Here is a 52622-nt window from a genome sequence, read left to right on the forward strand (position 1 = left end):
ACGACCGGCGCCAGCAGCATCACGCGGGCCAGCTTGGCGATGGTGCCGAACTCGCCGGCCTGCTGGCCCTGCTGAAACGCGGCCGCGACCACCTGGGCGATCTCGTGAATGGAGGCGCCGCTCCACAGGCCGAAGGCGTGCGCGTCGAGATGCAGCAGCGCCGGAAGCAGCGGATAGATGAACATTGCGATCGAGCCGAACACCGTGACGCAGGCCACCGCATAGGCGACGTCCTCGTCATGAGCGCGCGTGACCGTGTTGGTCGCGATCACGGCGGACGCACCGCAGATCGAGGTGCCCGCGGCGATCAGCTCAGCCAGCTTGCGATTGACGCCGAGCAGCTGTCCCATCCACACCGTGAACAGGAAGGTGCCGGTGAGGCTCAGCGCGATCACGGCGAGACCACGCGCGCCGACCTCGACGATCTGCGTCGCCGTCAGTTGCAGGCCCAGCAGGATGATCGCCAGCCGCAGTACGCGACGCATGGAGAAGGCGACGCCGGGCTTGGCCCGCGCCGGTGTGCCGACCACGTTGTGCAGCGCCATCCCTGCCACGATCGCCAGGATCATCGGGCTGAACAGGCCGAGGCCCGGCAGCAGGCGCAGCCCGAAGGCGCCGGCCGCGAGCGCCGCGGACAGCGCGAGCCCGGGCAGCAGCGTCGGTGCCGCCGGCGTCGCGGGCGCGTGCGCAGGTCGATGATGAATGGCAACGGGCGCATCGGCGATCAGATCGTGCGAGGGGGCAGCCATGGAAATCTCTCCCAAACCAAGTGCGAGGAAGAGAATTTCATGCTGTGAACAATCGATCCAACAGATTATATCGCACGTATCATTCGATTCAATCGATTAATCGCCCACTGCCGCATCTCGCCGCCGACCGGATCACGACTCCAGCACCCGCTTGCGCAGCTCGGCATCCGGCACGAAGCAGGATTCGTATTTGCCGAAGATGTGGTAGCGGTTGCGTGCGACCACGCCATAGACCGCATCGCGCAGCGGCTTCGGAATGGCGCGCAGCGCGCGCGTCCAGCCCCAGCCCGGCAGGTTCGACAATACGGTCAGCGCAGCATCGGATTTCAGATGCGCCTTGCCGCCATGCACGACCGCGTTGGTGTCGGGGTCCTGGGGATCGATGCCGAAGGCCTGTGCCAGCCGGGTGCCGTAGGGCGACTGGATCGGCGTGAAGCGGAAGCGCCTGGCGGTGTCGCGCGCGATCACGAACTGCACCCAGCGGGAGCAGAACACGCAGACGCCGTCGTAGAGGATCACGTCATCGTCGGGCCAGTTGGTCATCAGCGATTGTCCATCATGAGCAGCGCGACCAGCATCAGCACGATCGCAGGTCCCGTCTTCACCAGGGCGCCGAGCGGCTCGAGCCAGAGATCGGGCGTGAGGATCGCGCAGCCGAGCATGTAGCCGAGCGAGACGAGGATGCCGGCGGCGAGCCCGAATGTTGCGGTTCTGCGGAACGCGATCAATAGGCCGACCGAAATGTCCATCATGCTGGTGATCGCCGCGAACGGAATCGCAAAGCCTTCCGGCCAGCCGCGCGTGGTCAGGACCGCCGTGGTCGCCGGGAACGAGACGAACAGTGCAATCGACCCCGATGTGACCCAGAACAGCACGAGGCTCGCGATGATCAGTGCCTTGATCAGGAACAGCCGCGCGAACCATTTGTCCTGAATGGTGGCGCCACGCACGCCGACGGCGTCCAGCGTCGTGGGTGTGATGCCGGTTGCCGCGACCCATGGTGCGGGATCGCCGTGCACCCCGCGGCGAAGCTCGGCGATCGCGGTGGTGCGCATCGGCGGCATCCAGCCGAGCCGGCTGCAGAGGTCACCGGCGAAAGCGCCGAGATTGATCAGTGGTGCGGGCGCGGCAACGCGCGGCCAATCCGTCGTGCCGAAACTGCGCCGAAACGCATCGACGACGTCGCCAAGCGTCACCGCCTCGGGCTGCATCAGGTCCCAGCTCACCGCGCGCGTCGCCTCGTCATCGATCGGCCGCATCGCGAGCCAGGCGATGGTCGCGGCGATGTCCGCCACCGCCACCGGCTGGAACGGCGTCGCCGCATCCCTCGCCGGCAGGTCGACCGGAAGCGCCGCGAGCGCGCGGACCATCGCGCTGCCGCCATAGGCCGATGGCGCGATCACGAAGCCCGGGCGCAGGATGGCGTAGGGAATGTCTGAGGATGCAATCAACTGCTCCGCCTCGCGCTTGGTGGTGGCGAAGGCGGTGCGATCCTGATCGGCCGCGCCGGGGATCGAGATGTGGATGAAGCGCACGCGACGGCCGCAGGCCGTGATCGCTGCGAGTAGGCGCGCGACGAACTCACGATGCACGGCAGCGGTATCGCTGCCCGGACCATCCTGCAGCACGCCGAGGCAGTTGACGACGACATCGATCTCGTGAGCGCGGATCAGACTCGCCAAAGCCGGCGCGTCGAGCGCCATGATCGGCAGCTCGATGTCGAACGGCGACGCGCGTTGCGATGGCGAGAACGCGCGCGCGACGCCGACCGTCGCACAGCGACGTCGGCGCAGATCGTCGGTGATGAAGCGTCCGATCAGGCCGGAGGCGCCAAGCACGAGGATGCGGGGGGTGGTCGACGTGATCATGCGCGTCTCGTCAGAACGGCTTTGCGATCATCAGCCAGAGAATGGCCATGACCGCGCCGAAACCGGGGATGCCGCACAGGAACCAGCGGCGGAAGACGATGAAGTAGCGCGGCGGCAGCGCCTGTGCGCTGATATCAGCAGCACGGGCGAGGTCGCGCAGTTCGATCTGCATGAAGATCACGGGGACCCAGAACAGGCCGGCGACGGCGTAGAGTGCGAGCGAGGTGAGCAGCCAGCGTTCGCTCACGGCCGTGGACGACAGCCACATCAACGTGCCGCCGGTGACCGGTTGCAGCAGCACCGCCGAGAGCGTGAACAGCATGTCGGCAATGACGACGACGCCTGCGGTGCGCGCGATGAACGCGGCCTCGCCGCTCAGATGCGCCATCAGCATGAAGAATGCGATCCCCGTGCCGGTGCCGAGAATGACGATGGCGCCGAGCACGTGGAGATATTTGACCAGGAAATACAGCGTCATCGTGTCCTGCTAGTTCGGCGGCATCGGATGCGTCGATCGACGTGTCGTTGTCAGCGCCCGCGACAGCAAATCCGCCGCCAGTGCCACGCCGTCGTCGTGCTCGATCATCCAATGCCCCTCCTCGCCGGACGCTGGCAACAGCTTGAAGTCCGCCTGGCCTCCGGCCAAGCCGAAGGCCTCCGCAAGCCGACGCGAAAGCGGCGGTGGAAAGTAGCTGTCATTGGCCGCGACCAGCCACGTGACCGGCACGCGCGCGCCGCGTCCGAACGCGCGGGCCGTATCAAGCAGGCGCGCCTCTGCACAGACGCGCCCTGGCATGTCGTCGGCATGGCCGCCACGGCCGGGCGCGAACACGATGATTGCCGAGACGATCTGCGGCGGTTGATCGGCGAGTGCCAGCGCGCCCCAGCCGCCGGCCGAATGGCCGACGATGACGGCGCCGCCCTTCGCCGCGAACGGCTGCTCGCGCATGTAGGCAAGCGCGCGCGAAATCTGCGCCGCGGTCGCGCGTCCCGCTTTCTCGTAGTCCGCGTCGGCGCAGCCGCCCTGGTCTTCGACATAGGGACCGCCGGTGCGGCCGTGCCCGAGCCGCTCCGGGACCAGCACGGCATAGCCCCGCCCGACCAGGAGACGCGCCAGCGCCGTGTAGGTGGGCTGCGGCAGCTGTGCCCGCCACAGCGGATTCTGCGTCGAGGCATGCGCGATCACCGCCAGCGGAAACGGTCCACCGCCAGCAGGCCGATAGAGGATCGCATGCGCGGGAATTTCGGTCTCGATCGACGGAATCAGCCATTGCTGCCGGCGCGCCGGCTCGGCTTCGGGCGACGCGGGACCGAACGGCTGTGCCGTTGCGCCGGCTGCGACCGACAGGACGACCAGCGCGAGCAACCATGAGACGCAGCGAAGCAGCACCATTCAGCCGAACGGGAGGATGTTGAGCCTGCGCCACACTAGCCGAGGCCGCGGCCCGTCCGATGCGATTTTTCCTACGCGGCGTGAGGCTGCGGTGACAGGGCACCGTCGACCCCCAACAATGTTGCGAAATTGTCCCTTTTCGGCACAGCTTTCCGCCACGGTGATGCCGAAAGTCCACAGGTTAACCGATCTTTAACGTGGCACCTTGAAGGCGGACCGCCGACTTGCTTTGATCCGCTCATGAGCACAACCCTGATCGAAGTCCGTCCGGCCAAGGCTGCAGATGCGGCTGCGGTGGCGTCAGCCCATGATGAAGCCTGGCGTTCCGCCTACCAGGGGATCATCCCTGGCGCAGAGCTGGAGAAGCTGATCAACCGGCGCGGCCCCCAATGGTGGGACAGCGCGATCCGCAAAGGCAGCCGCGTCAGCGTGCTGGTGTTCAACGACAAGGTCGCAGGCTATGCGAATTACGGCCGCAATCGCGCCCGCAGCCTGCACTTCGACGGTGAAGTCTACGAGCTTTATCTGCGACCGGAATTTCAGGGGCTGGGGTTCGGTCGCCGGCTCTTCCAGTCCGCCAAGCGCGACCTCGCGCAGAGCGGCCTGAAGAGCATGGTGGTGTGGGCGTTGTCCGACAACGATCCCGCCACCGAGTTCTACCGCGCCTTGGGCGGCCGGATGGTCGCGCGGTCGTCGGAGCGCTTCGGGCCGAAGTCGCTCGACAAGGTTGCCTTTGCCTGGACCAACTGAGCCTGGGCCGGCCGTGCTCCGGGCGCGTTAAACGTTAACGCGCCAGCGAATTGAACTGGAATTGAACTGAAAGTGTTGGCTTGAGGTAGCTGTTGCGCAGCCGCGTTTTTTTTGCGACTGCGAATGCCAGCGCTCGCCTGTCGAGCGTCCGACCCTCAACGTTCAAGTTCTCAAACGTTCAAGTTCTACGGAGCATCCATGCGCATCGACGCCATCCCGATCGGGAAAGATCCGCCGCGCGAGGTCAACGTCGTCATCGAAGTGCCGGTCGGCGGCGAGCCGATCAAGTACGAGCTCGACAAGGAAGCCGGCACGCTGTTCGTCGACCGCTTCCTCTATACGGCGATGCGCTACCCCGGCAATTACGGCTTCATCCCGCACACGCTGTCCAATGACGGCGACCCCTGCGACGTGCTGGTCGCCAATACGCGTGCGATCGTGCCCGGCGCGGTCATGAGCGTGCGCCCGGTCGGCGTGCTGCTGATGGAGGACGAGGCTGGCGGCGATGAGAAGATCATCGCGGTGCCGTCGTCGAAGCTGACCCAGCGCTACGACAAGGTCCGCACCTATTCGGACCTGCCGGACATCACGCTGCAGCAGATCCGGCACTTCTACGAGCACTACAAGGATCTCGAGCCCGGCAAGTGGGTCAAGGTGCTGCGCTGGGGCAACGCCGACGACGCCCATCAGCTGATCGCCGAGGGCATCGCGCGCGCCAAGGCCGCGAAGAAGTAGGGCGCGCGGAAGCTCCAAACGCAGCGCTTCGCGGCTCCAGGCGATGGACTTTCGAGTCTGCTCCGAGCAGTTTCACGGCGTCGCAGATAGGATCTGCGGCGCCGTCTCGTCTTGGAGCGTTCTGCAATGCGCCGCCTGCTCAGGTCCCTTCGATACCTTGGTCTTCTCATCCTGGCGGCAGGCGCGGCGCTCGTCGCGGTCGTGCTGGTCAACATGTTTCGCCATGGCTCCCGGCAGCTCGATGTCGCGGCGCTGCCGAAGATCAGCATCGATGCCGAGGCCGCGGCGCAGCGGCTCGCGGCGGCGGTTCGTTTTCGCACGATTTCGAGCTCCGACGATCCCGAGCTGAATGCCGATGCCTTCGCGGCGCTCAAGGCCCATATCGAGGCGAGCTTCCCGGCCTTTCATGTGGCCGCGACACAGGAGGTCGTGGCCGGGCACAGCCTGCTGTACCTGTGGAAAGGCTCGGATGCGGCGGCCAAGCCGATAGCGCTGCTGGCCCATCAGGATGTGGTGCCGGTCGCGCCGGGCACCGAGCCCGACTGGGCCGTGCCGCCGTTTGCCGGCGTCGTCAAAGACGGCTTCGTCTGGGGCCGCGGCGCCTGGGACGACAAGGGCAATCTGTATGCGATACTGGAGGCGGCCGAGGCGCTGATCAAGGCCGGCTTCAAGCCGAAGCGCACGATCTATTTCGCCTTCGGTCACGACGAGGAGGTCGGCGGCACCCGGGGGGCCAAGGCCATCTCGGCCGTCCTCGCCGCCCGCAACGTCCGGCTGGACTTCGTCATCGATGAGGGCCTGCTGATCTCGGAGGGCGGCATCAAGGGCCTCGACAGGCCGGCGGCACTGGTCGGTGTTGCCGAGAAGGGCTATGCGAGCCTGGTGCTGACGGCCAAGGCCACCCCGGGGCATTCCTCGATGCCGCCGCGGGACACCGCGATCGGCATGATGAGTGCGGCGCTGGCGAAGCTCGAGGCCAACCGGCTGCCGATGCGCATCGACGGCACGGTCGGCGAGATGTTCGATACGCTGGCGCCGGAAATGAGCGGCATCAACCGCGCCGTGCTGTCCAATCTCTGGCTGACCAAACCGCTGCTGTTCGGCGAGTTCGCCAAGAGCGGTCCGGCCGAAGCGATGGTCCGTACGACGACCGCGCTGACCATCTTCAACGCGGGCGACAAGGACAACGTGCTGCCGGGCAACGCCTCCGCCACCGTGAATTTCCGGCTGCTGCCGGGGGACACCGAGGCGGGCATCATCGACCACGTCAGGCAGACCGTGGCCAACGACCGCATCTCGATCACGTCCTTGCGCGGCAACCGCGAGCCCCCGCCGGTCACCTCGACCGCCGGACCGTCCTATCAGCTCGTGAACCGGACCATTCGCGAGATCTTCAGCGACGCGGTGGTGGCGCCCGGCCTGATGGTCGCCGGCACCGATTCGAGCCATTATGCGGGCATTGCCGACAGCATCTTCCGCTTCTCGCCGCTGCGCGCGACGACGGAGGATCTCAAGCGCTTCCACGGCACCAATGAGCGGCTGTCGGTCGAGGGCTATGCCGACATGATCCGCTTCTATCGGCGGCTGCTGGAAGCCGCCGCGGGCTAAGGCCTAGACGGCCGGCTTCGGCAGCCCGGCGATCGCGCAGGCGGCGCGCAGCGTGTTCACCAGAAGGCAGGCCACCGTCATCTGGCCGACGCCGCCGGGCACCGGCGTGATCGCGCCGGCGACCTCCGCCACCTCGGCATAGGCGACGTCGCCGACCAGCTTCGTCTTCCCCTCCGCCGTCGGAATGCGGTTGATGCCGACGTCGATCACGGTCGCGCCCGGCTTGATCCAGTCGCGCTTCACCATCTCCGGGCGACCCACGGCGGCGTAGACCAGATCGGCGCGCGCGGTCAGCGCCGGCAGGTCGCGCGAGCGCGAATGCGCGATCGTCACCGTGGCGTTCTCGTTCAGCAGGAGCTGGACCAGCGGACGGCCGACCAGGTTGGAGCGGCCGATCACGATCGCGTTCATGCCCTCCAGCGAGCCATGCACGGTCTTGCTGAGGATGATGCAGCCGAGCGGCGTGCACGGCGCCAGCGCCGGCTGGCCGCCGGCGAGACGGCCGGCATTGTGCGGATGCAGGCCGTCGACGTCCTTGGCCGGATCGATCGCATTGATCACGACTTCGGTCTCCAGCCCCTTCGGCAGCGGCAGCTGCACCAGGATGCCGTGTACGGCGGGATCGCGGTTGAGCTTGCCGATCAAGGCCAGCAGCTCGCCCTGCGACACGTCGGCCGGCAGCTTGTGCTCGAACGAGGCCATGCCGGCCGCCTGGGTCTGGGTGTGCTTGCTGCGGACATAGACCTCGGACGCCGGATCGTTGCCGACCAGCACCACGGCGAGGCCTGGTGTCAGGCCATGATCGCGCTTGATCCGCTCGACCTCACGGGCGACCTGCGCCCGCAGGTCGGCTGCAATGATCTTTCCGTCGATGATGCGCGCGGTCATTTTGCTCTATCCTCGGTTCAAAGGCTGTTCATCGAGCAAGACGCTGGCCGCGTGCTCCCACCCTCCCCTGGAGGGGGAGGGCCGATCGCACGCGAAGCGGGCGAGCGGGGTGGGGTGAAGCCACGGATGTCGGTACCGGTGGAGAGATCACCCCATCCCGCCTCACGCTCGCTTCGCTCACCGTGAGGCGACCCTCCCCCTCCAGGGGAGGGTGAAGATCGCCGCTTCCGAAGCCGAAAGACCTCGGCTCGCGCTTCTTGCGTCTATTGTCGTTGTTTCCCGGTCGGCTTATGGGCTGCAAGGAGGTCGCGCAAGGCCTGATCGAGCGCGGAGGGATCGCCGTCGATGGCGACCTGTTTCAGCCGTGAGGTGGTGCCAGAGGTGATTCGCACCGAGGCCTTGGTGACGCCGATCGCCTTGGCGAGCAGCTCTGTCACCGCGCGATTCGCCTCGCCGCCATCCGCGATGGCCCGGACGCGGACCTTGAGCACGCTGCGGCCGTCGGACAGCGTTTCGACGCCGTCGATCGCGTTGCGGCCGCCGCGCGGCGTCACACGCAGCGCGACGGTGAGACCGTCAGCGGCGGCGCGCCAGGGATCCATGGCGAACGGCGAGGCGGTCAGAACACGAATGGATAGATGTAGTAGGTGATCACCCGCTGGATCAGCATGATGATGAGGATCAGGATGATCGGCGAGATGTCGAGGCCGCCGAGATTGGGCAGCATGCGCCGGATCGGCGCCAGCACCGGCTCGGTGATTCGGTACAGGAACTCGGCCACGGCGGAGACGAACTGATTGCGCGTGTTGACGACGTTGAAGGCGATCAGCCACGACAGAATCGCCGAGGCGATCAGCAGCCAGACATAGAGGTCGAGAACGATCAGAACGATGTCGAGAACGGCACGCATGCGGGTCCACTCGGGGGGCGAGGTCGCGAATTCGACCTGTGACGACCGGTAGATATCGGTTCCCCCCGGCGCAAACAAGGGAAGGTGCCCGTCAAGGCTAACGGGCGATGTGACCGTTCTTGACTTGACCTCGGCACCCACTGTAAATGGCGCCCGATCTGCCGGCTGCCTTTTCCCAACATCGAGGCGGTCGTGTTACGGGGCCATAGCTCAGCTGGGAGAGCGCGTCGTTCGCAATGACGAGGTCGGCGGTTCGATCCCGCCTGGCTCCACCAACCTTCGCTCGCTTCGCGAGCTTCGGCTCGGCAAGCCGCTTCAGCAAATGAATAGCGAAGCGTGCGAAGGTTGCCGCGCCAGAGCCCGAAGGGCGACGGCGGGCTGAATGACAAAGATTCCCAACAATGGACTGACCAGGACGCCCGTCCTACTCCGCCGCCTCGGCCATCGCCGCCACCGGCTCGCGCATCAGCCAGCCATCCAGAAACTGCGCCAGCCACGCTCGCTCGGCCGCATCGTGCACGGCGCGGCCCTCGAAATGATGGTGGCGCAGACGGGCGCCGGGCGTGTCCAGCCGGGCATGACCGCGCGTGGTCCAGCGGCACATCATCGCGTAGGTCACGTCGGGGTGGAACTGTAGCCCGGTCGCGTTCTGGTATTGATAGGCCTGCACCGGAAAGTCGCCACCCTCGGCGAGCAGCTCGGCGCCATCGGGCAGATCGAAGCCCTCGCGGTGCCAGTGATAGACGTGATCGGGCCAATGCGGGCACAGCTTGCGCCCGGCCCGGGTCGGGCGGATCGGATAATAGCCGATCTCGGCGCGCCCCTCTGGATGCGGCGCAACCGGGGCGCCGAGCTGGATCGCCAGCATCTGCGCGCCCAGGCAGATCCCGAGAAACGGACGCTGCTCCCGCAGCGGCACCTCGATCCAGTCGATCTCGCGGCGGACGAAGTCGTCCGGATCGTTCGCGCTCATCGGACCGCCGAAAATTACGGCACCCGCATGCCCATCGAGCGTCTCCGGCAGCGGATCGCCGAACCGCGGCCGGCGGATGTCGAGCGGATAGCCGCGGGCGCGCAGCGCATTGCCGACCCGGCCGGGGCTCGACGTTTCCTGGTGCAGGATGATGAGGACGGGCCGCTGCGGCGCGGCCGCCATGGCCGGCTTCGGATGGAGCTGCCGAACGTCGGCCTGGGGCCCGTTCGGATGGAGCGAAGGGTCTTGCCTGAGCATCACCTGGCGATCATAGCTAAGCAAAGGTTAACGGCGCGTGAGCGAGCGCACATTGCAAAGCAAGCGCCGGGCCAGCGCGATCAGGTCCGCTTCAGCTGCAGCCGGCCGACCGCGGCGAGGATGAAGCCACGCGGGAACCAGCGCAGCATGAACGGCACGATCTTGATGCCGAGCCCGGGCAGCACCACGCGCTTGTCGGCCATCAAGCCGCGATAGCCCGCTTCCGCCACCGCCTTGGGCGAGACGTTGAGGATCACCGAATCCACGCCCGGCTTGAAGCCGGCGCGGTCCTGGAATTCCGACGGCACCGGACCGGGACACAGCACCGTGACCCGGACGCCATGCGGCGCCAGCTCCTTGCGCAGCGCCTCGGTGAACGAGATCACATACGCCTTGGAGGCGTAATAGACGGCCATGCCGGGACCCGGCAGGAACCCGGCCACAGAGCCCAGATTGAGGATGCCGCCCTTGTTGCGGATCAGCTGCTCGGAAAAGCGCAGCGACAGCTCGGTCAGGGCGCGAACGTTCACGGAAATCATGTCGAGCTGCTCGGTGCGGTCGAGCTGTACCGCCTTGCCGAACAGGCCGAAGCCGGCGTTGTTGACGAGATATTCCAGCTCCAGGCCGGCAGCCGACAGCGCAGCCTCGATGGTCGCGCCGGCGTCGGCGGAGGTGAGGTCACAGGGGATCACCAGCGGCGCCGGGCCGCCCTTGGCGGCGATCTCCTGGGCCAACGCCGCGAGCCGGTCTTCGCGCCGGGCCGTCAATGCGAGCCGGTGCCCGTTCGCGGCAAATACGCGCGCCAACTCGCTGCCGATCCCGGCCGAGGCACCTGTTACGAGCGTGACACGTTCACCCACGATCCTGCTCTTCGATCACAATCCGCACATCATCCAATTGCGGCGGACGAGAGCATAGCGGGACGGGAACATGCAAGACACCGTGCTCCATGGCCTTGCGCGGGATTGCGGCAATAGCCTCAGATTCACATGGGTTTACATGAACGGGGGGTTTCGGAAACAAAATTAAAGTTTGTTCATCTCCGCATGAAGCCGGTTCCGCCCGGAGCCAGGCGGTTCAAGCAGGGGCGCCGGACTTCCGCGACGCCACCCGGTGCTTGAGGTCGACGCGGTCATGCGTGGAGATGCCGAGCAGCTCGGAGGCGCGCCAGACCACATTGTCCTCGAACTCCGTCACCTTGCCGTCGGCAAAGACCAGCTCCCACATCATCTCCACGATGCGCAGGCGGCCGGCTTCGTCGACCTCGCGCATGATCACGCTGGTGAAGCGATAGAGATCGACAGCGTCGCCCTCCGCCAGCATGGCCTGGGCGATCAGCCGGTCGGCGCTGCCGGGGTCGAGCCCGAAGCGCAGCTCGATCAGGCCATGCAGCTTGCGCCGTTCGATCTCGCTCGGCTCGCCGTCCAGCGAGATGACGTGGATCAGCAGCGCCGTCGCCGCGAGCTGATAGCCATTGTCGTCGAACGCCGGGGTCTCGTGCGGCGAAACGACGTCGGCGATGAATTGGCGCAATCCTTCGAGCATGGCGTCCTTTCGTTGTCAGATCCGTAGTGGACCGCAAACCGGCCGGCGACTGCTCATTATATGCGAATGCCACGCTGCGCCGGCAATCCGCTGCGACCTTCGGACTGCATGACATTTCGGTAAGGCTCAGGGGATTTCGTACACCATCATGCGGTCGGCGATGCCGCGCAGCGCAGCCTGTTTCTGGATTGGCGCGATCTTCGCGCCCCGCAGGATGTCGGCAACGCCGGGGCTCTCGATCACGGGCGCGGTGAGATGGATCTCCTGCGCGGTCGACAGGCTCTGCACGCGAGCGGCGATGTTGACGGTCTGGCCGAAATAGTCCTGGCGGTCGTTCAGCATCACCGCGAGACACGGCCCCTCGTGAATGCCGATCTTGACCACGAGGTCCTCGGTGCCGCGCTCGGCATTGAGCCGCTGCATCGCCGCGCGCATGCGCAGGCCGGCGGCGAGCGCATGCTCGGGCTTGACGAAGGTCGCCATCACGGCGTCGCCGATCGTCTTCACCACCGCGCCCTTCTCGGCGTTGATGATCTCCAGCAGCGCGCGGAAATGGGCGCGCACCAGGTCGAAGGCCGCGAGATCGCCGACGCGCTCATACAGCGCGGTCGAGCTCTTGAGGTCGGTGAACAGGAAGGTCAGCGAGGTGATCTTCAGCCGCTGGTCGATGTTGAGATTGTCCGCCTTGAACACGTCGCGGAAGGTCTGGTTGGACAATATGCGCTTGGCGGTCAGGAAAGGCCGGCGCTTGCCAAGGAGATGGTGGAGCGCATCGCCGGCAACGAAGACGGTCGGCAGCGTCCGTACGCCGGCCTGATTGTCGAGCGCCAGTCGCAGCGGGCCTGGACGCAACGTGATCGATCCGGTCGGAGGATGCGCCCTGTTGAATAGTAGTCCGAGCTGCTGGCGTTCCCTGGTGGGCTCGCCCTGAACGTCGATGAAATGCGCAGAATGCGTCACCGGTTCGAAGATGATGATGAAATCGGATGGGAGCTGCAGCGAGAGCACGGCCTTTTCACCGGCTGGCAGCTCGAGCGCATCAAGCGTCACTTCTTCGCTGAGCGAGGCAAAAGTCTCCCGGTCGAGGTCGATCCCGGAACTCCAGAAGACCTGCTTGTAATACTCCCAGAGCGGCAGCGTGTTCGGATCGTGAGCGGCGATGCTCCTGACCTTGGAGCTCACGGTGAAAGCAACTTCGACCTGCTCGTCGATGGAAGGCTCGTAGCCGCAAGCGCATAGTCCGCAATGGTAATCGTCATGGCGGAGAGATTTCAGCGTGGCGTGCGCATCCAGCACGCCGCTGCAGCCAGGACAGAGCACGTTCCAGGTCAGATCGAACAAGCCGATCCGTGCAGCATGCAGGAACCCGGAAATAACCCGTTCTTCATCGAGACCGGCGCGCGCCGAGAACTCCAGGGCATTGATACGGTTGAGTTCGTGATCTTCACCCGCCTCAATCAACCGTGTGATCGCGTCCGCAACGGCCGGATCGGCGGTCTGCTTCAGAACCGAAAGCTGGGCCTGGATGTCGCTCATGGCGTGCTAAGATGGTGCCTAGCAAACCCACAAGCAAGAGACGAAGCGATGGCCCGGCCGCCGCCGGGATCAGACGCCCGCCCTGGGCGTGAGCTTGAACAGCGGCGAGCGATCCGGCTGGGTCGTGACCACGCCGACCGGCATCACGGGTGCGGCGTCGAGCATTTCGATGTCGAAGGCCGCCACCAGCCGTGCCAGCGCCAGCACCGCCTCGGTCAGGGCGAAATGAGCCCCGATGCAGACCCGCGCGCCCGCTCCGAACGGCAGATAGGCGAAGCGCTCCGGCGGCGGCGCGCCCGGCATGAATCGCTCAGGCTTGAAGGCGTTGGGCGCATCCCACAGCTTCTCGTGCCGGTGCAGCAGCCACGGCGAGATCAGCACGACGTCGCCGCGCCTCACCTGGAACGCGGCGATCCGGTCGGGGCCGCTGGCTGCGCGCGCGATCAGGAACGCGGGCGGATAGAGCCGCAATGTCTCGTCCAGCACGGCGCGCGTGAACGGCAGTTGATCCGGATCGCTGAGATCGGTTGCGGCGCGGGCCTCCTGCGCGAGCTTGTCCTGATTGGCCGGGTCGAGCGCGATCAGATACAGCGCCCAGAACAGCGCCGTTGCCGTCGTCTCGTGCCCGGCGAGGATCATGGTCGCGACCTCGTCGGCGAGTTGTGCATCGGTGAACGCCGCGCCGGTCTCGGGATCGCGTGCCGCGCCCATCAGGTCGAACAGGTCGCGCGGCGGTGCGTCCTCCAGCTTGCCGGCGGCGCGGCGCTCGGCCATCAGCATGGCGACGAAACCGGTCCAGCGCTTGCGGAACCGCCGGCGCGCGAAGTCGCGCGGCGTCGGCCAGGACAGCGGCAGCACGATGTCCAGCAGATGCGGGCTGGCCAGCCGCGCGCCATACTCGTAGACGAAATCGCGCAGGGTGGCACCATGGCGGCCCATCTCGAACGAGAACATCGTGCGGCCGGCGATGTCGAGCGTCATGCGCTGCATGATCTCGCGCAGGTCGAGCGGTTGCCCGCACTGCTGCTTCAGCCTGGCGACGGTCTCGTCGCTCACCGCGACCATGTGCGGGATGAGGCCGGAAACGGCGCGTGGCGTGAACGCCGGCGCGAGCGTCCGGCGCTGGTGCTTCCACGCCTTGCCTTCCGCGATCAGCAGCCCCTCGCCGAGCACCGGACGCAGCACGCGGATGGCGCCGACGGTGCGGGCGTAGTTCTCCCAATTGTCGACCAGCACGTGCTTGATCGTATCGGGCGTATTGAGAATGTAGCTGGAGCTGCCGAAGAAGCGGCCGCGAATGATGTCGTCCTCATAGGCGCGCTGGCTCCAGGTCGCGATCGCGTTGTCGCCCATCATCAGCACGCGGCGCAGCGCGCCCATGCTGTCCGGCGCCCGCGGCGGTGTTGGCGGTATCAGCGGCAATCGTGCCTGCGGCAGATAATGGACGTCGGCGGTACTCATTCACGGCCTCTCGACGCTGTCACGAGCCTGGAACCACCGATCGGCTGCATCGCGAGCAACCGAGCCTCGGTTGCGGGGTCGCAACGGGCCGTCGCGCAACGACGGCCTTCTGCCAGAGGTAACTCTGTCGTCCCGCTCACAAGCGAGAGGGGCGCGCTTCCGCCCTCTCCGAGGCTATGATGTATCATCATACTCCAGCAACTAATTAGTCAGCTCGATCACCGCAATCCTGCTCTCCGATGCTGGCCAAAGACGGGCGGTGATGCGTTCCTCGTTGAACAGTCCGATGACGCTGCGTCCGACGTCGCCCGCAGGCAGCCGCAATGTCGTTGCCGCATCGGTCGGTATTCCCTTCTGTACGTCGGTTGGTTCCTTGCCGTCGAGCAGCACGATGTCGCGGGGCAGGCCGAAATAGCCGCGCGGCCTGATCATGATGAGAATCGCTCCGGCGCCGGCATCGGCCTGGCCGAGCGGCCGCGCCGCGCGCAGATGCACGACGTCGGACGAGCGCGGGAACGGCGAGCGGTAGAAGTGCGTGACCGGCGCGCCCGGCGAGGTCAGGACGATCTCGAGATAGGACGTCGGATCGACCTCCGCGGGACCCCAGCGCCCGTCGGCGCCGGTCTGGCCGCGATAGACAGGCTCGCCATTGCGTGCGCCGGTCTCGCTCGAGACGCGATAGACCTCCACGCTTGCGCCCGCGACCGGGCGATTGGTCGGCGCGCCGCCCGGCGTTCCCGTCACCAGACCGCTGAGCCGCACCTGCTGCTCGGGCTGGATCGCGATCTGCGTCGGCTCACGGCCGGCGATGAATTTGTAGATCTCGCGGAACGCGCGCGGGTGGAACGCGACCTCGCGATGGTCGAGCGCGCCGATCACGAGATTGGTTGCGCCCTTCAGCGCCGGCCCTTCGGACGTGATCCCGGTCGGCACGCCGGGCTTGCCGACCAGGCGGCCGTCGGCCTGGGCGTATTTGTCGAGCCCGTCGCTGCGCAGCGTCAGGAAGGCGGTGCCCTCGGTCACCTCGGTGTCGCCGGCATTCAGTCCGCGCAGGAACGGGCCGCGGCCGTTGAACTCGCTGCCGGGGCTGTCATCCCAGTCGAACACGCCATGATTGGGCGTTCCGCACAGCACGGCGTGGCTGACATCGGCGCCGCCGCCGTTCTTCACGACGTTGCGGATCGCATTGCCGCCACGCGAACTGCCGACCAGCGCGACGCGCGCAGCGCCCGTGCGCTCCTTCAGTGCCTTGATGGCCTCGGCGAGTTCGCGGCGCTGATCGTCGGTCGACGAGCGGTTCGGCTGCGCCACGGCGTCGTCGTTGCGCGCCAGCGGGTCGGTGAAGTTGAGCGCAGCGAGACGCGTGCGCGGCACGCCGTTGGATTCCATCCGCCACAGCGTGGTCATCCACAATGCCGCGTGGTCGCCATTGCCGTGCACGAACAGGACCGGAGGGATGTCGCCCACCGTCGTTGCCGCCGCGCTCTGGGCGCGTACCGGTAAGGGCAGACCGCTGGTGAGCAAGGGAAGGGTTCCCATTCCCTGCAGAATGTTGCGGCGCGTCAGCTTCATCGGCGGTCTCCCTTTGGTCTCATTCATTTGTGCTCGTTGGCCGCGATCCCCGATGCCGGCCTTGCAGGCAGCACTGGACAGCGGCGGACATTCGCAGGCATCACATAGGTCCAGCTGGAATCAAGCGATAGTTCGATGCGAGCTTCAAGGCGAACTGGCGACGTGGACGGACCCGCATGAATGCGCCGCAGAAACGTGAGCTGTTCGCCGCCGAAGGCATCGCCGCGCCGCTGCGGCACGCGGTGTTCCGCCGCATCTGGCTGGCGAGCCTGCTGTCGAACCTGGGCCTGCTGATCCAGGCGGTCGGCGCCGCCTGGGCGATGACGCAGATGACGTCGTCGGCCGACAAGGTTGCGCTGGTGCAGACCGCCTTGATGCTGCCGGTGATGTTCATCTCGATGCCGGCCGGCGCCATCGCCGACATGTATGACCGGCGCATCGTCGCGCTGGTCGCGCTCGCCGTGGCGCTCGGCGGCGCCACCACGTTGACGGTGCTGGCATGGTACGGCCTGGTGACGCCGGAGCGCCTGCTCGCGCTGTGCTTCGTCATCGGCAGCGGCATGGCGCTGATGGGGCCGGCCTGGCAATCCTCCGTCAGCGAGCAGGTGCCGCCGGAGACGCTGCCGGCCGCGGTCGCGCTGAACGGCATCAGCTACAACATCGCGCGCAGCTTCGGTCCGGCGATCGGCGGCGTCGTGGTCGCGGCCGCCGGCGCGGTCGCCGCGTTCGCGGCCAATGCGCTGCTGTATCTGCCGCTGCTCGCGGCATTGTTCCTGTGGCGGCGCGTGGTCGAGCCGAGCCGGCTGCCGCGCGAGCCGCTCAACCGCGCCATCGTCTCCGGCGTCCGCTACATCGTCCATTCGCCGTCGATCCGGATCGTGCTGATCCGCACGCTGGTCACTGGCATCATCGGCGGCTCGATCTCGGCGCTGATGCCGCTGGTCGCGCGCGACCTGCTGCATGGCGGCGCGCAGACCTACGGCATCATGCTCGGCGCCTTCGGCATGGGCGCGGTGGTCGGCGCGCTCAACATCGGCGAGATCAGGAAACGGCTGTCTGGTGAGGCCGCGATCCGCACCTGCGCGCTCACCTTGGGCGCGGCCACCGCGGCCGTCGCGCTCAGCACCGCGCCGGTCCTGACGGCGGCGGCGCTCGTCATCGCCGGTGCGGTGTGGATGCTGGCGGTGGCGCTGTTCAACATCGGCGTGCAGCTTTCGGCACCCCGCTGGGTCGCGGGCCGCGCACTGGCGGCATTTCAGGCCGCGATCTCCGGCGGCATCGCGATCGGCAGTTGGGGCTGGGGACGTCTCACCGACGCCGCCGGCGTCGAGGTCGCGCTGCTCGCGTCGGGAGCGCTGATGATGGTGTCGCCGCTGCTCGGCCTGTGGCTGCGGATGCCGCCGATCGGGGCCCGCAACGAGGACGGCGAGACCTTGGCCGATCCGGAGGTGCAGCTCGAGCTGACGCCGCGCTCGGGGCCGCTGGTGGTCGAGATCGAGTACCGCGTCGCTGAAGACAATGCCCGCGCGTTTCACGACCTGATGCAGGACGTGCAGCTTAGCCGCCAGCGCAACGGCGCCTATGGCTGGTCGATCGCACGCGACATCGCCGACCCCGAATTATGGACCGAGCGCTATCACTGCCCGACCTGGATCGACTATCTGCGTCAGCGCAACCGCTCGACCCGCGCCGAGCGCGAGCTGCACAAGCGCGCGATCGACTTCCACATCGGCACCGACCCGGTGCGCATCCGCCGCATGCTGGAACGCCCGTTCGGCTCGGTCCGGGCCAGGGACGACATCGACCGCACCGCCGAGCAGGCGCCTGCTGTCGCCTCGGCGGCTCGCAGCGGGCCGTAGCTTCGGACCATCTGCACTGAGCAGGCGCTTACTGCCCGTGCTCGGTCAGCACCTTCTCGCAAGCCTTCGACAGCTTGGCCCGATGCTCCTTGAGACAGGCCAGCACCGCCTGATCGCCGTTGTTCATCACGGCGCGGCAATACCGCGACACGTCGCGCGCGCAGGCATCCTGGCCGGGCTGCTGCTGGGCTGAGGCCGTCGACGCCATCAGGACCAGAGGGATAATCAGAGAGAGTTTGTTCATGACTGGCGCCTCGCTCCCGGGACTGAACGTTTGGCGGCGCTTTTAGTGGTCGCAACCGGCCGTCGCAAGCGCCTCGGTCGCAGCCGGGGTGCGCAGGCGGGAGCCGGAAGCGCTCTCAATTGGCCTCGTTGGCATCCGCGATCTTGCCGCTGCGCTTGGACATCTCGCGGTCGAGCACGACGCGGCAGCCGGAGCTGAGCGACGAGCGGTTCTTGATCATGCAGGCGGTGATCGCCGGGATGTTCGGGATCTCGCTGCTGCACAGGCGGAACGCGTCGCCGGTGCACATCTGCTGCGCCTCGGCGCTGAAGGCGAAGCTTGCCGTCGAGGAGAAGGTCGAGACGGCTGCGACGCTGGCGGCCGCCAGAGCGGCCTTGCGCAGGAGATTGAAGGACTTCGTCATGGCTGGCTCCCATTGGCGCCGCATGTTGGCGGGGCCGCGTGTTTCAATGCGTCCATCATGGCGGGATGCCCTTTTGGCAACCGTGATGCGGGTCACGCCAGATCCAAACCTGGTCGGCAGTTTCGGCAGGCCGATGGCTGCGGCGCCATGTCGCTCCGGTGAACGGCCGCTTCGGTGCGGGCATCATCCTGGAAATCTTGTCCGATCCTGGTCGTGTTGGCACCGCGTTAAGGAATCGTTGGCACTAATGGAAGCTAATTGAAGGAGGCGGACAGCGTTGCGTCCGCCATCGAGTGTCTCGCGTTTTCGGGAAGAGTAACCATGCGTAATGCGTTAGGCTTGCTGCTGGCCACCGTCGTCGCGGCGTTGGCGATCACCGGTGTCTGGTACTACGTATCGAAGCCCAGCGCCGCCAAGGCCGCCGCGCAGAGCGCAGCGGCGAAGCCGTCCGAGCCGGCGCCGCCTCCGGCGCGCGTCGCCGCCAAGGCCAGCTCGAAGGACGATGTCGAGACGACCGGTACCGTCTCCACGCGTATGGCGGCAAGCGCGCCGGCGCCCGTGCAGCCCAAATCGACCTGCGCCAATCCGGACGCGCTCGGCATCTCCCGCACCGTCATGGTCGACACCACCGGCGGCCCCGGTTTCGGCCTCGACCATTTCAAGCAGTTCGACTTCCTCGCCGACCACGAGGTGGTGCTGACCTTCGACGACGGCCCGTGGCCGGTCAACACGCCGGCGGTGCTGAAGGCGCTGGCCGACGAATGCACCACCGGCATCTTCTTCACGATCGGCAAGCATGCGACCTATCATCCGGAGATCCTGCGCCAGGTGCTGGCCGCCGGTCACGTCGTCGGCGTTCATACCTGGTCGCACGCCAATCTGAACGGCAAGAAGATGACCGACGAGACGGCCAAGGAGGAGCTCGAGAAGGGTTTCAGCGCTGTCAAGTTCGCGCTCGGCACCAACCCGGCGCCGTTCTTCCGCTTCCCGCAACTGCAGCACCGGTCCTCTGCCGTGGCCTATCTCGGCAGCCGCAATGTCGCGATGTTCTCCTGCGACGTCGACAGCTTCGACTTCCGCTCCAAGGATGCCGACCAGGTCGTCAACACCGTGATGACCGGGCTCGACAAGAAGGGCAAGGGCATCATCCTGATGCACGACTTCCAGAAGAACACTGCGCTGGCGCTGCCGACCCTGCTGCGGCGGCTCAAGGCCGGCGGCTACAAGGTGGTCGCGATGAAGCCGAAGGGCACGCTCGACACGCTGCCGGAATATGACGCGATGATCGGCCAGGATCCGAAGCTGCCGACGACAATGACCAATGCGCGGCCGATCTCGAGCGTGATCCAGACCATCTCGCAGTGATGCCTCGCTGCAGGGTCTCCTCGCGCGAAAGGCCGGGCATTCGCCCGGCCTTCTTCGTTTGTCGCCTATTGGCGGATGCTCACCAATAGATGCCGTGGCGATGCAGCTCGCGGACGATGCGGGCTTCGGTCCAGCTCTTGCGGCGCGTCCGGTCGGAGCGCGCCGATTTCGACCGCCGCGATGATTGCTGCACAGAGCCCGGCTGCGGTGCCGGCGCCGCAGCGGCGGCGGGCTGCGGCGGCGGCGGTGCAGCGGCAGGGGCCGCTGGCGCAACCGGTTGCGCAGCGGGCTGGACCTCGGCCGCGACGGCCGGCACCGGCGCCGGGGTGACGGTGACCTCGCCGGCTTGCTGGACGTAGGTCGGACGCGGCGCCCGCGCGGCGGCGTCGTTCGACGACAGCGACAGGCTGCGTGTGCCCTCGGCCTGCGCGACTGTGGCGGATGCGAGCACCATGGCTCCGATCAGGATCATCTTGCGCATCGAGTAAGCTCCCCTTTGTTGGCTGCGGGAAGGTTTAGGCGCCGGCGCGACCGTCCGATGTGACCCCCGTCACGCTCCGCATGGCAAGCGCGAATGAAGCCGGATGCCGGCACACGGCACTGCGGATCGGTGCGCCATCTTTCTCGAAACCTTTCCGGCGCCGCGGGGACGTCCGCTCAGGACGAGGGGAGTTCTGGACGAGCCCATCCGGAAATCCACCGGCGGCAGCACGTGGGCGGTGGGCGACACGATCCGGCACACCCGACTGTTGCTACCAAATTACCGTCAAGGCGCGGTGTTCCATGCTGCCGGTGAGATCCGGGGTTGAGGTATGATCGTATGTACGTGTACTGTTCGTTGGTGCTGTTCAGAAGCTTCGCCGAATCCGATAGGGAAGCCGATCGATTCGGGGGAAGGATGCGCGCATGCGCCGGGTGATCGTTGCAGTGTTCTTGGCGGCCGTGACGCTGCTGGCCGCCAGCGGGCCGGGCCGGGCGCAGTCCGGCGACGACAACGTCGAAGAGATCTACATTGCGCGGAGCGTGCGCCAGGGCCGCGTCGTGCCGTCGGATTTCTGCGCGCCGACCAAGACCGGCTTCGCGCCGGCGCTGGAGGATCAGCTCTCGATCCACTCCGTCGGGGTCCGGCCGGCTGACGGCCGCATGACCGAGACCGGCGACAAGAGCATCGGCGAGATGCGGGTCTGCGTCGGCCAGGCGATGGATCCGACCCTGCTCGGCACCTACACCGAGGGCCAGCTCAACGGCATCGCATTCACCGGCATCGGCGATTGCCGGCTGGTGCGTGGCAATCTGCCGGAGGACGGCCTGCTCACGCACCGCTGCTTCCTGGCGCTGTCGGGCCTGCCTGAGCCGTATGTCGGCGGCTTCCTGGTTTCGAGCTCGCTGTATTCGAAGACGCCGTTCGGCACTGAAAGTTCGCCGCCGGGCTACGCCCAGGCCGGCATCCTGGTCATCCGCCTCTGGAAGAAGCGGCTGCCCTGAGGCAGCCGTTCGCGCGCTCAGGCCGGCGAGAAGGTCTGCACGAAGGCGCGCACCGTCGCGGACACCTTGTCCTCCGAGACGTGCCAGGCGGCGCCGTCATCGGCGGCGAAGAAGCTGGAGGCGTTGGAGCCGGCCCAGCGGAACACCTCGAACGACGGCCAGTACCAGATGTCCTCGAGGTTCGAATTGTTGACGACCTCATGCGCGACCAGCCGCATCGTGCTCTTCGACAGGCAGTCGGCCTGCACCACCGATTCATATTCGAACGAGGTGAGCAGCGGCACCGGCGACACGGTGACGATCACCTTGATGCCAGGCCGGATGCTGCGGATGAACTCGATCAGATAGAGCACGTTGTCGACGTTCTCCTGCACGCTGGCGGTGCGGAACTTGTACTTCTCGGCCAGCGCCCGCGAGTTCAGCGCGGTCGGCCGCGGCAGCACGAAGGCGCCGGTCTCGCGGTCGAAGAACGCCGCGGCGACGCCGAGCGTCAGGATGAAGACGTCGGCCTGCTTGATGACGGCGAGCGTATTCTCCTTGCTCGATCCCGGCGGCAGCAACTCGACGATGCGCTCGCGGATCTCGGGATCGATCTGGGCGTCGCGCAGCCAGTCGACGAACACGCGGTTGGCGAAGGTCGTGTTGATGTACTCCGAGATCTCCATGTGGTGGCTGGCATAGCCGCTGTCGGTGAGGCTCTTGGAGAGGTTGCGCGCGAAGCACGAGCCCATGGTGAAGAAGCGGGTGCTCTTGTCGAGGAATTTCGGCGCGGCGGCGAGGTTCACCGCGATGTGGCTGGTGATCAGCGTCTGCAGGTCGCCGAGGAAGTCCTTGGTCTCCGGATAGCGTCCGACCTTGGCGCGGCCCTTGGCTTCCTTGGCCTTGCCCTTCTTGGCGTTCGACCGCGCGAGCTCCAGCGTCTCGCGGTTGATCGGGTTGTCATAGGCCGGGTTGAGCTTGATCGCCTTTTCCAGCGCCGCGACCGCTTCCTCGAATTCGTTGCCCTGGGTCAGGATCTCGCTGAGCGAGAAATAGTCGGCGGCCTGGTTGGAGGCTGCCGCGAGCTTGCGGAACAGCTCCATCGAGCGCGTGAACGGGCCGACATGGCTGCAGCGCACGGCGGCGCTGCGGATCAGGTGCAGATTGCCTTCGGTGGCCTGCTCAAAGATCTCAGGGTTCTCGTCGAGGATCGCCAGCATCATGTCGCGCGCTTCGGCGCGCTTCTTGTGTGAGCCGTCGTCGATCAGCTGCGCATAGATGAAGCGCGCGTTGATGTCCTTGGGGTCGAGCTCGAGCAGCTTCTGGAACGCGAGCTGGGCGCTGACGAAGTCCTTGTCCTCGATGTATTTGTAGGCGAGCGTCCGGATCTGGCCGACGATGGATTGAAACTGGGTGTGGCTGTCGAGGGCAGTCGTGCTCATGTCGCGGGTTCGCCTTTGTCTCGCGTTGCGTCTTCGGCCGTTGGTCCGGCGCCGCTGCCGGCAGCCGGTGCATCGCCAGTGCCGGTCGAATCGTCACGTGCACAGGCGCCATGCCCTTGCGAGAGACGTCCCACCATGACCTCTGGATACTGATCGCCACCGGCTTGGCCGCTGGCGTACGCCCGAGCGCAACCGGCACCTGCGGGATTCGAACGCGACGGACGCGTTCGTCCGGATCGCCGCCAGCCGCCAGTGCGGGCATTCATCCCGCCGCTCGCGCCGAACGATGGCGCGATTTGGGTTAAGCAATTCTTAACCGGCAAATGGAGCGCGGCGAGCGGGCGCGTCAGGAAAGGAGAGACGGGGACGGAAGGAGAGGCTGGTGCCGCAAGAGGGACTCGAACCCCCGACCCCGTCATTACGAATGACGTGCTCTACCAGCTGAGCTATTGCGGCGAACCATAGCGGCGAGCGCCCGGCACGAGGCCGGACGACGCGGACGCGCTCCTGATATCGGGCGGACGGCCCGTTGGCAAGGACAACGCGCGCGGCCGCGGCTCCGAAACGAACCGTTGTGACCGGGACGGCGGGAGGGCCTGACGGTCCTCAGCCGCCGAACCGCGACCAGAACCCGCGCCAGCCGCCGGCCTGGGCCTTGGGCGCGATCTGCTCGGCGAACTCGTCGCGGGGCTGGTCATCGTCATCGACACCGGGATCGTCCGGCGGCCGCATGATCGGCACGATCGCCTGGATCGGCGTCTCCGCCGGCCGGGCGAGATCGTTGCGGGTGCGGAACAGCGGCGTCGGCGCGGCTGCCGCCGTCTCGGCCGGCTTGGCGGCGACCGCGTTCGGCTCGGCCTCCGTCTCCGGCTCCGATTCGGCCTCGACGGGACCCGCGGCCTGCAACGGCGGCGCCGGCTCGGCGGCGACGGCCTCGATCAACCGGCTATCCTCAGCCATGTCCACAGGGATATCCACCGGCTTGTCGACAGGCTTGTCCACGGCCTCGGCCGGTTGTTCGGCCTGCTCGGGATCGGCCGCGACCACCGGCCGCGGCGGCTCGTTGTCCTGCAGCGCCGGAGTGATCACCACGGCCTCGCGCGGCGGCTCGACCGCGGCTTCGGCCACGGTGGGCCGGGCCGGCGGCGCCAGCACGGCTTCGGCGAAGGCCGAGCTTTCGATCACGCTGCTGCGCTCCGAGGGCAGGCTCGCCACCGGCGTCTGCCATTGGAAGGCGTCGAGCCGGCCGGTGACCGGCGAGATCGGCTGCCAGCGATCGCTGACATAGCCGTCCGCGGTCCAGGCCGGGTCGTGGCGGGCGCGCACCGCGCGCAGCGCCCATTCGCGCGCCTTGCCGGCGTCGCCATGCTCGGTGCGCTCCAGCTCGGCCATCAGCATCGCCACGCGCTGGGTCGGATCCTCCGTGAACGGCGCCAGCGCCTCGCGGGCGCGGCCGAATTCGGCGGCGTCGATCGCCGCGCGCGCCACCGCCAGCGCGCCTTCGACATGGCCGGGCGTCCGCGCGGCCAGGTTCTCCACCCGCGCCAGCCGCTGCGTGGCCGAATCGCCGAGCCGCACATGGGCGTAGGCATCGGCGAGATCCGGATGCGGACACGCCGCCCAGGCCGCCTCGATGATCTTCATCGCGCGCCGCACCTGGTGCGCCTCGCTCTCGAACTTCGCCGCCAGCACCGCGGCCGGCACCAGTGTCGGCGCCAGCTTCACCGCCTCCATCGCGCTCGAGCGCGACAGGTCGCGATCCCCGGTCTCCAGCGCCAGCGCGCGCGCCGTCAGCAGCACGCCGCGCTGACGGCGGTAGGTCGGCTTGTCGATCATGCCGGCGGTGTAGTTGCCGTCGAGGATCGAAAGCGCTCCGTCCCAGTCGGCCTCGGCGCAGCGGAAGCCGAGCACGGCATGCGAGGCCCAGGTGGCGTTGGGCGCCAGCCTGAGCGCTTCGTCGGCGATCATCACCGCGGCATAGGCGTCGTCGGCGCGCTGCGCCTCGATGAACAGGCCGCGCAAGCCGAGCAGGCGGGTGTCGTGGCGCTCGGCCATGGCGCGGAAGGCGCGCCGGGCGCCGTCGCGGTCGCCTTCGAGCTGCGCCGCCTGGGCGTGCAGGAGCAGCGTCAGCGGATCATCGCCGGCCAGCCGCTTGGCGGTGTCGGCGTGCTGCCGCGCCGCCGTCGAATCGCCCTGGCCGATCGCCAGCAGGCCGTGGGTGATGGCGTGGCGGCCGCGCTGATGCCGGCGGGCGCGATGCGCCTTGCGGATGCGGCCGGGCGCCCGCAGCAGTGCGCTGATCAGGTTCCAGACCAGCACGCAGGCCGCGATGGTCAGGCCGAGCGCGAGCACGAACACCGGCAAGGTCATGGCGATCCGCCACGGGCCCCAATTCAAGACGACGTCGCCGGTCTGCTCGGCGACCCAGGCCGAGCCCGCAGCGGCGAGCCCGACCAGGATGAGGAAAATGACGATCCGGAACATGTGCGTCCTTGGGCGTCCTATTGCGCGGGTTTGGCGAGCGCGGTCATCGCGTCGTCGGCGAATTTGCGGGCGGTCGACAGCGCGGCGTCGCGGGCATCGGCGCGTGCGAGCCAATCATTGGCGGGGGCGCGATCCTCCGGCGAGAGACCCTTCAGCTCGCGGCGGGCCTCGGCGAAATCGTTGCGCAGCGCCGCCGCGGTGATCCGTGCCACGACCGCGCCGCGATCGGTGCCGGCGCCGTCGGTACGTTCGACCTTGACCAGGCTCGAGGCGCCGGCCGAGAGCTTGCTGAGGATCGAAGTCCCCGTGGTGCTCTCGGGCGCCGGCGGCGAGAGCTTCGGCACGATGGTGAGCAGCTCGCGGCTCAGTGCCGCGGGGCTCGGCACGCCGGTCGTGGCGAATGCCTCCAGCGGCTTCAGCGCGGCCGCGTCGGGCGCCAGCGATCTGGCGGTGGTCAGCGCCGCTCCATAGGGATCGCCGTGACGCACGGCGACGTCGAGCAGGGTCGCGGCGACCACGCGGCGCAGCGGCGCATCGTCGGCCGGCTTGGCCGCCTCTGAGAGCTTGGCGCGCTCCTGTGCCAGCGCCGCGCTCTGGCTCTTGCTCGCCCGCTCCAGCGCGTCGATGCGCGCCGTCAGGCCGGAGAGATCGATCGGCTCGGGTGCGGGCGCCGGCGCGGAGCCGTCGCGCGGCTGCGCCCGGACATCGTTGAGGGCTGCCACGGTCTTGTCGGCCTGCGCGCGCAGGCCGGCGACGTCGTTGCGCAGCGCTGCAATCGTCTTGTCGGCGGCATCGAGCCGGCCGGTCACGGCGCCGTCCGGCTTGCCGACGCGCTGCTCCAGCCCGGCGACGCGGGAGGTGAGCTCGTCGATAGCGGCGGACTGCGGCGAGATCGCCGAGGGCGGCTGCACGGGCGGCCAGCCGAGCATCCAGCCGACGCCGATCACCAGCGCGGCCGCGGCCGCGCCGGAGAACGGTGCGATGATCCAGGGCGACACCGGACGCGGCGGCGGGGGTGGAGGAAGCTCGGCGTGCGGCGGCTCGGCCGCGGCGACCGTCTCCTCGGGCGTCTCGCTGGCGGCCGATTCCGGTTCGGCGTCACCGGCGCCATGCGGATGCGACTGGCTCGCCGCGCCCGACGACCCCTCGGCCAAGGCTTCGGCCGGGGCCGACCAGGGCGACGTGGTCGGCCGCTCGGCCGCGCTCTCGCTGGCCGACGGGCGCTCCTCGCGCGAGGTCGGCTCCAAATCGATGGTCGGCGGTGGCCGTTTCGGCCGCCCGGTGTCGGAGGCCGGTGCAGCGGTGTCGGGTTCATCGACCATGGTGGAAGTTCCCTGGCTGAGGCAAGATTGAGCAGGCCCTCTTACGCCATTCACGACCGTAGCGCACGGGTCAGGCCCTCCAGCATGTCGTTTTCATCCGGATGCGCCGCGATTGTGACCTGGGTGGCGCCGGCCTCGCGCAGCACCTCGGCGACATTGGCCGACAGGCAGCCATGCGGCACCGCCAGCGCCGAGATTTCGACGCCGTCGGCGCGGATGGCCGCCACGAACGCAACCGCGCTCCGCCGCGAATAATGCAGCACCGCCTCGATCCGGTTGGCTGCGAAGGCGTCGCAGACCTCGCGCGGCAGGGTGGTCACCTGCGCCATGCGATAGACGGTCTGGGTGATCACATCGAAGCCGCGCTCGGCGAGCTCGGAGGCGAGGTCGCGCGAGATGTCGGCGCCGGCGAGATAGAGCAGGGTGGCCCTGGCCTCGATGACGCCGCTGTCTGCGATCAGGTCGCGCAACGCGGTCGCATCGGCCGCGGCCGAGATCACCTGCGTGAAGCCGGCCTCGCGTGCGGCTGCGGCCGTCCGGTCGCCGACCGCGAACAGCGGCAGGCGCAGCAAGGCGGACGCCCTGAGCTGCGGCGCCGCCGCGCGCAGCGCGTTCGATGACGTCACGATCAGTCCGGCGGCATCGCCGCCGACGTCCGGCGGCAGCGCGACCGGCTCGAAGCGCAGCATCGGCGCCAGCAGCACCTCGAAGCCACGCGCGCGCAGGGCGCTCGCGGTGCGTTCATTGTCCGGGGCGGGACGGGTCACCAGCACGGCCATGTGCTATGCTCCCGTCGACCACGGATCGGCCGGGCTGCAACGGACGGACGATTGCACCTGGCGACCTCGTGGTGTTAGGCGGTTCTGCGCACTCATAATGACCAAAAGGGTTGAGATTGGGTAACGAATCGCAAACGCTCGTGCTGGGCATCGAAACCACCTGCGACGAGACCGCCGCGGCGGTGGTGGCGCGTGATTCGGACGGCAAGGGGCAGATCCTTTCCAATGTTGTGCGCTCGCAGACCGACGAGCATGCCATCTATGGCGGCGTGGTTCCCGAGATCGCCGCGCGCGCCCATGTCGACATGCTCGACCATCTCATCGACGCGGCGATGCGCGAGGCCGGCATCGACTATGCCGCGCTCGGCGGCGTCGCGGCGGCGGCCGGGCCGGGCCTGATCGGCGGCGTCATCGTCGGCCTCACCACCGCCAAGGCGATCGCGATGGTGCACGACACGCCGCTGATCGCGGTCAACCATCTCGAGGCGCATGCGCTGACGCCGCGCCTCACCGATGCAATCGACTTCCCCTATTGCCTGTTCCTGGCCTCCGGCGGCCACACCCAGATCGTCGCGGTCGCCGGCGTCGGCGATTATGTCAGGCTCGGCACCACCGTCGACGACGCGATGGGCGAGGCGTTCGACAAGGTCGCGAAGATGCTGGGTCTGCCCTATCCGGGCGGACCACAGGTCGAGCAGGCCGCGCGCAACGGCGACGGTCAGCGCTTTGCCTTCCCGCGTCCGATGCAGGGCCGCAGCGATGCCAATTTCTCGCTGTCCGGGCTGAAGACCGCCGTGCGTAACGAGATCGGCCGGCTCGGCAAGGTGAGCGAGCAGGACATCGCCGACCTCTGCGCCAGCTTCCAGGCCGCGGTGCTGGACTCGACCGCCGACCGCCTGCGCGTCGGCCTCGATCTGTTCAAGCAGCGTTTCGGCGCGCCGACCGCGCTGGTGGCCGCCGGCGGTGTCGCCGCCAACCAGGCGATCCGCGGCGCACTCGACGATGTCGCGCAGCAGGCCGGCACCCGCCTGATCATGCCGCCGCCGGCGCTGTGCACCGACAATGGCGCGATGATCGCCTGGGCCGGGCTGGAGCGGTTGGCGCTAGGGATGGTGGACGGCATGGACGCCGCGCCGCGCGCGCGCTGGCTGCTGGATGCCAATGCCAGCGTGCCGGGCAAGTTCGCGAATACGCGGGCGGGGTTTTGAGGGTGATGGAATTGCTTTTTCATCCTGCACGAAGCGGCTGGATCGCCCTCGGCTGTGATGTGGCAAGCTCCTGCACCATACGCGGTGCGCTCCCCTCCCCCTTGCGGGGAGGGGTCGGGGGTGGGGGTGGCTCCATAAAAATTCTCGCTCGTGGCACCCCCCTCCCCAACCCTCCCCCGCAAGGGGGGAGGGAGCGCAGCCGAATCCGCGGCGAATGACTCGTTTCCAAACGATCTCCATCGTCGGCGCCGGTGCGTGGGGCACGGCGCTCGCCGCCGTCGCCGCGCGTGCCGGCCGTGAGGTCACGCTCTACGCGCGCGACAGCCACCACGCCGCGCGCATCTCTGCTGCCCGCGAAAACCCGCGACTGCCCGGCATTCCGCTCGCCCCCAGCATCGCCGTGACCGCCGATCTCGCCGAGGCCGCCCGCGCCGACGCCGTTCTCATCGTTGTCCCCGCCCAGCATCTGCGCGGTGCGGTCATGCATCTCGCCCCGCTGCTCCGTCCGGGCACGCCGCTCGTCGCCTGCGCCAAGGGCATCGAGCACGGCACCCATAAATTCATGACCGAGGTGATCGCGGAGGCCGCGCCGAACGCGATCCCGGTGATCCTGTCCGGCCCGAGCTTCGCCGACGACGTCGCGCGAGGGCTGCCGACCGCGGTGACGCTCGCCGCGCCCGACGAGGCGCTCGCGGCCGACCTCGTCCATGCGCTGGGTTCGCCGACCTTCCGGCCCTATCATTCGACCGACGTGCGCGGCGTCGAGATCGGCGGCGCCGCCAAGAACGTGCTGGCGATCGCCGCCGGCATCGTTGCCGGCCGCAATCTCGGCGCCTCGGCGCTGGCGGCGCTGACCACGCGCGGCTTCGCCGAGTTGGTGCGGCTCGGCCGCGCCTATGGCGCGCGCAGCGAGACCTTGACCGGCCTGTCCGGCCTCGGCGACCTGATCCTCACCTGCGCCGGTCCGCAATCGCGCAACTTCGCCGCCGGCCTCGCGCTCGGCCGCGGCGAGCCGCTGCCCGCGGGCAAGCTCGCCGAGGGACAATACACCGCGCCCGTGCTGGTCGAACTCGCCACCTCGCGCGGCGTCGAGATGCCGGTGGCGCAGGCGGTCGCCGCCATTCTCGCCGGCACCGTGACGATCGATGCCGCGATCGAGGCGCTGATGATGCGCCCATTCAAGGCGGAGGAGTGAGGGCCGCCGCGCGACCGACGTCATCCAGCACGACGCTCTCTCCGCCGTCATGCCCGCGCTTGTCGCGGGCATCCATGTCTTGGATAATGCGCCGAGCAGTGCGACGTGGATGGCCGGGACCTCCCAGCGCTTCGCGCTTTTGCCTGGCCAGGACGAGTGGAAAGAGACGACCATCATGAACTACTGGCTGGTGAAATCCGAACCCTCGGTATGGTCGTGGGACCAGCAGGTGGCGAAGGGCGCGAAGGGGGAGGCCTGGACCGGCGTGCGCAACTACACGGCGCGGCAGAACCTGGTGGCGATGAAGAAGGGCGACCTCGCCTTCTATTATCATTCCAACGAGGGCAAGGAGATCGTCGGCATCGCCGAGATCATCAAGGAAGCCTATCCTGATCCGACCGACAAGACCGGCAAGTTCGTCTGCGTCGACATCAAGGCGCACAAGCCCTTCAAGACCCCGGTGACGCTCGCCGCGATCAAGGCCGACAAGATGCTGAGCGAGATGGCGCTGGTGAAGCAGTCGCGGCTGTCGGTGCAGCCGGTCACGCCTGCGGAATGGAAGCACGTCTGCAAGCTGGGCGGCGTGTAGGGGCGCAAGGGCTTGTGAGACGCGCAAGGCGTTAGCGCCATTCGTGGTAGCTCCGGACCTGTGGCTGCCATGGGTAGGCTGCGTCCTTTCAGGCGCCGCGCGATGATGCTACGTTCAGTTGTGGCAGGGAGCACCTGCTTCCTGCTCCATACCGAACAGGAGACCGACATGTCTGACAGCGTCTACAAAGTCATCGAGCTGATCGGTACCAGCAGCGAATCTTGGGAAAGGGCAGCTACCAACGCCGTCGAGCAGGCGGCGAAGACACTCCGAGACCTGCGTGTCGCAGAAGTGGTCCAGCTCGATATGCAGCTCGACGCGAAGGGGAAGGTGGAAGCCTATCGAGCCAAGCTCAACGTGTCGTTCAAGTTCGAAGGCGCATGAGCTGACCATCGACTTGCGTTGTCGTTCGCCGGACTATCGGCCCGCGGCAAGGTTTGAGCCTGCAATCCGGTGTCGTGCCCGGCATCGGGGGCATGACCGTGGACGTCCCGGTTCGGCTTCCCCGGGGATGGCGAGGCGGGACGGACCACAAGCCTGTCATACGGAAATTGCCCGTCGCGCCGGTTATGTCGCAGGGCAGCGCCGCTGCATGACGATCGGGAGTTCGGATCAGAGATCGAGACCTTTCTTCCTCAGTTCATCGACCATCTGCTTCCTGATCTCTTCGCCGAGAGCTTGACCAAATTTCTGCCCGGCAATGCTCGACTCCTGGGTGACGGACGGCAGCTTCTGCAGGACTCTTTGACCTGTCGGGGTCCTGTAGAACTCAGCCATGGTCCTGAGGTCGTCCGCCGAGAAGTTCCTGGCATAGACGACCGCGATCGCATCCGAGAATTCGGAAACCCTGCCCTGAAAGGCCTGGGTGAACTTCGGGATCAACGCATCATATTGCAGAGCGACCTCGGCGCGCCCCTGGACGATCGTCGGTCTCAGGTTCTTCAGAACGATCGGCAACAGGGCTGTCGCCTGGTCATTCATATGCATCACGGAGACCAGCTCTTTCGCGGCCGCCAAGGACTCCTGTGATGTCGCTTGGGCTCTTGCCGATGGCGGCGTTGCGGCGGTGAGCCAGATGGCGGAGGCGACGACTGCGTACCGACAGCGATGCTTCATCCTGATCCCCATGTGCCGGCTGCAGCGGCGATCGCTGTTACGGCCGGGTTCCAATTCTTAAGATCAGCCGGAGCCAGCGAACAGTACCGCTAAGCTGTGTTTTCTGCCGCTGCAACCGGATTGGCATCCCCGCGCTATTGTGCGGATCAAAGCCTGCTCTGTTGCCCGTCGGGCAGTTTCCGCATTCCCGACATGCGCGAGTTGCCCGTCGTGTTAGTTTGTCGCACGCTGTCGGCATTGCACCGTCGGGCAAATCACCTGCACATTTCCGCACGTCCCTGCTGCCGCATGAGGGACGTTTCGCGACCGTCACGGATCGTTGGCAGTGGGATGCGATGGGCGTGGGTCGACGCAGCGTGAGCTGATCGCGCGGACGAACGGCGATGCACGCACGGTCAAGTCGCGCGGTCCTGATATCCCGACGCTGATATCAAGCGGGTGCCGATACCCTCAGCGTGTCGCGCTCGTGATGGTGGCCAGACAGCCCGGCGCACCAGGGAGAACGCGAAGCAGCCGTTAAAACCAATCGCGCAGGGAGGGCCGGGTGTGTTCGGCCAGACCTGTGGTGCCTGCCGCCAGCATTTTCTTTCGCTGGCGGGCCACGGGCGCGGCCAGCGCCCGGCCTTCCCTGCGCCCTCTGTTTGAGGAGGGCGATAGTTTCAGCACAGCTCGGGCGCGGATGCGTCGCGGGGTGAACACGCACGTATTCAACTCTGTCTCGAAGGCAACGCTGCCAACGCCAACCTCCGCCGTCGTCCCTGCGAACGCAGGGACCCATAACCACAGGGTTCAGTTGTTTTGCACGGGACTCGCCGCCTGCCTCTTACAAACATCACGCGGTATGGGTCCCTGCGTTCGCAGGGACGACATCGGCTATTTGGCGCGCGCTCGGCCCTCACGATCCAAACAAAAAGAAAGGGGCCCCAGCTTGCGCTGGAGCCCCTCAACGGTCAGGGCATTGCCGGGTATTTGCCCGAACCGAAGTTGCGGACCTGGTCGCGTACGACCAAGTCCCGGGAGAACTCAGTAGTTGTAGGCGCGCTCGCCGTGGTCGGTGATGTCGAGACCCTCGCGCTCCTGCTCCACGGTCGGGCGCAGGCCGATGATCACGTCGACGACCTTGTAGAGGATCGCCGAGCCGACACCCGACCATACCAGCGTGGCGACGACAGCCTTGATCTGCGCCAGCATCTGCGTGGCGAAGTCGTAGGTGCCGGCGTTGTTGCCGGTGATGTTGGTGTAGTCGGTGATGCCGACGCCACCCAGGGCCGGGTTGACCAGGATGCCGGTGGCCAGAGCGCCGATGATGCCGCCGATGCAGTGCACGCCGAACACGTCGAGCGCGTCGTCATAGCCCAGCGCGTTCTTCACGGTGGAGACGAAGAACAGGCAGACCGGGGAGACGATCAGGCCGAGCACCAGCGCGCCGATCGGACCGGCATAACCGGAGGCCGGGGTAACGGCGACGAGACCGGCGACCGCGCCCGAGCAGATGCCGAGCAGCGACGGCTTGCCCTTGACGGCCCATTCGCACAGCAGCCAGGACAGCGCCGCACCGGCGGTCGCGACCATGGTGTTGACGAAGGCCAGGGCGGTGACGCCGTTCGATTCCAGGTTGGAGCCGGCATTGAAGCCGAACCAGCCGACCCACAGCAGCGCGGCGCCGATCATGGTCATGGTCAGCGAGTGCGGAGCCATCAGCTCCTTGCCGTAGCCGGTGCGCTTGCCGATCAGAACCGCGCCCACCAGACCGGCAATGCCGGCGTTGATGTGAACGACGGTGCCGCCCGCGAAGTCGAGAGCGCCGGCGCCGGCGAGCCAGCCGACAGCACCGGTGACTTCGTCGAGCTTGGCCTGGGCGGCGGTCTTGGCGGCAGCGTCGCCAGCGGCAGCGAGAGCCTTGGCAGCAGCAGCGACGTCATCGGGAGCTGCGATGTACCAGACCCAGTGCGCGATCGGGAAGTAGATGAAGGTCACCCAGAGGAGGATGAACAGCATCACCGCCGAGAACTTGATGCGTTCGGCGAAGGCGCCGACGATCAGGGCCGGGGTGATCATCGCGAAGGTCATCTGGAACACGAAGTAGGCCAGCTCCGGGATCACCACGCCGTTCGAGAAGGTCGGAACGGTCGAGTTGGCGTCGACGCCGTGCAGGAAGGCCTTGGAGAAGCCGCCCACCCACGAGGTCATGCTGCCGCCGTCGGTGAAGGCGAGCGAGTAGCCGTAGAGCGTCCAGACCACGCCGACCATGGCGACGATCGCGAACACCTGGGTGAGGACCGAGGCCATGTTCTTGGTGCGGACGAGGCCGCCATAGAACAGCGCGAGGCCGGGGATGGACATCATCAGGACGAGCGCGCTGGACACGAGCATCCAGGCGACGTCGCCCTTGTTGGGAACGGGGGCGGCTGCGGCAGCGGCGGCAGGCGCGTCCTCGGCGAACGCCACATCGACGAGGCCTGCGACGCAGAGCCCTGCAATTGCGAGCGTAACCCATCCCGCGCTGGTTGGACGCTTGAACGTCATTTTATTGTACTCCGTAAGTGTTCTGGTTTGAGCGCGAAATCAAAGGGCCGCAGCGTCCGCTTCGCCGGTGCGGATACGCACGGCGTGGTCGAGGCTGATGACGAAGATCTTGCCGTCGCCGATCTGGCCGGTCTTGGCGGCCGAGCTGATCGCATCGATGGTCTTGTCGACCTGGTCGGAGGGGATCGCGACCTCGATCTTGATCTTGGGCAGGAAGCTCACCGCATATTCGGCGCCGCGGTAGATTTCCGTATGACCTTTCTGACGGCCGTACCCCTTCACTTCCGTCACCGTGAGACCATGAACGCCGATGGCGGTCAGGGCGTCCCGGACTTCTTCGAGCTTGAATGGCTTAATGATCGCCATAACAATTTTCATGGGTCCTATCCCCGCTTGGGCCCGGCACGGACGTTACCGAGCGCTTCCTGTCGACTGAGGTTCACCACGCGGAGAAATCTTCACGACGCGGGCACAGCCGGGAGCGATAGAATCAAATGCCGTGCCAGACGGCTGGTCAGGGCTAACGAGCGGTGAATCCTGGCCTTTTCACCCCTCGGGAGGGGCAGCAGGGGCTGCGCTATTCCGTCGCGCTCAAGGAATGGGCAGGAATGCGCAAAAGTTGCGCATGTCAGGCTCAAGACACAATGCTGCTCAGCGCGCGGGCAGAATCCTGCGGCGCCGAACAGGTCAATTGGCGTCAATTGCTGCAGCTATTGCAGCGCCTCGCCATGCTGGGAGATGTCGAGTCCTTCCAGCTCGTGCTCACGCGACACCCGCAGCGGCACGAAGGCGCTGACCAGCTTCAGGAGCCCCCAGGTGACGCCGCCCGACCACACCAGGGTGACGGCGACGCCGTAGAGCTGGGCCGCAAGCTGCTTCGGGTTGCCCTCGATCAGCCCCGCCGTGCCGCCGATCGCGGCGGTCGCGAACACGCCGGCCAGCACGGTGCCGGTGAGGCCGCCGACGCCGTGGACGCCGAACACGTCGAGCGAATCGTCATAGTTGAAGCGGTGCTTCAGCGAGGTGCAGGCCCAGTAGCAGATGATACCGGCGAGCGCGCCGATCACCAGCCCATGCCAGGGGGCGACGAAGCCGGACGCGGGCGTGATGGTGCCGAGGCCGGCCACCGCGCCCGAGATCATGCCGAGCACAGACGGCTTGCGCCGCGTCGACCATTCCAGCGCGCCCCAGGTGACGGCGCCGGCGCAGGCGGCCAGATGCGTCGTCAGGATCGCCATCACCGCATGCGCATTCGCCCCGAGCGCCGAGCCGCCATTGAAGCCGAACCAGCCGACCCAGAGCAGGCCGGTGCCGACCACCGCGAGCGACAGGTCGAACGGCGAGAGGTTCTCACTGCCGTAGCCCTGGCGCCGTCCCATCACCAGCGCGGCGACCAATCCCGCGGTGCCCGCGGAGAGATGCACGACGAGACCGCCGGCGAAGTCGACCACGCCGGCCTGCGCGAGAAAGCCGCCGCCCCAGATCCAATGCGCCAGTGGCACATAGACGAAGATGAACCATGCGATGCTGAACAGGAGGTAGGCGGAGAAGCGCATGCGGTCGGCGACCGAGCCCGCCACCAGCGCCACCGTGATGATCGCGAACGTCATCTGGTACAGCATGAACAGCGACTCGGGGATCGTCTTGGCGCCGGGATGGACGCTGTCCATGCCCATGCCGGCGAGGAAGGCGCGGTCGAGCGAGCCGATCCAGGTGCCGTCGCCGACGAAGGCCAGCGAGTAGCCGAATGCGACCCACAGGATCGAGATCAGCATCACGGCTGCGAGGCTCTGCGCCATCGTCGCCAGTACGTTCTTCTTGCGCACCATGCCCGAGTAGAACAGCGCCAGACCCGGAATGGTCATCATCAGCACCAAAGCGGTGGCGACGATCATCCAGGCGGTGTCGGCCGGTTCGATCGTGGACGGCGCTGCGGCCGCTGCTGGCGTGGTGAAGGCAATCGCTCCCGCTGCAGCCAATGCTGCAGACGCGCGCAGGCTACGAGACGCGCTGGTCTCCATGACAGTCCCCCCGGCATGTCAGATGTTAGGATTTTGCAGTCCGCCGCGCCGTTGCGGCGGGCGTGCAGCCGTTGCGGCTGCTTGACGGGCTTAGAGTGCGTCGGTGTCGGTTTCGCCGGTGCGGATGCGGCGGGCATGATCGATCGGCGTCACGAAGATCTTGCCGTCGCCGATCTGGCCGGTGCGCGCGTGCGTCGTGATCACCTCGACCGCCTTCTCGGCGATGTCCGAGTTGACCGCGATCTCGATGCGCAGCTTGGGCAGGAAGTTCACGATATATTCGGCGCCCCGGTAGATCTCGGTATGGCCCTTCTGGCGACCGTAGCCCTTGACCTCGGTGACGGTCATGCCGTGGACGCCGATCGCGGTGAGGGCTTGGCGCACCTCGTCGAGCTTGAAGGGTTTGATGATCGCGACGACGAGCTTCATGGGCGGGCCCTGGTTTCCTCAGGTAGGAGCAGCCTGTTTCGGAGGCAGGCTTGGGATGGCCATTTTGGCCTGTTCCTAGGCAAATGGCACAAAATCAGCGCAGCGTTAAGCGAAAACGTCAAGGAGTGACGGATATCACTGAACGGAACGCGACATCGCCCGACAGACTGAAGACGTTTTCCTGCCATCCCACATTCAAGGACATCCCATGTCGAATCGTTCCTGGTATTACGCGGCGCAAGGCCAGCAACAGGGCCCCATTTCGGAAGACGAACTGCGCGACCTGATCGCCCGGGGTGTCGTCACGGCCGAGACGCTGCTGTGGAGCGACGGCATGGCCGGCTGGGAGAAGGCCGGGCGCATTCCCGGCCTGATGTCGGGCGTGCCGAGCATCTCCCCCGGCGTCCCGCCCGCGTTCGAGGCCGGCGTGCCTGCGTCGGGCGGCGCGCTCTCGGTCAAGCTGGACACCTGGTCCTATCTCGGCTGGACACTGCTGTATGTCGTCGGCCAGTTCCTGGTGGTGATCACGCCCTGGACCGCTGTCTATCTCTACCGCTACGTGATCGAGCGGATGCGGGTGCCCGGCCGGCCGAACCTCACCTTCACCGGCCAGCCGCTCGACATCTGGTACGTCTTCATCGCGATGGGCGTGCTGGCCTATGTCGGCCTCAGCGACCGGCCGATCCTCAACCTGATCTCGCTGGTTGCCCCGGCGTTCCTGGGCTGGATGGTGCTGCGCTGGCTGCTGAGCAACCTCGCTTCGAATGGCGAGCGGTTGCCGATCCATTTCGAAGGCAGCCCCGTCGTCTATGCCGGCTGGTACCTGCTGATGATCGTGTCGGGCATCACCGTCATCGGCTGGGCCTGGGTGCTGACCGCCTGGATGCGCTGGGTCTGCCGCAACATCCAGGGGACGCGGCGCGAGGTCGTGTTCACCGGCTCGGGCCTGCAGGTGCTGTGGCGCACCTTCGCGTTCGTGCTCGGCTGCTCGGTGATCATTCCGATCCCGTGGCTGCTGCGCTGGTACAGCGCCTGGTACGTGTCGCAATTCGCGGTCGTCCCGCGGACGGCACAGCCGGTGTGATGCGGCTAGGCCCGGCGCTCGCGGATCGAGCCCTCCTGCGCGACGGAGGCGACCAGCGTGCCGTCGGGCTTGAAGATCGAGCCGCGGGTGAGCCCGCGGCCGCCCTGCGCGCTCGGCGAATCCTGCGCATAGAGCAGCCATTCGTCGGCGCGGAACGGCCGGTGAAACCACATCGCATGATCCAGCGAGGCCGGCATCATGCGCTTGTCGAACAAGGTGCGGCCATAGCGCGCCATGACCGCGTCGAGCAGCGAGAAGTCCGACGCATAGGCCAGCGCGCACATGTGCAGCGCCGGATCATCGGGCAGCTTCGCCGCCGTCTTGATCCAGACGTTGATGCGGCCATCCTCGATCTTCTGGCCGAAGTACCGGTTCAGTTCGACGGGGCGCAGCTCGATCGGCCGGTCGGATTCGTAGTAGCGGCGGATGAAGTCCGGCATCCTTTGGAAGACCTCCTGAAACATCGGCTGCTTGGAGATCTCCTCCGCCGTCAGCTTCTCCGGCGGCGGCACGTCCGGCATCTTGTCCTGGTGGTTGAACGCGCTCTCCTCGTCGCTGTGGAACGACACCATGATCGAGAAGATCGCATTGCCGTGCTGGATCGCGGTGACGCGCCGCGTCGCATAGCTCTTGCCGTCGCGCAGACGCTCGACCTGGTAGATGATCGGCACCTGCGGGTCGCCGGGGAGGATGAAGTAGCAGTGCAGCGAATGCGGCAGCCGGCCCTCGACGGTGCGGCACGCCGCCATCATCGCCTGGCCGATCACCTGGCCGCCGAACACGCGCTGCCAGCTCGTCTTCGGGCTGTTGCCGCGGAACAGGTTCACCTCGATCGGCTCGAGATCGAGGATCGAGATCAGGTCGATCAGTCCCTTGGACATGGCGTCGTGCTTTCGCTGGCTCGGCCGGCCGCTCCGGTCCCGTTCTCGCGGGATCAGGCATCCGGAATTGATGGCCTCGGGTGGCAGCCCTTGGTTCACGCCCCTGTTTCGCCCAGCTATAATCCTCCCGCAAGAGTAACTGTGAGCAGGGTGGCATGACGACACAGCGAAGCATTGTCATTTGTGGCGGGGCCTTTGCCGGCCTGGCGCTCGCGCTCGCGCTTCGGCAGGGGCTCGGTCCCGAAGTGCCGGTGATCGTGGCCGATCCGGCGCTCGCCAACCGGCCGAGCCGCGATCCACGCGCCAGCGCCATCGTCGCGGCGTGCCGCAAGCTGTTCGATGCGATCGGGGTCTGGGCGGACGTGGCGCCGCAGGCGCAGCCGATCCTCGACATGGTCATTACCGATTCCAAGCTCGAGGACGCGACCCGCCCGTCGTTCCTGACGTTTGCGGGCCAGGTCGAGGCCGGCGAGCCGTTCGCGCACATGGTCGAGAACCGGCTCTTGATCGATGCGCTGGTGCGGCATGCGGAGGCCGCAGGCGTCGAGCTCAAGGCGATGCCGGTGACCGGCTTCGTGGCGCGGGCCGACGGCATCGCGGTGACTCTGGGCGACGGCAGCCAGCTCGAGGCGAGCCTGCTGGTGGCCGCTGACGGCGCGCGTTCGAAGCTGCGCGAGCGCGCGGGCATCCAGACCCATGGCTGGGACTATGACCAGTCCGGCATCGTCGCGACCATCGGTCATGAACGCGACCATGGCGGCCGCGCCGAGGAGCATTTTCTTCCGCCCGGACCATTCGCGATCTTGCCGCTGACCGGCAAGCGCTCCTCGCTGGTGTGGACCGAGCGGCGCGCCGAGGCGAAGCGCCTCGTCGCGCTCAGCGCGGATGAATTCCATGCCGAGCTGGAGAAGCGCGCGGGTCTGCATCTCGGCGAGTTGAAGGTGCTCGACCAGCCGCGCGCTTTTCCGCTGTCCTACTTCGTCGCCCGCTCGTTCATCGCGCCGCGGCTGGCGCTGGTCGGCGACGCCGCCCATGTGATCCACCCCATCGCGGGGCAGGGGCTCAACATGGGGCTGAAAGACGTCGCCGCACTGGCCGAGGTCGTGGTCGATGCGGCAAGAATGGGGATCGATCCGGGGCAGGTCGATGTCCTCGAACGCTACCAGCGCTGGCGCCGCTTCGACACGATGGCGATGGGCGTTGCCACCAATTCGCTGAACTTCCTGTTCTCGAACAAGTCGACGCTGTTGCGGGCCGTGCGCGACATCGGCCTTGGCATCGTCGATCGCGCGCCGCCGTTGAAGGAGCTGTTCATCAAGCAGGCCGCGGGCCTCACCGGAGAGATGCCACGGCTGCTGAAGGGTGAGGCGCTGTAGAGCATGATCCGGAAACTGGAGACCGGTTTTCCGAAAAGATCATGCTCGAACAAAGAGCTCAGCGCGGGCCTGCGGCGGCGATGAAGCCGGCGACGGCCTCGACCATGTCGGGGTCGAGCGGACGTTCGGGGTCGTTGTAGGAGGCGAGGTTCTCGTCCTCGTTGGCGACGTCGACCAGGACGTGGTTCATCTCCGGCAGCCATAGCGACTTGGCGGCCGGTGCGGCGGCGGCGAGCGCGACCATGTCGAGGCGTGCGATCTGGTGGTCGCGGGCGCCGCCGACGATCAGAATTGGGATCGTGAGCTGCTTCAGTGGATCGATCGGGTCCTCGGCAAAGGCGGAGCCGATGCTGGGCTGCATGCTCGGTGCGACCGGCAGCTCGGGCGGTGGCGGGTCCACGACCTGCCCGGCCATGATGGCGTCGATCGCCTTGGCGACCGGCTCCATCTTCGCGGCCGGCAGCTTCTTCTCGAGCTGCGCCTTCAACAGGTCGCCCTGCCGCCGCGCCGATGTGGTGAGCAGCACGAGGCGGTCGACCGGGGTGCGGCGGGCGGTGAGGATGGCGACCAGGCCGCCCTCGCTGTGGCCGACGAGAACGATGCGGGCGAACTTGCCGCGCAGGAAGTCGACCAGCGCGGCGGCGTCGTCGACGTAGTCCTTGAAGCGGAAGTCCTCCGGCTTGCCGAACTCCGCCTTCCAGCCGCGTGCGCCGCGCTTGTCGTAGCGCAGGCTGGCGATGCCTTGGGTGGCGAGCTGCTCGGCGAGCTTCTTCAAGGTCGCCGGCTTGAGCTGCGGCCCATTGCCATCCCGGTCCGTCGACCCGGAGCCGGCGATCAGCAGCGCCACCGGCGGGCGCTCGACACCCGCTGGCGTCGTCAGGACGGCGTCGAGTGCGCCGACGCGAACGGCGCTCTCCTCGGCCGAGACCCCCGAAGCGAGGGCCATCAGCGCCACGGCGAGCGCACAGCGGATCACGACGGGCCGCATCGGTCAGTCGATCTTCCGCGCTTCCTCGGGCAGCATGATCGGGATGCCATCGCGGATCGGGTAGGCGAGCTTCGCCGACCGCGAGACCAGCTCCTGTTTCGCCGCGTCGTATTCCAGTGGGCCCTTGGTCATCGGGCAGACCAGGATCTCGAGCAGCTTGGGATCGACGGAATTGGCGGGGCGTTCGAGCGGGGCGTTCATGGCAAGGGTCTCCGGCGGGCGCCTCTGTAGCATAACGTCCGCTCGCTTGTCGTGCTTCAAGGCTTGTGCCGGGCGATCCGGATCAGCTCGTCGATGACCGCGTCCAGTTGCTCGGCCGGCAACGGCCGATCCGACAGCGCGTGGCCGAGGAAGGTCCAGTACAGCACCTGGGCGCGTGCGCGCGCGATCGCCGGCACTAGTCCCTCGGCCGCAAGCAGGCTCTCGACATAGCCCAGCCGGCGCCTGTCGATGGCTTGGACAGCCTGCCGCGCGGCGGGGTCGGATCCGGCCCAGTTGCGCACGGCGCGCTCCAGGGTGAGCTTGACGTTGAACGCGCGGCGGAGGAGCACGGCAATGGCCGGCTGGTCGCCGGCGTTCGCCTCCACCCCGGTGATGATCTGCTCGGCCGCAATCTCCCGCCACTTCTTGAGGAGGGCCGCGTGAAACCCGGCCACATCGGCGAAATGCCAGTAGAAGCTGCCGCGCGACACGCCCAAGGCTTTTGCCAGCGGCTCCGCCTTCAGCGCGGTGAAGCCCCGGCTGGCCAGTACCTTCAATCCCTGTGTCAGCCAATCGTCGGCCGAGAGCTGATCGGTCATGTCGTCACCATGAGACGACCATACACAGCTGTATTGACGACTGCCAGGGCTTCGTGCATTGTCCATACATAACTGTATGGAGGCGTGCCATGCGCGATGCGCTGCTCGTGACCGCGGGGCTGATGGCGATCACCGTCGCCGTGATCCACGGCGTGCTCGGCGAGACGACGGTTTTCGCGCGTGCCACCATCTCGCCGGAGCGGCTGCGAACCCTGCTGCGGCTGGTCTGGCAGACTGGCACGGTGGCGTGGATCGGCTGTGGCGTGCTGCTCGCCGTCGCCCCGCAAATGGCGTCGGAGTCGGCGCGGCATTGGACGGTGACCACGGTCATCGTCGTGTTCGCTTTCGCCGCAGGCGCCAATGCGCTGGCGACGCGCGGGCGGCATTTCGGCTGGGTCATGCTCGCCGGCGTGGTCAGTCTCGCCATCGCCGGCTACTGACGCGGCGAATCCCGGTCCACCGCAGCGCCGCCACGTACCCGGCGAGAGGAAGGCATCGCGACGCTCCGTAACCGCCGCGTCGCCTCAACTGCTGTTCGGCCGCACTCCGTACACCGCGAGGCCACTGCCACGACACATTCGCCAAGAATGGTTCCAACTTAGAAGGAGTCTCTTTGCAGACACGGCGACGAGCCGCTTAGCTGTTCGTCGTCGCGAACGGGTGCCCGGCGTCGACATCGATCCGGGCGCGCAACCGTTCTCCGATTTGCTTGTCTGGATAGGAGAGGGGACGGATCGATGTTGGTCGACGTGGTGCGGAAGTTGGTCGTCGTAGGTGGAAGCGTCGGCGTGCTGCTGATGGCAGCGCAGGCGCACGCCGGGGGATCGAGCGAGATCTGCCTCACCTATGCCAATGGTCAATTCGAGCCCAAGGAGCCGACCGTTCCTGCGGACGCGCCGCTGACCATCCGCGTCAGGAACATGGAGGGCAAGGCCATCGAGTTCGAGAGCGAGACCCTGAAGGTCGAGAAGGTGATCGCGGCCAACAGCGAGGCGGTGCTCAACGTCCGCGCCATGAAGTCCGGGCGCTACGAGTTCTATAACGACTTCAACGAAAAGGCCCGCGGCTTCGTCAACGTCCAATAGGTCCAGATCCCATGCTCGCCGCCCTGATCATCGTCTTCCGCGAAGTGTTCGAAGCCGGCCTGATCGTCGGTATCGTGCTTGCCGTCACCAGCGCGGTTCCGCATCGCCTGCGCTGGATCGGCGCGGGGTTGTTCGCCGGCCTGGTCGGCGCATGCATCGTCGCGGCGTTCGCGGGAACGTTGACTCAGCTCTTTGAAGGCATGGGGCAGGAATTGTTCAATGCGGGGATCCTGTCGGCTGCCGTGATCATGCTGACCTGGCACAATGTCTGGATGGCCCGGCACGGCCGCGAGATGAGCACCGAGCTGCGGACGATGGGCCAAGCGGTGGCAGACGGCGCCAAGCCGCTGGTCGCGCTGGCGACCGTGATCGCCATCGCCGTGTTGCGCGAGGGCAGCGAGGTCGCGCTGTTTCTCTATGGGGTGGCGGCCTCCGGCGACGGCAGCGGGCGGGCGCTGCTCGGTGGCGGCGTCCTTGGCCTGCTGCTCGGCGTTGCCGTCTGTCTCGCGACCTATCTCGGCCTGATGCGCATCCCGCCGCGCGCGCTGTTCAAGACCACCACCGTGCTGATCACCCTGCTGTCGGCGGGAATGGCCGCGCAGGCGGTGTTCTTTCTCGCCCGCGCCAACTGGCTGACAACGTTCGACCATGTGGTGTGGGATTCGAGCGCGGTTCTGCCCGAGCGTGGCGTCGCCGGGCGGACGCTCAAGGCTCTGATCGGCTATACGGATCAGCCTACCGCGATGCAGCTCGCAGTCTACATCGGGGTGATCGTCACCACCATCGCACTGATGCGCCTGACGGCGGCCCCGCCAGCGCCGCGCGCGGCTCCCGCCGAGTGATCATTGCAGCGGCGGATCGCCCGAGGTCCGCTTCTTGGCGAGATCCATCTCGGTCACGGCGATGAGGATTTCGGCGCGGGTCTTCAGGTCGGGCGCCTCAAGCATCGCCTGCTTCTCCGCCGGACCATAGGGCGACATCATCGCCAGCGCGTTCACGAGCGCTTCGTTCGGCGCCGCTTCGATGCCGGCCCAGTCGACCTTGAGATTGTTCGCCTTGAGGAAGTCGGTGAGAACCGCGAGCAGCGCTTCTCGGTCCACCGCGTCTTCACCCTTGCGCGCCGTGAAATCATCGACGAACGGGAAATAATCGACCTTGCACTGCCGATAGGGCGTGAGCACCGTCATTTCCTCGACCACCTTGAAGCGGGACACGCCGGTGAGCTCGAGGATGTAGCGGCCATCGCCGGACTCGGCAAGCTGCGTGATCCGGCCGACGCAGCCGACCTTGAACAGCACCGGGCGCTCCTCGCTGGAGGAGTGCGTGACGTCGGGCTGGATCATGCCGATGAGCCGATGGCCGTCACGAAGCGCATCGTCGACCATCGCGAGATAACGCGGCTCGAAGATGTTGAGCGGCATTTGGCCGCGCGGCAGCAGCAAGGCTCCCGCCAACGGAAACACCGGAACGATCTCCGGCAGCTCGGCGGGACCGCGATATTCGGCATTGATCGGCATGCGATACCTCGTGTCCGCTGGAACGAGCGCGCGTCCCGTCCAGCCGGGTTACGAAAACAGGATCGTCGACAGCCGCTTGCGGCCCTCGATGGTGGCCTCGTCGGCGCCGCCCCAGGCTTCGAAGAACTGCACGAGCTGCTTGCGCGCGCCGTCTTCGTTCCATTTGCGGTCACGCTTCACGATCTCGAGCAGCTGGTCGGTGGCTTCCTTCCGCTTGCCCGCGGCGTTCAGTGCGGTCGCCAGGTCAAAACGCGCCTGGTGGTCGAGCGGATTGGCGGAGACCTTCTGTTCGAGCTCGCCGACCGGCCCGAGCGACTGGGCCTGCTCTGCCAGATCGATCGCGGCCTGCACGGCGGAGACCGCCGAATCGCTGCGCTTGGAGTCCGGGACCATCGCAAGCGTCTGCTTGGCCTCGTCGATCGCGCCGAGCTCGACCTGGCACTTCGCAAGCCCGGCGATCGCGGGGATGTTGGCGGCATCGATCGCGAGCACCTCGGCATAGATCTCGGCCGCGCCGGCCGCATCGCCTTCAGCGAGAGCCGCTTCGGCTTCCTTGAGGATTTCGGCGATGTCGGGCTCGCCGGCGCCGGGAACGCCCTTGGTGATCTTTTCGATGAAGGCGGCGACCTGGCTCTCGGGCACCGCACCCATGAACCCATCGGCGGGCCGTCCGCCGACGAACGCGATCACAGCCGGAATCGACTGGATGCCCATCTGGCCAGGGATGGCCGGATGCTCGTCGATGTTCATCTTGACCAGCTTGACCTTGCCCTTGGCGGCCTTGACGGCTTTTTCCAGGATGGGCGTCAGCTGCTTGCACGGTCCGCACCACGGCGCCCAGAAGTCGATGAGGACCGGCTGCCGCTTCGATTCCTCGATGACGTCCTTCACGAAGCTCTGCGTCGTGGTGTCCTTGATCAGATCCGGCACCTGCGGCGCCGGTCCGCCGCCCTGCTCAACAATGGTCACGGGGTCCCTCGTCCGAAAAATTCCGATGAACGGCGACCGGGAACCGGCCGCCGCCGCGCCTCAATACACGTTTTCTTTCACTTTAAGTGGCGGTCCAGCTGGAAATTTCAATCAGCGCCCATCGCGGTCCGGTGATGGGCAGGTCTCAGCCCGGTTCGGCCGGTCCCGGCCGCTAAAATTTGAACGTCGCCGGCGTACGAAACCTGTCGCAGACCTGTTGCATTCGTCCGCGGCATTTGGCATAGGTCTGCCCGTCGCTGGCGGCCACGCCGCCAAGGCGTCACGGATGCGGGTGTAGCTCAGTGGTAGAGCACGACCTTGCCAAGGTCGGGGTCGAGGGTTCGAACCCCTTCGCCCGCTCCAAAAATTTCGCTCCGTTGTTCCTTCGTCTCGTACCTCATCATTTTGTCGGCGGGGATTTGTCCCAGGCCGCGAGCACGTCGGCGAATACCCGATCTCCACTGGGACCTTTGCCGATTGCGAGGATGCCCCGGCGCTGGTTCGCATAGACGACCGGGATGTCGAACCATTCGCGCCGTGCGAGAAGCTCCTCGTTGCGCGCGCGATCGGCCTCGACGTTGGACAAGCCCACCAGGAACGAACCTTCGGTGATCTTGACGGAAAGCCCGGCAAGCGGCGTCCCGCGCGACTTCTCATCCGTCTTCATCAGCATTCCTGGGACGCTGCTGATGCCGCCACCGACGAAATCGGCAGCGGGCCTGAATGTGAGCTCGGCGACATGGCTGGCCGGCAGGCTGGGATCGTCGTTGCGGCGCAACTGCAGGCTGACCTTCAGTTTGCGCTCGGGAATGTCGATCTCGCCACGGATCACCGGCGTGGGCCGTCCCGATTGTGCGTTCTTGACCGTCTCCGTCCGCCAGGTGACCGAGCCGGAATAGCGCTTACCCTTGGGGTCGGAGAGATCCTCATCATACAGCACGGCAAGTCCGGGCGTCCGCGCATCTGCCGCGTCGGACGATGCGGTCGGGCTCGAAACGGGAGCGCTGCTCGGGGCGGCGGCGGGGCCAGCGGGCTGCGCTGGCTTCGCCGCAGCGGCGCTCAGTTGAGCGCCGCCGTCGATCGACGTGAACATCACGAGCGGCTGCTGTGCTCCGCCCGTGGCACGCTCCACCGCCGCATTGGTCTGGTTGAAGGTCTCGATCAGGCGTTGGCCTGGCTGCTGCAGCGCCTCTGCAAGGGCGGCGGCGAACACGCCGTGACCGTCCGGGCCGCGCTGTCCCGCCGTCCCGGCCTGTGCGGCAAAGGAGATCACGGTCCGTGCGGAAACGTCGACCGGGACGAGGCCGGCGGCAAGACCGGCGATGCCGCGCCCGGCGAACGGATTGGAGCGGAAGGCGTCGAGAATGATCACGTTCTGCCGGGGGCCCGATCCGCCCAGCTCGCGCAGAATCGCAGTCAGGTCGCGCAGTTCGGTGCTGAGATCCGCAGCTTTCGCCGGCGCCGCGTCGACCGGGACGAGATAATCGGCGCCGCCCAGGTTGAGCCCATAGCCGGCATAATAGATCAGCGCGACATCGGCGTCGGCGATCCGGCCCTTGAACTCGGCAAGCGCGCGATCGAAGTTTCGCCTGTCGAGGTCGATCTGCGCGGCACCGCCGCTCAGGGTGAAGCCGAGTCGCGACAGGCTGTCGGCGATCAGCCGGGCATCCGCCGCCGGCTCGTCCAGCAGCGGTGCGTGCTCGTGGATGGCGTTGCCGATCACCAGCGCCACCCGCTTGTCGGCGGCAGCGGGCCCGGTCGAGATCAGGATCGCGCCGACGACAAGGATGGTTGCAGGCAGCAGCTGTCCAACTCGGCCGATCACCCGACGCATGCCAACGATCTCCTGTCACCCGATCTGCTCGTGCGATGATTTTACCGCATTTCGAACAAAGCAGGAACAAGAATCGTGGCAGGAAAGAGAAATTGCCGTGGGCTGTCGGCGACCTAGACGACGACCGGCGTGCGCACCCGGCCGGCATCGCCGAACACGCGGAGATAACGGGCGATCTCGGCGGGATCGCCGGTCGCCTTCTCCGGGTTGTCGGACAGCTTCACGGCGGGGTGCCCGTCTGCCGACGTCACCTTGCAGACCAGCGAGATCGGATCGAGGTCGACCGAGCCGTCCGGCGAGCAGCCGACGAAATCGTTGGTCAGGTTGGTGCCCCAGCCGAACGACAGCCGCACCTGGTCGGAGAACCGATGATGGATCTGCTCGATCGATTCGACGTCCATCGCGTCGGAGAACACGAGCAGCTTCTGCTTGGGATCGCGCCCCTTCGATTTCCACCAGGCGATGATCTCCTCGCCGGCCTGGATCGGTGGCGCGCTGTCGGGACGGAAGCCGGTCCAGTCGGCGACCCAGTCGGGTGCGTCGCGCAGGAAGGCCTTGGTGCCGAATGCGTCGGGCAGCGCGATCAGCAGGTTGCCTGCGTAGGTCTGCCGCCACTGGTCGAGAATGCGATAGGGCGCGAAGCGCAGCTCGTCATCGTCCTTGGCAAGCGCGGCGGCGACCATCGGCAGCTCATGCGCGTTGGTGCCGATGGCTTCGAGATCATTGTCCATCGCCAGCAGCACGTTGGAGGTGCCGGTGAACGACGGGCCGAGACCTTCCTTGACGGCCTCGACGCACCAGCGCTGCCACAGGAAGCCGTGGCGGCGGCGGGTGCCGAAATCCGACAGCCGCAGCCCCTCGAGCTTGCGCAGCCGCTCCACCTTGGCCCACAGCTTGGCCTTGGCGCGGGCGAACAGCACGTCGAGCGCGAACCGGCCCTGGCCCTTCATGGCCTGGCGCGAGCGCAGCTCGTTGACGATCGCGAGCGCCGGGATTTCCCACATCGTGGTGTGGGTCCAGGGCCCGTGGAAATGCAGCTCGTACTGGCCGTCGGACTTGCGCAGCTCGTATTCGGGCAGGCGGAAATTGGCGAGCCAGGCGATGAACTCCGGCGAGAACATGTGGGTCTTGCCGTAGAAGGTGTTGCCGGCCAGCCAGATCAGCTCCTTCTTGGCGAAGCGGATGGTGCGGGCGTGGTCGAGCTGGGCGCGCAATTCGCCCTCGTCGATGACGTCGCCGAGCCGCACCCGCCGGGTCCGGTTGATGACCGAGAAGGTCACCTGCTGAGTCGGGTAGAACTCCCGAATCATCTGCAGCATCAACAGCTTGTAAAAATCGGTGTCGAGCAGGCTGCGCACGATCGGATCGAGGCGCCAACCGTGATTATAGGTTCTGCTCGCGATGTCTGTGATTGTCATGTGACCGTTTTACAGCGCTGGCCGCAAACCCGCCACTGGGCTTGTCGCAGGAGGCCCTCGTGGCGCGGCGGTATCCTTGCTCGGGGCTCGTGGCGGCGATTAGCGCGCCAGGAGCGGCACGCCGGGATCGAACGCCAGCACCGCTTCGGCCCATTTCGCGACGCGGAGCACGTGGAGGTCGTTGCGATAGGGGCCGGCGATCTGCACGCCCAGCGGCAGGCCGTTGTTGCCGAACCCCGCCGGCAGGGAGATGGCCGGCGCTCCGATGAAGGTCCAGGGCGCGCAATATTCGGCGTCACCGGTCCAATCCAGGCCGCGCGGCGCTTCGCCGAAGGCCGGCAGGGTGAGCACTGCGTCGAAGCCGTCGAGCTCGGTTGCGAGCGCCTTCTGCCGATGCGCCTGCGCGGCCTTCGCGGCGAGATATTCCATGGCCGTCTTGCTTCGCCCGCTCTCGACGTGGCCCTTCATGACCTCGCTGACCCGGTCGGGATAGCGCGCGATCAGATCGGCGAAGATCGTGGTCGCCTCGCTGAGCATGATCGTGGTGATCGCATCCCAGTTCACCGCGTCGAGCTCTCTCAGCTCGATCTCGTTGATCGTCGCGCCAGCGCTGCGCAGCTTGTCGATGACGGATTCGAACACGGCCTTTTGCGCGGCCTCGGCGCGCTCCCATTTGGCGAAGCGCACCACCGCAAGCCGTGGCGTGCGGAGCGGCGTGAGGCCGTGGTCGATGTCGACGGTGAAGCCCGGCAGCGGCCGGCCGTGGCGATCATCGGCGCTGGTGCCGGCCAGCAGAGAGAGGGCCAAGGCCACGTCGTCGACGCCGCGGGCGAAGAAGCCGACATGGTCGAGCGACGGGCTGAGCGGATGCACGCCGACGCGGGGAATCGCGCCGAAGCTCGGCTTGAAGCCGACGACGCCGTTGAACGCCGCCGGTCGGATCACCGAGCCGAGTGTCTGTGTGCCCAGCGCCAGCGGGACCAGGCCGGCCGCAACGGCCGCGGCCGATCCGGACGATGAGCCGCCCGGCGTGTGCTCGGGGTTCCATGGATTGACGGTCGGACCTGGATGACGCCAGGCGAATTCGGTGGAGACCGTCTTGCCGAAGATGGTTGCGCCGAGATTGCGCAGTCGCTCGACCACCCAGGCGTCCGCATCCGGCACGTGATCACGGTAGATCTGCGAGCCGTTGGTGGTCGGCATGTCCGAGGTGGCGATGATGTCCTTGATGGCGACGGGAATTCCACCGAGCGGGCCGGTCTTTGGAGCGACATCCCGCGGCAGATATTCGAATGCTTTCAGCCGCGGTTCGATTGCCTGCGTCTTCTTCAAGCAATCTTCACCATAGGCGGTGGCCGCTGTCGGATCGGCTGCAAACCGTCGCAGCAGCTCGAGAACGCCGGCACCGGCCTTTGGCGTGGACACAGGGAAACGCTCGGGCATTCATCGATCCTGTCGACTTGATCTCATTGCCGCGCGGTGAACGGTCGCAGCCGGTTGTTCCGATCCTATCGGGTGTTCAAGCGCCCGCCAATCGTCCGGCCGATCGGAGCATATGAATACAGCGCATGGCGGCAGGCTCGTGCCGCGTGGCGGACAATCGCCGATGCGGCGCAGGTGCGAGCGTGAGCATGCGGATCCAGTATGAGATGAGTGGAACGGCATCTCTTGAGCCTCGCGCGACCCTGGCAGCAATCCGCTTCTCACCCGCTCAGGATGTGCTACCATTTTCACGCAGGACCACTCGACGTGGTCGGCCAAAGGACGTCTTCAGATACGTTCCGATAAGTAGACGCAGCCACATGAGCTGCCTCATGGGAGTGAAGCGATGACATCGGCTTTTCACCGAAGCATTCTTGCGCTTGCAACAATCAGTCTTCTCGCCGGCACCAGCATCGCCGGCGCGCAGCAGCAATCCGATCAGGGCAAGGGCCTGAAGAAATACGAATCAGGCACCAAGGAGTTCTGGACGCATCCGCCGGACGACTGGTTCCTCGGCGACGAGACCGAGGCGCAGAAGGGGCTGGCGCCGCCATCGGGCCCGCCGACCGGTGCCTCCGATGCGGAGCTTGCGAAGATCGTCAAGCAAGTGAAGCTGCCGGACGGCTTCAAGATGGAGGTCTGGGCGTCGGGCGTGCTCGCCGCGCGGCAGATGGCGTGGGGCGACAAGGGCACGCTGTTCGTCGGCTCGTTCGGGCTCGGCAACGTCTATGCGATCAGCGACAAGGGCGGCAAGCGCGAGGTCAAGACGGTCCTCAAGGGCTTGAACATGCCGACCGGCCTCGCCTTCCAGGACGGCAATCTCTACGTCATCGCCGTCGACAAGCTGATCAAATACGAGAATGCCGAGGCCAATCTCGACAATCTTGGCCAGGGCAAGGTCGTCTATGACGACATGCCGTCCTATGCGGCGCATGGCTGGAAATACATCGCGGTCGACAAGGAAGGCTGGTTCTATATTCCGTTCGGACCGCCCTTCAATATCGGCATTCCGCCGACGTCGGTGTCGCAGATCCGCCGCGTCGATCCGCGCACCGGCAATGCCGAGATCTGGGCGCTCGGCGTGCGCAACAGCGTCGGCGGCGACGTCGATCCGCGCACCGGCCGCTACTGGTTCACCGAGAACGCGCGCGACTGGGTCAGCGACGATCTGCCGAGCGACAAGCTCAACATGATCTCCCGCATCGGCGAGCATTTCGGCTATCCCTATTGTCACCAGGGTGACATGCCGGATCCGAAATTCGCGATGGGCCACAAGTGCTCGGAGTTCACACCGCCGGTGCTGAACCTCGGTGCGCACGTGGCGCCGCTCGGCATGAAGTTCTACACCGGTGACCAGTTCCCGGCGGAGTACAAGAACAACATCCTGATCGCCGAGCACGGCTCCTGGAACCGGCACAAGTACCAGGGTGCGCGGATCATGCGCGTCATCGTCGGTCCCGACGGCAAGGACGCCAAGCAGGAGGTGTTCGCCTCCGGCTGGCTCGAAGGCGACCAGGGCTATCTCGGCCGCCCCGACGACATCATCCTCGCCAAGGATGGCTCGATCCTGGTGGCGGACGACTGGGCCGGCGCGATCTATCGCATCAGCTACGAGAAGAAATGAGCTCGTCGTGAAAGCGGGGCTGCGCGCTGCCTTACGGCGGCCGCAGCCCCAACTATTTTGACAGTCGCGCGTTGACCGGGGGCGAGGTACCGCTCATCGACCGAAGGCCGGTCCGTGGGCCAAAGCAATGATGGGAGCGAGAACCCCCGCGATGACTCCAGGGACCTCCAGAATGTGCCAGGCCGCAGCGGCCGCGCTGACGCTCATGCTCGTGCTTGCGGCGCGTCCGGCTGACGCCGCCGATCTCGAGGCGGGCAAGGCCAAGGCCGAGCTCTGCGCCGGCTGTCACGGCGAGAACGGCATCTCGCAGACCGAGAACATTCCCTCGCTCGCCGGCCAGCAGGATCAGTTCATCCAGTGGCAGCTCGTGTTCTTCCGCGCCGGCACGCGCAAGAACGAGGCGATGAAGCCGATCGTCGATCAGCTCACCAACGAGGACATCCGCAATCTCGGCGCCTATTTCGCCTCGCTGCAGCCGGCCAAGGCGCCGCCCGACAATGATCCGGATCTGTCGGCCAAAGGCGCGCAAGCCGCCGCCGGCCGCCGCTGCGCCTCGTGCCATCTCGACAGCTATGCCGGCACCAAGGGCGTGGCGCGGCTCGCCGGCCAGCGCGAGGAATATCTCGTCAAGGCGCTGCACGACTACAAGAGCGGCCAGCGCGTCGGTGGCAGCCAGGCGGCGATGACGGATGTTGCCTATCCCTTGAGTGCCGAGGAGATCACGGCGCTGGCGCATTATCTGGCGCATCTGTAGCTGGGACGTCGCCCAGATCACAATTGTCGTCCCAGCCTCGCGCCGGCAACTGTTATGTTGATGGAGTGATCGCATAAGGTTTTCGGTCGCGCATCATGGCATTCAGGATGGTTAGAAG

The 52622-nt window shown here is 66.8% G+C and carries 52 protein-coding genes and 3 tRNA genes (1 of these 55 cut by a window edge); 19 read left to right on the forward strand and 36 right to left on the reverse strand.

Annotation, left to right across the window (positions count from 1 at the left end; translation table 11 throughout):
• The 5 genes from ACQR03_RS14845 to ACQR03_RS14865 form a co-directional block, all read right to left on the reverse strand.
• Positions 1 to 749: the 5' portion of a YeiH family protein gene (locus ACQR03_RS14845; RefSeq protein ID WP_409977905.1), read on the reverse strand. Its footprint begins 322 nt before the window's first position; only the first 749 of its 1071 coding nucleotides appear in the window; the start codon lies at positions 747 to 749; its stop codon lies off the left edge, out of view.
• A 132-nt stretch (positions 750 to 881) separates the two neighbouring features.
• Positions 882 to 1292 carry a thiol-disulfide oxidoreductase DCC family protein gene (locus ACQR03_RS14850; RefSeq protein WP_315716742.1) on the reverse strand — a complete coding sequence of 137 codons (411 nt, stop codon included), beginning with the start codon at positions 1290 to 1292 and terminating at the stop codon, positions 882 to 884.
• The gene (locus ACQR03_RS14855) at positions 1292 to 2617 is read right to left on the reverse strand and encodes an SDR family oxidoreductase (RefSeq protein WP_316166428.1); all 1326 of its coding nucleotides are present in this window, start codon (positions 2615 to 2617) and stop codon (positions 1292 to 1294) included. Before ACQR03_RS14855 ends, ACQR03_RS14850 begins: the two co-directional genes overlap by 1 nt.
• Positions 2618 to 2627: 10 nt before the next feature.
• Complete coding sequence (locus ACQR03_RS14860; protein ID WP_316166429.1) at positions 2628 to 3095, reverse strand: DUF2269 family protein; 468 nt, start codon at positions 3093 to 3095, stop codon at positions 2628 to 2630.
• A 9-nt stretch (positions 3096 to 3104) separates the two neighbouring features.
• Positions 3105 to 4010 (reverse strand): alpha/beta hydrolase family protein, encoded by a 906-nt coding sequence (locus tag ACQR03_RS14865; protein ID WP_316166430.1) that lies wholly within the window; start codon positions 4008 to 4010, stop codon positions 3105 to 3107.
• A gap of 240 nt (positions 4011 to 4250) precedes the next feature.
• Here ACQR03_RS14865 and ACQR03_RS14870 point away from each other — a divergent pair, with 240 nt between their 5' ends.
• The 3 genes from ACQR03_RS14870 (at position 4251) to ACQR03_RS14880 (ending at position 7103) form a co-directional block, all read left to right on the forward strand.
• Positions 4251 to 4760, forward strand: coding sequence for a GNAT family N-acetyltransferase (locus tag ACQR03_RS14870; protein WP_006611902.1), 510 nt, complete (start codon positions 4251 to 4253; stop codon positions 4758 to 4760).
• A 198-nt stretch (positions 4761 to 4958) separates the two neighbouring features.
• Positions 4959 to 5495 (forward strand): inorganic diphosphatase, encoded by a 537-nt coding sequence (ppa, locus tag ACQR03_RS14875; protein WP_315716738.1) that lies wholly within the window; start codon positions 4959 to 4961, stop codon positions 5493 to 5495.
• Between the two features lie 126 nt (positions 5496 to 5621).
• Positions 5622 to 7103 carry a M20 family peptidase gene (locus ACQR03_RS14880; protein ID WP_434841498.1) on the forward strand — a complete coding sequence of 494 codons (1482 nt, stop codon included), beginning with the start codon at positions 5622 to 5624 and terminating at the stop codon, positions 7101 to 7103.
• A gap of 3 nt (positions 7104 to 7106) precedes the next feature.
• On the opposite strand, the gene folD is transcribed toward ACQR03_RS14880, so the two are convergent.
• From folD to ACQR03_RS14895, 3 genes are all read right to left on the reverse strand, one after another.
• A complete protein-coding gene (folD, locus tag ACQR03_RS14885; protein WP_434841499.1) occupies positions 7107 to 7991 on the reverse strand; it encodes a bifunctional methylenetetrahydrofolate dehydrogenase/methenyltetrahydrofolate cyclohydrolase FolD in 885 nt (294 codons plus the stop codon).
• Between the two features lie 263 nt (positions 7992 to 8254).
• Positions 8255 to 8593, reverse strand: coding sequence for a DUF167 domain-containing protein (locus ACQR03_RS14890; RefSeq protein WP_434841500.1), 339 nt, complete (start codon positions 8591 to 8593; stop codon positions 8255 to 8257).
• A gap of 17 nt (positions 8594 to 8610) precedes the next feature.
• Positions 8611 to 8901: a YggT family protein gene (locus ACQR03_RS14895; RefSeq protein WP_315716734.1), complete on the reverse strand. Its 291-nt coding sequence runs from the start codon at positions 8899 to 8901 to the stop codon at positions 8611 to 8613.
• A 199-nt stretch (positions 8902 to 9100) separates the two neighbouring features.
• Between ACQR03_RS14895 and ACQR03_RS14900 the strand changes: the two genes are divergently transcribed.
• Positions 9101 to 9176, forward strand: a tRNA-Ala gene (locus ACQR03_RS14900).
• A gap of 149 nt (positions 9177 to 9325) precedes the next feature.
• On the opposite strand, the gene ACQR03_RS14905 is transcribed toward ACQR03_RS14900, so the two are convergent.
• The 6 genes from ACQR03_RS14905 to ACQR03_RS14930 form a co-directional block, all read right to left on the reverse strand.
• Entirely contained in the window at positions 9326 to 10132 is an 807-nt protein-coding gene (locus ACQR03_RS14905) for a glutamine amidotransferase (RefSeq protein WP_315750557.1), read from the reverse strand.
• A gap of 80 nt (positions 10133 to 10212) precedes the next feature.
• On the reverse strand, positions 10213 to 10992 hold the full coding sequence (locus ACQR03_RS14910; protein WP_315716732.1) for an SDR family NAD(P)-dependent oxidoreductase: 780 nt from the start codon (positions 10990 to 10992) through the stop codon (positions 10213 to 10215).
• 217 nt (positions 10993 to 11209) lie between these two features.
• A complete protein-coding gene (locus ACQR03_RS14915; RefSeq protein ID WP_315716731.1) occupies positions 11210 to 11677 on the reverse strand; it encodes a TerB family tellurite resistance protein in 468 nt (155 codons plus the stop codon).
• 126 nt (positions 11678 to 11803) lie between these two features.
• A complete protein-coding gene (locus tag ACQR03_RS14920; protein WP_315750559.1) occupies positions 11804 to 13213 on the reverse strand; it encodes an adenylate/guanylate cyclase domain-containing protein in 1410 nt (469 codons plus the stop codon).
• Positions 13214 to 13282: 69 nt separating this feature from the next.
• Positions 13283 to 14674, reverse strand: a complete 1392-nt coding sequence (locus ACQR03_RS14925) for a cytochrome P450 (RefSeq protein ID WP_315716729.1) — start codon at positions 14672 to 14674, stop codon at positions 13283 to 13285.
• A 201-nt stretch (positions 14675 to 14875) separates the two neighbouring features.
• A complete protein-coding gene (locus tag ACQR03_RS14930) occupies positions 14876 to 16246 on the reverse strand; it encodes a hydrolase (RefSeq protein WP_316173432.1) in 1371 nt (456 codons plus the stop codon).
• A gap of 176 nt (positions 16247 to 16422) precedes the next feature.
• On the opposite strand from ACQR03_RS14930, the gene ACQR03_RS14935 reads away from it, so the two are divergent.
• Positions 16423 to 18105, forward strand: coding sequence for an MFS transporter (locus tag ACQR03_RS14935; RefSeq protein ID WP_316173431.1), 1683 nt, complete (start codon positions 16423 to 16425; stop codon positions 18103 to 18105).
• A gap of 28 nt (positions 18106 to 18133) precedes the next feature.
• Here the strand turns inward: ACQR03_RS14935 and ACQR03_RS14940 are convergent, their stop codons facing one another.
• Together ACQR03_RS14940 and ACQR03_RS14945 are read right to left on the reverse strand one after the other, a co-directional pair.
• On the reverse strand, positions 18134 to 18349 hold the full coding sequence (locus ACQR03_RS14940; RefSeq protein WP_315716726.1) for a hypothetical protein: 216 nt from the start codon (positions 18347 to 18349) through the stop codon (positions 18134 to 18136).
• A gap of 115 nt (positions 18350 to 18464) precedes the next feature.
• On the reverse strand, positions 18465 to 18752 hold the full coding sequence (locus ACQR03_RS14945) for a hypothetical protein (RefSeq protein ID WP_316225970.1): 288 nt from the start codon (positions 18750 to 18752) through the stop codon (positions 18465 to 18467).
• Between the two features lie 321 nt (positions 18753 to 19073).
• Here ACQR03_RS14945 and ACQR03_RS14950 point away from each other — a divergent pair, with 321 nt between their 5' ends.
• Positions 19074 to 20117 (forward strand): polysaccharide deacetylase family protein, encoded by a 1044-nt coding sequence (locus ACQR03_RS14950; protein WP_315716724.1) that lies wholly within the window; start codon positions 19074 to 19076, stop codon positions 20115 to 20117.
• A gap of 79 nt (positions 20118 to 20196) precedes the next feature.
• Here the strand turns inward: ACQR03_RS14950 and ACQR03_RS14955 are convergent, their stop codons facing one another.
• Positions 20197 to 20598, reverse strand: coding sequence for a hypothetical protein (locus ACQR03_RS14955; RefSeq protein ID WP_316166446.1), 402 nt, complete (start codon positions 20596 to 20598; stop codon positions 20197 to 20199).
• Between the two features lie 425 nt (positions 20599 to 21023).
• Between ACQR03_RS14955 and ACQR03_RS14960 the strand changes: the two genes are divergently transcribed.
• The gene (locus ACQR03_RS14960; RefSeq protein ID WP_315716722.1) at positions 21024 to 21602 is read left to right on the forward strand and encodes a hypothetical protein; all 579 of its coding nucleotides are present in this window, start codon (positions 21024 to 21026) and stop codon (positions 21600 to 21602) included.
• Between the two features lie 17 nt (positions 21603 to 21619).
• On the opposite strand, the gene ACQR03_RS14965 is transcribed toward ACQR03_RS14960, so the two are convergent.
• The 5 genes from ACQR03_RS14965 to ACQR03_RS14985 form a co-directional block, all read right to left on the reverse strand.
• Positions 21620 to 23023 carry a GSCFA domain-containing protein gene (locus tag ACQR03_RS14965; protein ID WP_315716721.1) on the reverse strand — a complete coding sequence of 468 codons (1404 nt, stop codon included), beginning with the start codon at positions 23021 to 23023 and terminating at the stop codon, positions 21620 to 21622.
• A 380-nt stretch (positions 23024 to 23403) separates the two neighbouring features.
• Positions 23404 to 23479 (reverse strand) — tRNA-Thr (locus ACQR03_RS14970).
• A gap of 150 nt (positions 23480 to 23629) precedes the next feature.
• Positions 23630 to 25507, reverse strand: a complete 1878-nt coding sequence (locus tag ACQR03_RS14975; RefSeq protein ID WP_316169977.1) for a heme biosynthesis protein HemY — start codon at positions 25505 to 25507, stop codon at positions 23630 to 23632.
• A 17-nt stretch (positions 25508 to 25524) separates the two neighbouring features.
• Entirely contained in the window at positions 25525 to 26829 is a 1305-nt protein-coding gene (locus ACQR03_RS14980; RefSeq protein WP_316173422.1) for a COG4223 family protein, read from the reverse strand.
• A 50-nt stretch (positions 26830 to 26879) separates the two neighbouring features.
• Positions 26880 to 27608: a uroporphyrinogen-III synthase gene (locus ACQR03_RS14985; RefSeq protein ID WP_315825732.1), complete on the reverse strand. Its 729-nt coding sequence runs from the start codon at positions 27606 to 27608 to the stop codon at positions 26880 to 26882.
• Between the two features lie 140 nt (positions 27609 to 27748).
• Between ACQR03_RS14985 and tsaD the strand changes: the two genes are divergently transcribed.
• From tsaD to ACQR03_RS15005, 4 genes are all read left to right on the forward strand, one after another.
• On the forward strand, positions 27749 to 28816 hold the full coding sequence (gene tsaD / locus ACQR03_RS14990) for a tRNA (adenosine(37)-N6)-threonylcarbamoyltransferase complex transferase subunit TsaD (protein ID WP_315715842.1): 1068 nt from the start codon (positions 27749 to 27751) through the stop codon (positions 28814 to 28816).
• A 214-nt stretch (positions 28817 to 29030) separates the two neighbouring features.
• Positions 29031 to 30011: an NAD(P)H-dependent glycerol-3-phosphate dehydrogenase gene (locus ACQR03_RS14995; protein WP_315750570.1), complete on the forward strand. Its 981-nt coding sequence runs from the start codon at positions 29031 to 29033 to the stop codon at positions 30009 to 30011.
• A 175-nt stretch (positions 30012 to 30186) separates the two neighbouring features.
• Entirely contained in the window at positions 30187 to 30600 is a 414-nt protein-coding gene (locus ACQR03_RS15000; protein ID WP_315750837.1) for an EVE domain-containing protein, read from the forward strand.
• A 168-nt stretch (positions 30601 to 30768) separates the two neighbouring features.
• Positions 30769 to 30984, forward strand: a complete 216-nt coding sequence (locus ACQR03_RS15005; protein ID WP_042340486.1) for a dodecin family protein — start codon at positions 30769 to 30771, stop codon at positions 30982 to 30984.
• 228 nt (positions 30985 to 31212) lie between these two features.
• Here the strand turns inward: ACQR03_RS15005 and ACQR03_RS15010 are convergent, their stop codons facing one another.
• The 5 genes from ACQR03_RS15010 to ACQR03_RS15030 form a co-directional block, all read right to left on the reverse strand.
• Positions 31213 to 31716, reverse strand: a complete 504-nt coding sequence (locus tag ACQR03_RS15010; protein WP_434841501.1) for a DUF2059 domain-containing protein — start codon at positions 31714 to 31716, stop codon at positions 31213 to 31215.
• A 1023-nt stretch (positions 31717 to 32739) separates the two neighbouring features.
• Positions 32740 to 34242: an ammonium transporter gene (locus ACQR03_RS15015; protein ID WP_315715845.1), complete on the reverse strand. Its 1503-nt coding sequence runs from the start codon at positions 34240 to 34242 to the stop codon at positions 32740 to 32742.
• Between the two features lie 39 nt (positions 34243 to 34281).
• A complete protein-coding gene (locus ACQR03_RS15020) occupies positions 34282 to 34620 on the reverse strand; it encodes a P-II family nitrogen regulator (RefSeq protein ID WP_006611147.1) in 339 nt (112 codons plus the stop codon).
• Between the two features lie 332 nt (positions 34621 to 34952).
• Positions 34953 to 36263, reverse strand: a complete 1311-nt coding sequence (locus tag ACQR03_RS15025; protein WP_315715846.1) for an ammonium transporter — start codon at positions 36261 to 36263, stop codon at positions 34953 to 34955.
• A gap of 90 nt (positions 36264 to 36353) precedes the next feature.
• Positions 36354 to 36692 carry a P-II family nitrogen regulator gene (locus ACQR03_RS15030; RefSeq protein WP_172112996.1) on the reverse strand — a complete coding sequence of 113 codons (339 nt, stop codon included), beginning with the start codon at positions 36690 to 36692 and terminating at the stop codon, positions 36354 to 36356.
• 208 nt (positions 36693 to 36900) lie between these two features.
• Here ACQR03_RS15030 and ACQR03_RS15035 point away from each other — a divergent pair, with 208 nt between their 5' ends.
• Positions 36901 to 37776, forward strand: coding sequence for a DUF4339 domain-containing protein (locus ACQR03_RS15035; RefSeq protein ID WP_315750571.1), 876 nt, complete (start codon positions 36901 to 36903; stop codon positions 37774 to 37776).
• Between the two features lie 5 nt (positions 37777 to 37781).
• Here ACQR03_RS15035 and tesB read toward each other — a convergent pair whose 3' ends face one another.
• Positions 37782 to 38657 (reverse strand): acyl-CoA thioesterase II, encoded by an 876-nt coding sequence (gene tesB, locus ACQR03_RS15040; RefSeq protein ID WP_315715848.1) that lies wholly within the window; start codon positions 38655 to 38657, stop codon positions 37782 to 37784.
• Between the two features lie 155 nt (positions 38658 to 38812).
• Here tesB and ACQR03_RS15045 point away from each other — a divergent pair, with 155 nt between their 5' ends.
• Complete coding sequence (locus tag ACQR03_RS15045; protein ID WP_315750573.1) at positions 38813 to 40033, forward strand: ubiquinone biosynthesis hydroxylase; 1221 nt, start codon at positions 38813 to 38815, stop codon at positions 40031 to 40033.
• A 58-nt stretch (positions 40034 to 40091) separates the two neighbouring features.
• Here ACQR03_RS15045 and ACQR03_RS15050 read toward each other — a convergent pair whose 3' ends face one another.
• The 3 genes from ACQR03_RS15050 to ACQR03_RS15060 are packed head-to-tail and all read right to left on the reverse strand — an operon-like array spanning position 40092 to position 41821.
• Positions 40092 to 41021 (reverse strand): alpha/beta hydrolase, encoded by a 930-nt coding sequence (locus tag ACQR03_RS15050; protein WP_315750574.1) that lies wholly within the window; start codon positions 41019 to 41021, stop codon positions 40092 to 40094.
• A gap of 3 nt (positions 41022 to 41024) precedes the next feature.
• Positions 41025 to 41222, reverse strand: coding sequence for a Trm112 family protein (locus ACQR03_RS15055; protein WP_006613415.1), 198 nt, complete (start codon positions 41220 to 41222; stop codon positions 41025 to 41027).
• 56 nt (positions 41223 to 41278) lie between these two features.
• Entirely contained in the window at positions 41279 to 41821 is a 543-nt protein-coding gene (locus ACQR03_RS15060) for a TetR/AcrR family transcriptional regulator (protein WP_315750575.1), read from the reverse strand.
• Between the two features lie 89 nt (positions 41822 to 41910).
• On the opposite strand from ACQR03_RS15060, the gene ACQR03_RS15065 reads away from it, so the two are divergent.
• The 3 genes from ACQR03_RS15065 to ACQR03_RS15075 all read left to right on the forward strand — a co-directional run bounded on the left by ACQR03_RS15065 (position 41911) and on the right by ACQR03_RS15075 (position 43748).
• Positions 41911 to 42261: a hypothetical protein gene (locus ACQR03_RS15065; protein ID WP_315715852.1), complete on the forward strand. Its 351-nt coding sequence runs from the start codon at positions 41911 to 41913 to the stop codon at positions 42259 to 42261.
• A 297-nt stretch (positions 42262 to 42558) separates the two neighbouring features.
• The gene (locus ACQR03_RS15070; RefSeq protein WP_315750576.1) at positions 42559 to 42906 is read left to right on the forward strand and encodes a cupredoxin domain-containing protein; all 348 of its coding nucleotides are present in this window, start codon (positions 42559 to 42561) and stop codon (positions 42904 to 42906) included.
• Between the two features lie 11 nt (positions 42907 to 42917).
• Positions 42918 to 43748 carry an FTR1 family iron permease gene (locus ACQR03_RS15075; protein ID WP_315750577.1) on the forward strand — a complete coding sequence of 277 codons (831 nt, stop codon included), beginning with the start codon at positions 42918 to 42920 and terminating at the stop codon, positions 43746 to 43748.
• Here ACQR03_RS15075 and ACQR03_RS15080 read toward each other — a convergent pair whose 3' ends face one another.
• Both ACQR03_RS15080 and trxA read right to left on the reverse strand, forming a co-directional pair.
• Positions 43749 to 44423 (reverse strand): LON peptidase substrate-binding domain-containing protein, encoded by a 675-nt coding sequence (locus ACQR03_RS15080; protein ID WP_315715855.1) that lies wholly within the window; start codon positions 44421 to 44423, stop codon positions 43749 to 43751.
• Positions 44424 to 44471: 48 nt separating this feature from the next.
• The gene (gene trxA / locus ACQR03_RS15085; RefSeq protein ID WP_316201897.1) at positions 44472 to 45392 is read right to left on the reverse strand and encodes a thioredoxin; all 921 of its coding nucleotides are present in this window, start codon (positions 45390 to 45392) and stop codon (positions 44472 to 44474) included.
• A gap of 288 nt (positions 45393 to 45680) precedes the next feature.
• Here trxA and ACQR03_RS15090 point away from each other — a divergent pair.
• Positions 45681 to 45755, forward strand: a tRNA-Gly gene (locus ACQR03_RS15090).
• Positions 45756 to 45792: 37 nt separating this feature from the next.
• Here the strand turns inward: ACQR03_RS15090 and ACQR03_RS15095 are convergent.
• The 3 genes from ACQR03_RS15095 to ACQR03_RS15105 all read right to left on the reverse strand — a co-directional run bounded on the left by ACQR03_RS15095 (position 45793) and on the right by ACQR03_RS15105 (position 50087).
• Positions 45793 to 47226: a caspase family protein gene (locus ACQR03_RS15095; RefSeq protein ID WP_316201898.1), complete on the reverse strand. Its 1434-nt coding sequence runs from the start codon at positions 47224 to 47226 to the stop codon at positions 45793 to 45795.
• Positions 47227 to 47339: 113 nt separating this feature from the next.
• The gene (pncB, locus tag ACQR03_RS15100) at positions 47340 to 48644 is read right to left on the reverse strand and encodes a nicotinate phosphoribosyltransferase (protein WP_315750580.1); all 1305 of its coding nucleotides are present in this window, start codon (positions 48642 to 48644) and stop codon (positions 47340 to 47342) included.
• Between the two features lie 99 nt (positions 48645 to 48743).
• Positions 48744 to 50087 carry an amidase gene (locus tag ACQR03_RS15105; RefSeq protein WP_316201899.1) on the reverse strand — a complete coding sequence of 448 codons (1344 nt, stop codon included), beginning with the start codon at positions 50085 to 50087 and terminating at the stop codon, positions 48744 to 48746.
• A gap of 385 nt (positions 50088 to 50472) precedes the next feature.
• Between ACQR03_RS15105 and ACQR03_RS15110 the strand changes: the two genes are divergently transcribed.
• Entirely contained in the window at positions 50473 to 51750 is a 1278-nt protein-coding gene (locus tag ACQR03_RS15110) for a PQQ-dependent sugar dehydrogenase (protein ID WP_315750582.1), read from the forward strand.
• Between the two features lie 172 nt (positions 51751 to 51922).
• Positions 51923 to 52504, forward strand: a complete 582-nt coding sequence (locus ACQR03_RS15115; RefSeq protein WP_410052128.1) for a c-type cytochrome — start codon at positions 51923 to 51925, stop codon at positions 52502 to 52504.
• Positions 52505 to 52622: the final 118 nt, after the last annotated feature.

This window comes from Bradyrhizobium sp. HKCCYLS3070 (assembly GCF_051167575.1).
GTDB lineage: Bacteria > Pseudomonadota > Alphaproteobacteria > Rhizobiales > Xanthobacteraceae > Bradyrhizobium.

Excerpts from the sequence above, each read along its gene's own strand:
- ACQR03_RS14920 (WP_315750559.1), bottom strand. The coding sequence starts at position 13,213 with ATGAGCGACATCCAGGCCCAGCTTTCGGTTCTGAAGCAGACCGCCGAT.
- ACQR03_RS14965 (WP_315716721.1), bottom strand. The coding sequence starts at position 23,023 with ATGAGCACGACTGCCCTCGACAGCCACACCCAGTTTCAATCCATCGTC.
- pncB (WP_315750580.1), bottom strand. The coding sequence starts at position 48,644 with ATGACAATCACAGACATCGCGAGCAGAACCTATAATCACGGTTGGCGC.
- ACQR03_RS14955 (WP_316166446.1), bottom strand. The coding sequence starts at position 20,598 with ATGCGCAAGATGATCCTGATCGGAGCCATGGTGCTCGCATCCGCCACA.
- ACQR03_RS15005 (WP_042340486.1), top strand. The coding sequence starts at position 30,769 with ATGTCTGACAGCGTCTACAAAGTCATCGAGCTGATCGGTACCAGCAGC.
- ACQR03_RS14895 (WP_315716734.1), bottom strand. The coding sequence starts at position 8,901 with ATGCGTGCCGTTCTCGACATCGTTCTGATCGTTCTCGACCTCTATGTC.
- ACQR03_RS15010 (WP_434841501.1), bottom strand. The coding sequence starts at position 31,716 with ATGAAGCATCGCTGTCGGTACGCAGTCGTCGCCTCCGCCATCTGGCTC.
- ACQR03_RS14940 (WP_315716726.1), bottom strand. The coding sequence starts at position 18,349 with ATGAACAAACTCTCTCTGATTATCCCTCTGGTCCTGATGGCGTCGACG.
- ACQR03_RS15115 (WP_410052128.1), top strand. The coding sequence starts at position 51,923 with ATGTGCCAGGCCGCAGCGGCCGCGCTGACGCTCATGCTCGTGCTTGCG.
- ACQR03_RS14905 (WP_315750557.1), bottom strand. The coding sequence starts at position 10,132 with ATGCTCAGGCAAGACCCTTCGCTCCATCCGAACGGGCCCCAGGCCGAC.
- ACQR03_RS14995 (WP_315750570.1), top strand. The coding sequence starts at position 29,031 with ATGACTCGTTTCCAAACGATCTCCATCGTCGGCGCCGGTGCGTGGGGC.
- ACQR03_RS15080 (WP_315715855.1), bottom strand. The coding sequence starts at position 44,423 with ATGCCGATCAATGCCGAATATCGCGGTCCCGCCGAGCTGCCGGAGATC.
- ACQR03_RS14985 (WP_315825732.1), bottom strand. The coding sequence starts at position 27,608 with ATGGCCGTGCTGGTGACCCGTCCCGCCCCGGACAATGAACGCACCGCG.
- ACQR03_RS14935 (WP_316173431.1), top strand. The coding sequence starts at position 16,423 with ATGAATGCGCCGCAGAAACGTGAGCTGTTCGCCGCCGAAGGCATCGCC.
- ACQR03_RS14890 (WP_434841500.1), bottom strand. The coding sequence starts at position 8,593 with ATGGATCCCTGGCGCGCCGCCGCTGACGGTCTCACCGTCGCGCTGCGT.
- ACQR03_RS15075 (WP_315750577.1), top strand. The coding sequence starts at position 42,918 with ATGCTCGCCGCCCTGATCATCGTCTTCCGCGAAGTGTTCGAAGCCGGC.
- ACQR03_RS14925 (WP_315716729.1), bottom strand. The coding sequence starts at position 14,674 with ATGAGTACCGCCGACGTCCATTATCTGCCGCAGGCACGATTGCCGCTG.
- ACQR03_RS14860 (WP_316166429.1), bottom strand. The coding sequence starts at position 3,095 with ATGACGCTGTATTTCCTGGTCAAATATCTCCACGTGCTCGGCGCCATC.
- ACQR03_RS14945 (WP_316225970.1), bottom strand. The coding sequence starts at position 18,752 with ATGACGAAGTCCTTCAATCTCCTGCGCAAGGCCGCTCTGGCGGCCGCC.
- ACQR03_RS15070 (WP_315750576.1), top strand. The coding sequence starts at position 42,559 with ATGTTGGTCGACGTGGTGCGGAAGTTGGTCGTCGTAGGTGGAAGCGTC.
- ACQR03_RS15105 (WP_316201899.1), bottom strand. The coding sequence starts at position 50,087 with ATGCCCGAGCGTTTCCCTGTGTCCACGCCAAAGGCCGGTGCCGGCGTT.
- ACQR03_RS15045 (WP_315750573.1), top strand. The coding sequence starts at position 38,813 with ATGACGACACAGCGAAGCATTGTCATTTGTGGCGGGGCCTTTGCCGGC.
- ACQR03_RS15055 (WP_006613415.1), bottom strand. The coding sequence starts at position 41,222 with ATGAACGCCCCGCTCGAACGCCCCGCCAATTCCGTCGATCCCAAGCTG.
- ACQR03_RS15000 (WP_315750837.1), top strand. The coding sequence starts at position 30,187 with ATGAACTACTGGCTGGTGAAATCCGAACCCTCGGTATGGTCGTGGGAC.
- ACQR03_RS15065 (WP_315715852.1), top strand. The coding sequence starts at position 41,911 with ATGCGCGATGCGCTGCTCGTGACCGCGGGGCTGATGGCGATCACCGTC.
- ppa (WP_315716738.1), top strand. The coding sequence starts at position 4,959 with ATGCGCATCGACGCCATCCCGATCGGGAAAGATCCGCCGCGCGAGGTC.
- ACQR03_RS15110 (WP_315750582.1), top strand. The coding sequence starts at position 50,473 with ATGACATCGGCTTTTCACCGAAGCATTCTTGCGCTTGCAACAATCAGT.
- ACQR03_RS14850 (WP_315716742.1), bottom strand. The coding sequence starts at position 1,292 with ATGACCAACTGGCCCGACGATGACGTGATCCTCTACGACGGCGTCTGC.
- ACQR03_RS14915 (WP_315716731.1), bottom strand. The coding sequence starts at position 11,677 with ATGCTCGAAGGATTGCGCCAATTCATCGCCGACGTCGTTTCGCCGCAC.
- ACQR03_RS14870 (WP_006611902.1), top strand. The coding sequence starts at position 4,251 with ATGAGCACAACCCTGATCGAAGTCCGTCCGGCCAAGGCTGCAGATGCG.
- ACQR03_RS15060 (WP_315750575.1), bottom strand. The coding sequence starts at position 41,821 with ATGACCGATCAGCTCTCGGCCGACGATTGGCTGACACAGGGATTGAAG.
- ACQR03_RS14975 (WP_316169977.1), bottom strand. The coding sequence starts at position 25,507 with ATGTTCCGGATCGTCATTTTCCTCATCCTGGTCGGGCTCGCCGCTGCG.
- ACQR03_RS14930 (WP_316173432.1), bottom strand. The coding sequence starts at position 16,246 with ATGAAGCTGACGCGCCGCAACATTCTGCAGGGAATGGGAACCCTTCCC.
- ACQR03_RS14880 (WP_434841498.1), top strand. The coding sequence starts at position 5,622 with ATGCGCCGCCTGCTCAGGTCCCTTCGATACCTTGGTCTTCTCATCCTG.
- ACQR03_RS14950 (WP_315716724.1), top strand. The coding sequence starts at position 19,074 with ATGCGTAATGCGTTAGGCTTGCTGCTGGCCACCGTCGTCGCGGCGTTG.
- ACQR03_RS14855 (WP_316166428.1), bottom strand. The coding sequence starts at position 2,617 with ATGATCACGTCGACCACCCCCCGCATCCTCGTGCTTGGCGCCTCCGGC.
- ACQR03_RS14980 (WP_316173422.1), bottom strand. The coding sequence starts at position 26,829 with ATGGTCGATGAACCCGACACCGCTGCACCGGCCTCCGACACCGGGCGG.
- ACQR03_RS15015 (WP_315715845.1), bottom strand. The coding sequence starts at position 34,242 with ATGACGTTCAAGCGTCCAACCAGCGCGGGATGGGTTACGCTCGCAATT.
- folD (WP_434841499.1), bottom strand. The coding sequence starts at position 7,991 with ATGACCGCGCGCATCATCGACGGAAAGATCATTGCAGCCGACCTGCGG.
- ACQR03_RS14865 (WP_316166430.1), bottom strand. The coding sequence starts at position 4,010 with ATGGTGCTGCTTCGCTGCGTCTCATGGTTGCTCGCGCTGGTCGTCCTG.
- ACQR03_RS15025 (WP_315715846.1), bottom strand. The coding sequence starts at position 36,263 with ATGGAGACCAGCGCGTCTCGTAGCCTGCGCGCGTCTGCAGCATTGGCT.
- ACQR03_RS15035 (WP_315750571.1), top strand. The coding sequence starts at position 36,901 with ATGTCGAATCGTTCCTGGTATTACGCGGCGCAAGGCCAGCAACAGGGC.
- ACQR03_RS15095 (WP_316201898.1), bottom strand. The coding sequence starts at position 47,226 with ATGCGTCGGGTGATCGGCCGAGTTGGACAGCTGCTGCCTGCAACCATC.
- ACQR03_RS14960 (WP_315716722.1), top strand. The coding sequence starts at position 21,024 with ATGCGCCGGGTGATCGTTGCAGTGTTCTTGGCGGCCGTGACGCTGCTG.
- ACQR03_RS15050 (WP_315750574.1), bottom strand. The coding sequence starts at position 41,021 with ATGCGGCCCGTCGTGATCCGCTGTGCGCTCGCCGTGGCGCTGATGGCC.
- tesB (WP_315715848.1), bottom strand. The coding sequence starts at position 38,657 with ATGTCCAAGGGACTGATCGACCTGATCTCGATCCTCGATCTCGAGCCG.
- ACQR03_RS15020 (WP_006611147.1), bottom strand. The coding sequence starts at position 34,620 with ATGAAAATTGTTATGGCGATCATTAAGCCATTCAAGCTCGAAGAAGTC.
- ACQR03_RS15030 (WP_172112996.1), bottom strand. The coding sequence starts at position 36,692 with ATGAAGCTCGTCGTCGCGATCATCAAACCCTTCAAGCTCGACGAGGTG.